Raw genomic sequence first — 55567 nt, 5'->3', positions numbered from 1 at the left:
GTATTGTACACGGTCGCCAGCGAGACCGGCATGCGGGTCGCCTTGACCTCGGCGTGCAGGCTCTCTGCAGTGACATGGCGATGGCCGCCCTCGAAGAGCACCCGCGCCAACGCGACGCGCTGACGCGTCGGTCGCAGGCCTGCAGCACGCAGGCTGACGGTATAGTCGGGGCCATTGTCTGTCATGATTGCAATCTTATGTACGCAGGTGAAAGAGACAAGGAAAGGGCATGTTTCGCCGATGCGGTCCGTTTGCGCCCGGCGTCCGGCATCCCTATTCTGGCTCCGAAGCCCTCCGGGGCGGCCTTTGGGACGGTGAATGTGAGCGAGCACGAGCAGAAGAATAGCTATACTTTCGAAGACTTGATCGAATGCGCCAAGGGTAACCTTTTCGGCCCCGGGAATGCACAGCTGCCGCTGCCGCCCATGCTGATGTTCGACCGCATCGTCAAAATCGATTCGACCGGGGGCAAGTACGGCAAGGGCGAGATCATCGCCGAGCTGGACGTGAAGCCCGAGCTCTGGTTCTTCGCCTGCCATTTCAAGGGCGATCCGGTGATGCCCGGTTGCCTGGGCCTGGATGCACTCTGGCAGATGCTGGGCTTTTTCCTGGGCTGGATGAAGGCGCCGGGCCGCGGCCGGGCGATCGGCGTGGGCGAAGTCAAACTCACCGGCATGATCGTGCCGACGGTCAAGAAGCTGACCTATCACGTACACCCGAAGCGTCTGATCCTGCGCCGCCTCGTCATGGGCGTCGGCGACGGTTTCGTGACGGCCGACGGAAACCCGGTTTATGAGGCGATCGATATGAAGGTGGGCCTGGTCAAGGATGGCCCGGTGGCGGCCGGAGCGGCAGCCTGATGAAGCGCGTCGTCGTCACGGGTCTCGGGATCGTCTCCCCGATCGGCAACAACGCCGCCGAAGTCACGCAGTCGCTGAAGGAAGGCAAGTCGGGCATCGAGTTCATGCCGGAATATCGCGACCTCGGCTTCCGCAGCCAGGTCGCCGGCACCCTGAAGCTCAATGTCGAGGAGCTGGTCGACCGGCGCCTCATGCGCTTCATGGGCCACGGGGCGGCCTATGCCTGGCTCGCCATGAAGGAAGCGATCGCCGATGCCGGCCTCGGCGAGGCCGAGATCTCGAACGAGCGCACCGGCCTGATTGCCGGCTCGGGCGGACCGACGACCGGCGCCATCGTGCAGGCGGCCCTGACCGCCAAGGAAAAGGGCCCCAAGCGCGTCGGTCCCTTCCAGGTGCCGCGCGCCATGTCGAGCACCGTCTCGGCGAACCTCGCGACCGCCTACAAGATCAAGGGGCCGAGCTATTCGATCAGCTCGGCCTGCTCGACCTCGGCACACTGCATCGGCAACGCCGTCGAGACCATCCAGCTCGGCAAGGCCGACCGCATGTTCGCGGGCGGCGGCGAAGAGCTGGAGTGGACGCTCTCCGTGCTGTTCGATGCCATGGGCGCCATGTCGTCGAAGTTCAACGATACGCCGCAGCGCGCGAGCCGCGCCTATGACCGCGATCGCGACGGCTTCGTCATCGCCGGCGGCGGCGGCATCCTGGTGCTCGAGGAACTCGAGACGGCGAAGGCGCGCGGCGCCAAGATCTACGCCGAGGTGATCGGCTACGGCGCCACGTCCGACGGCGCCGACATGGTCGCCCCCTCCGGCGAGGGCGCGTTGCGCTGCATGAAGCTCGCGCTCGCGGGTTTCCCGGACTCGCCGCGTCGCAACACCCCGGTCGACTACGTCAACACGCACGGCACCGCGACGCCGGTCGGCGACATCACCGAGCTCGACGCCATCCGCGCCGTGTTCGGCGACAAGCAACCCGACAAGCTGCCCACGGTGAGCTCGACCAAGTCGTTGACCGGGCACAGCCAGGGCGCGACCGGCGCCCACGAGGCAATCTATTCGCTGCTGATGATGAAGGACGACTTCATCGCCGCCTCCGCCAACATCGAGAATCTCGACCCCGGAGCCGAGGGCTATCCCATCGCCCGCGAGCGCATCGACAAGGCCGGCCTGCAGACCGTGATGTCGAACAGCTTCGGCTTCGGCGGCACCAACGCCTGCCTCCTGTTCACCCGCTACGATCACTGAGGCATCGATGTCAGATCGGACTGACGGCTCCGGCTTTCCCAAAGTCGACGGGCTGATGGCGGGTAAGCGCGGCCTCGTCATGGGCGTCGCCAACGACCGCTCGATCGCCTGGGGCATCACCCAGGCGCTGCATGCCGCAGGCGCCGAGATGGCCTTCACCTATCAGGGCGCGGCTTTCGGCAAGCGCGTGCTGCCGATGGTGCAGAAGCTCGGCTCCACCCTCGTCGTCGAGGCCGATGTCGAGGACGAAGCGAGCCTCGACACCCTGTTCGCGACGCTGAAGAAGGAATGGGGCCGGCTCGACTTCGTGGTCCATGCCATCGCCTTCTCCGACAAGGAGGAGCTGAAGGGCCGCTATGTCGACACGACCAAGGCGAACTTCCAGCGCAGCCTCACCATCTCCTGCTACTCGTTCACCGAGATCGCGCGCCGCGCGCTGCCGCTGATGACCGAGGGCGGCAGCATGATCACGCTGACCTACGAAGGCTCGACGCGGGTGATGCCGTCCTACAACGTGATGGGCGTAGCCAAGGCCGCGCTCGAGGCCAGCGTGCGCTATCTCGCGGCCGATCTCGGCCCGCAGGGCGTGCGCGTCAACGCGATCTCGCCCGGCCCGATGCGCACCCTGGCCGGCGCGGTGATCGGCGGCGCGCGCTACGTCTATCGCGTCTCGCGCGAGGCCGCGCCGCTGCGCCGCAACGTCGAATTGAGCGATGTCGGCGGCGCCGCGCTCTACTACCTGTCGGACCTCAGTGCCGGCGTCACGGGCACGGTCCACTTCGTCGATTCCGGCTATCACGCGATCGGCCTGCCGCACGACGGCAGCGCGGTGCCGAGCGCCAGCGGCGAACAGTAGGCCGTCGCTTCAGGCGATCACGATATCCATCGTGGTCGCCAGCGCGCCGGGCTCCAGGCCCGATGTCAGCTTCATCTCGATCCGCTCGCGCTGCGAATCGCATGCGACAGAAAACTGGCTGGTGAGTATCCGACCGTCGGCCTTCGCTTCCCGCCGTGCCTTCTGTCGAACCACACCCCTCATCCTGAGAGTCTGGCCGGAATGAATGCAGCTAAAACAAGGGGCTATGAACAGCCCCAATAACCTCACCCTGAGGAACATCGCGCAGCGATGTGTCTCGTCGCGCGGAGTAACCTCCGCGCTGGGGTGGGAACGCGCACCTTGCCTGTTGCCCATCCTTCGAGACGCGCCGCTTCGCGGCGCTCCTCAGGATGAGGTAAGTGCTTGAATCGATTCAATTCATTTCCGGCCAGCCTCTCAGGGTGAGGTCCTTATTGGAAGGCTCCGATAGCTACTGATCGAGCTCGAGCTTGTTCTCCTTGATGAGCTGGGCCCAGCGCGCGGTTTCTTCGGCGATGCGCGCCTGGAACTGCGCCGTCGTGTTGGGCAGGTAGATGAGCCCCTGGTCCGACAGCAGCTTCTGCACGTCGGGCGTCTGCGCGGCGGCGGTGTATTCCTTGTAGAGGCGGTCGACGATCGGTGCCGGCGTGCCGGCCGGCGCGATCAGCGCGTATCACGAGACGACCTCGGAATCGGCGAGCGACAGTTCCTTGAGCGACGGCACGTCGGGAAGCTGCGGCACGCGCTGCAAGGTCGTGACCGCCAGCGCGCGCAGCCGGCCCGCCTGGATGTGCGGCAGCAGGCTGGGAAGCGTGTCGAACGTCGTCTGGATGTCGCCCGCGAACAGCGCCGGCAGCGATTCATTGGTGCCCTTGAAGGGGACGTGGACGACGTCGATGCCGGTGCGCTTCTTCAGCAGCTCGAAGGTGAGATGCGCGGGGCTGCCCGGCCCGACCGAGGCGAAGTTCATCACGCCCGGTTGGGCCTTGGCGGCGGCGATGAGTTCCTGCGCCGTCTTGATCGGCGAATTGCCCGCGACCACCAGCACCAGCGGCGAGGCGGCGAACATGGTGATGGGGATCAGGTCGTCCTTCACGCTGTAGGGCATCTGCTTGTACAGCGACGGGAAGATGGTGAGCGGGCCGAGGTTGCCCATGCCGATCGTGTAGCCGTCGGGCTTGGCCTTGGCGATCTCGGTCACGCCGATGCGGCCGGCGGCGCCGGCCTTGAAGTCGGTGATCACCGTCTGGCCCAGCGCCTTCGAGACCCTGTCGTTGAACGCGCGTGCGATCACGTCGTTCAGGCCGCCCGCCGGCCATGGCACGAGGAACCGCACCGGCCGCGTCGGCCAATCGCTCGGAGATTGGGCGTTGGCCTGGACCGCTGCCGCCAGAGGCGCCGTGCCCAGGAGAGTTGTCAGGAGACGTCGCGAGATTTTCATGGGCCCACACACAGCAATAGTCGGGCCGCACGCTAGAGGACGCGCCCCACCGAAGTCGACTCCGGCATTCCGTCTCTACAGGTTCTTCGAGCGCCTGTCGGAAGATGAAAGCGCGCTGCAGTGTCCGGGGCAGTGTCCGGGCGGGCGCGCTTCGCCCGTCCAGACAAAAAAGCGAGTCAGCGTCAGCCCGGCCAGCTCGTCACGGCAGCAGGACGATGTCGTCCGGCCGCCATTCCTGCTTGAACCACGGTTCGAGCGGGCCGTAGAGGCGCAGGATCGTGAACCACGATTTGCCGGGGACGGTCTGGATCCAGTTGCTCTCGCGGCCCGGCGGCGCCTTGGGGCCGAAAAACACATCCACCGAGCCGTCGGGGTTGGCTTGCACCGACCTGTTCTGGCTGCTCACGCTCGGGAACCGCGCATCGGTCTGGAGCATCGAACGAGTCTGGGCGTCGTACACGATCACCGACCAGAAGGTCTTGACCGGGACGTGCGGCGGAAGGTGCAGCCTGTAGCTCTTGCCGCCGTCGAGCGGGTTGTTGTCGGCGTCCGTCGCGGTCCACGGATAGGTCGAGCCCTCGCCCACGATCTGCGTGTCCATTGCCGGCGTGACGCCGGTGGCGGCGAAGAAGTACATGGCGCTGCCGGTGAGGTTGGCGACGCCGGGCTGCCATTCGAACCGGTAGCCGCCGATGAACGGCCGCTTCCATTTCCGATTGTCGAAGAACAACGCCTCCTTCTCGCGGTTCCGGTAGAACAGCGTCCGCCCGGTGGCGTCGCCGACGACGGCCGCTTCGGTGAGGATCTTCTTCATCCGCTCGTCGGGCGCGAAGGGCTTGCCCTTCTGGATGCCGATCGATGCCCAGAACCCGAGCGTCGTCGGATCGACCGCCTCGGTCGGCTCGTTCTGCACCGCCTCGTTCAGCAGTTCCCAGAAGCGGAAGTCGCCGGGCCCCACCATGTTGAAGGGCTTGCCCGACATGTCGAGGAAGTTCATCGGCGACGCCGCGGCGGACTGGCCGAGCGGATAGACCTTCGTCGTTTTCTTGACGAGGTCCACGCCCGGCGCCGGGCTGCCGTCGACGACGAAGCTGCGCCATGCGACCCAGACGCTGAGGCTGCCCGGACGGATGACGTGGTAGCCCGGCGGGACCTCGCCCTTGTAGCCGGGCGGCAGGATGAGAAATTTGCCGCCTTCGCCGCGGTCCGGCCCGGTGAAGCCGATATCGCCGGCCCAGCGATACCAGATGTCGTTGACCAGGCCGAGAACCTTGGGCGGCGCCTCGACCACCAGCGGGCCCGTGCGCAGGTCGATCCAGAACCATGTATAGGGCGTGTTGTCGTTGGCGGTCAGCTCGACGGTGCGCGAATCGACCAGCTGCTCCCAGATCGGCACGGTGGTGTTCGCCGGGCCCATCGCGAGGATGGCTGCGCGGTTGGCCATCTGGTTGACCACCGGAAGGGCGAGCAGATAGGCCTGAACCGCCCGCTGGAAGTCGAGATTGTCGTAGATCCTGTCGGTACTCGCCTGGTCCGGCACGCCGCCCAAGAAGCGCAACGGGCCGAGTCGTGTATCCACGCTGTCGGGCACGACGACGCCGGGCGGCATCGGCGTGGTGAACTTGTAGGCCGGGGGCGCCGGCGTCCCGGTCAGGGGTTGGGCGAGGATACTTCCGCCAGCGGACGCCATCGCGACGGTCGCGGCGCATGCTGCGAACACCAGCTTTATCGGTTTCATCGGTCCACTCCCCTCCCCAAGACCGGCGCGTTCTCGCACATTTCGGCCGCGGATGAAATCTAACCGCATCGAGACTGTGAATAGTTGTCAGGTGCGTCTGCGGCACGGCGCTTGAGTGGACGTAGCGATGCGGGCCCCGGCAACCGCCTGATAGGGGAATGCACAAACAAAAACGGCGGCCCATGGGCCGCCGTTCTTTTATCGATCGATGGGCGATTACTCGCCGGCGGGAGCCTCGTCGACCGGCTTGTTCGAGATGTCCTCGCCGGTCTCCTGGTCGACCACCTTCATCGAGAGGCGGACCTTGCCGCGATCGTCGACGCCCAGGACCTTGACCTTGACCTGGTCGCCTTCCTTGATGACGTCCGTCACCTTGGCGACGCGGCGCGGCGCCAGTTCCGAGATGTGCACGAGGCCATCGCGCGCCCCGAGGAAGTTCACGAAGGCGCCGAACTCGACGGTCTTCACGACCTTGCCGGTGTAGATCACGCCGACTTCCGGCTCGGCCACGATGCCCTTGATCCAGTCGATGGCGCGCTGGCCGGCCTTGGCGTCCACTGCCGCGACCTTGATCGTGCCGTCGTCCTCGATGTCGATCTTGGTGCCGGTCTGCTCGGTGATCTCGCGGATCACCTTGCCGCCCGTGCCGATCACTTCGCGGATCTTGTCCTTGGGGATCGTGAACTGCGTGATGCGCGGCGCGGTCGACGCGACGCCCTCACGCGCGCCGCCCAGACCCTTGGCCATTTCGCCCAGGATGTGGATGCGGCCGTCCTTGGCCTGGCCCAGCGCGACCTTCATGATCTCCTCGGTGATCGAGGTGATCTTGATGTCCATCTGCAGCGAGGTGATGCCCCGCTCCGTGCCGGCGACCTTGAAGTCCATGTCGCCCAGGTGATCCTCGTCGCCCAGGATGTCCGACAGGACGGCGTAGCGGTCGCCTTCCTTGATCAGGCCCATGGCGATGCCCGCCACCGGACGCTCCATCGGCACGCCGGCATCCATCAGCGCCAGCGAGCCGCCGCAGACCGAGGCCATCGAGGAGGAGCCGTTCGACTCGGTGATCTCCGAGACGATGCGGATCGTGTACGGGAACTTGTCCTTCGACGGCAGCATCGGACGGATCGCACGCCAGGCGAGCTTGCCGTGGCCGATCTCGCGGCGGCCGGGCGAACCCATGCGACGCACTTCACCCACCGAGTAGGGAGGGAAGTTGTAGTGCAGCATGAAGTGCTCGCGGTACTCGCCCTCGAGCGCGTCGATGATCTGCTCGTCCTGTCCGGTGCCGAGCGTGGTCACGACCAGCGCCTGCGTCTCGCCGCGCGTGAACAGCGAGGAGCCGTGGGCGCGCGGCAGGATGCCGACTTCGGCGACGATCGGGCGGACCGTCTTGGTATCGCGGCCGTCGATGCGCTTGCCGGTGTCGAGGATGGCGTTGCGGACGACGTCGGCCTCGAGGTTGCCGAACTGCTCGCCGAACGCGGCCAGGGCGGCCTCGTCGCCTTCGAACAGCTTCTTGGCTTCGGTCTTCACCGCGCCGATCTTGGCCTGGCGAGCCTGCTTCTGGGTCTCGGCGAACGCCTCGACCAGCTTAGCCCGCATCTCGGCCTTGAGCTTCTCGGACACCGTCTTGGACGCTTCCGACGGATCGGTGAGCGGCAGCGGATCCTTGGCGCAATGCTCGGCGAGCTGGATGATCGCGTCGATCACCGGCTGGAACGAGCGATGGGCCTCCATGACGGCGTCCAGCATGACGTCCTCGGAAAGCTCCTTGGCTTCCGATTCGACCATCAGCACGCCTTCCTTGGTGCCGGCGACGACGAGATCGAGCGAGCTCGTCTCGAGCTGGGCCTTGGTCGGGTTCACGATGTACTTGCCATCGCTGTAGCCGACGCGCGCCGCGCCGATCGGACCCATGAAGGGCACGCCCGAGATCGTCAGCGCCGCGGAGGTCGCGACCATCGCCAGGATGTCGGGATCGTTCTCGAGATCGTGGGCCAGCGTCGTGACGACGACCAGCGTCTCGTTGCGATAGCTCTCGTGGAACAGCGGGCGGATCGGGCGGTCGATCAGGCGCGAGGTCAGGATTTCCTTCTCGCTGGGACGGCCCTCACGCTTGAAGAAGCCACCGGGGATCTTGCCCGCAGCGAATGCCTTCTCCTGGTAGTTCACGGTCAGCGGGAAGAAATCGAGGCCGGGCTTCGGCTTCTTCTCGAACACGACGGCGGCCAGCACGGTGGTGCCGCCGTAGGTCGCCATCACGGCGCCGTCGGCCTGGCGCGCGATCTTGCCGGTCTCGAGCACGAGCTTGCGCCCGGCCCACTCGACTTCCTTGCGAAAAACTTCAAACATCTCATTCATCCTTTCCATCACGGTCGCCTGCCCCCGTTTGGCTGCGACCGCCCATCGGCGCCCTTGCGCCGACAGGACCGGGCCAGGCGTTTGCTCTCGCCCCTGCCTTCCCGGTTACTGCGAAGTCGCGTCAGCCGGCCGAACTCACGGGGACCGGGCGACGCGACGCGAAAAGGCCCCATCCGAGGATGGGGCCGAAGGATCAGCGACGCAGACCCAGACGCTCGATCAACGTGGCGTAGCGCTTGTTGTCGCGCGACTTGAGATAGTCGAGCAGACGGCGGCGCTGGCCGACCATCTTCAGCAGACCGCGGCGCGAATGGTGGTCCTTCGCGTGGCCCTTGAAATGCTCGGTGAGGTTGGAAATACGCTCGCTGAGGATAGCGACCTGGACTTCCGGCGAACCCGTGTCGCCTTCTGCCTGGGCATACGTCTTGATCAGCTCCGCCTTGCGGTCGGCTGTAATCGACATCGGTCATCTCCTGAAACTAAAGGTTGAACACGCGCACCGGCTGGAGAGCGACGCCGTCCGAACGGACCAGCGCCACGAGCCTGCTGCCGACCTCGGCGCGAACGAGTGCGCCGGACGGAGGTGCGTCCCGGGTCAAGAGCACCGGCTGGCCTTGGCACAACCGGCTCGCTTGGGCTTCCGTCAGGGCCAGCGCCGGGATGTCGTCCAGCGCGGTCGCAACGGGAGCCAGAGCCCCGAAGAGCGCGGGAATATGCCCGAGGGCCTCCAGTTTGGAAAGCGAAATGGACCCTTCTTCCCGAAAGGGTCCCACAACCGTCCGGCGCAGTGCCGACAGGTGCCCGACGGTGCCGAGCGCCAACGCAAGGTCGCGCCCGAGGGACCGGATATAGGTGCCCTTGCCACACTGGACCACGAAATCTGCGTGGTCGCTGTCGGGGCGGCCCATGAACTCCAGCCGCTCGATCAGGACCCGACGTGCCTTCAACTCGACGGTCTCGCCGGCCCGGGCGAGATCGTAGGCCCGCTTTCCGTCGATTTTCAGGGCCGAGAAGGCCGGCGGCATCTGCTCGATCTCGCCCAGGAAGGCGGGCAGCGCGGCCGAGAGGGCGGCATCGGTCGGCCGGACCTCGCTGGTGGCCGTGACCTCGCCTTCGGCGTCCTCCGTCGCGCGGGCTTCGCCGAAGCGCAGGGTGAACCGGTATTCCTTCCGCGCATCCATGATGAAGGGCACCGTCTTGGTGGCCTCGCCGAGCGCGATCGGCAGGATCCCGCTGGCCAGCGGATCGAGGGTGCCGCCGTGTCCCGCCTTCTGGGCGCCGAACAGCCGGCGCACGCGGCTGACGGCCGGCGTCGAGCCCAGCCCGACCGGCTTGTCGAGCACGATCCAGCCATCGACCTTCTCGCCCTTTTTCCTGCGGCTCATGCGAGCGCGCCGCTCTCGAGTTCCATCGCGCTCGTTTAGGCCGTCAGGACCCTAGGCGCCAGCCGTCGACCAGACCGGCTGCACTCACTCCTCGTCCTTGATATCGCGGGCGACGTCAGGCCGGCGCAGGAGCGCTCCGATCTTGTCGGCCTCGTCGAAGGTGCGATCGATGGCAAAACGAATCTCGGGGGCGGTGCGCAGGCCGGCCTTCTCGCTGACCCGGCCGCGGAACCAGGGCGCCGCGCGGCGCAGCGCCGCCAGCAGCCGTTCCTGATCGTCGCCGCCCAGCGGCATGACATAGGCCGTGGCGTTGCGCAGGTCCGGGCTGACATCGACCGACGTCACGGTGATCGTGGCGTCGCGCAGATCCGGATCGCGCATGTTGCCGCGCTCGAGGAGATCGGCCAGCAAATGGCGGATCTCCTCGCCGACGCGCAGCTGGCGCTGGCCGGGGGCACGATTTTCTTTGTCGGACGAGCGACGCCGCGACATGGGATTTTCCTCTTGGTTCTCGCCTCCCCCGTGATCGGGGGAGGCGAAATCGCTACAGCGTCGCCTGGACCTGCTCGACGTCGAAGCATTCGACGATGTCGCCGACCTTCATGTCCTCGTAGTTCTCGAAGGCCATGCCGCACTCGAAGCCGTGCTGCACTTCCTTCACTTCGTCCTTGAAGCGACGCAGGCTCTTCAGCGTGCCCTCGTGGATCACGACGTTGTCGCGCAACAGGCGAACCTTGTTGCCGCGCGTGACCTTGCCATCGGTGACCATGCAACCGGCGACGTTGCCGGACTTGGTGACCTTGAAGACTTCGCGGATCTGCGCGTTGCCGACCAGCGTCTCCTTGTAGGTCGGGTCGAGGAGGCCGACCATCAGTGCCTGCATGTCCTCGGTCACCTTGTAGATGATCGAGTAGTAGCGGATGTCGACCTTGTCGCGCTTGGCGATCTCACGGGCCTGCGGATTCGCACGCACGTTGAAGCCGATGATCAGCGCGCCCGACGCCTTGGCCAGCGTCATGTCGGCTTCGCTGATGCCGCCGACTCCGCTGTAGACGACGCGCGTGATGACCTTCTCGGTGCCCAGCCGCGACAGCGCGCCGGCCAGCGCTTCCGCCGAACCCTGCACGTCCGCCTTGATGAGCACCGGCAGTTCCTTGGCGGTACCCTCGCGGATGCCCTTGATCATCTCCTCGAGGGTGCCGCGGCCGCCCGCGGCCCGCGCCAGCTCGAGCTGGCGATCGCGCCGGACGCGGAAGTCGGCGATCTCGCGCGCACGCGCCTCGCTCTCCACGACGTGGAACTCGTCACCCGCCTGCGGCGTGCCGGCGAGACCCAGAACCTCGACCGGGAAGGCCGGACCGGCATCCTCGACGGGCTTGCCATGGTCGTCGACCAGACGCCGCACGCGGCCCCAGACCGAGCCGGCCACCAGGATGTCGCCGACCATCAGCGTACCGCGCTGGACCAGCACCGTGGCGACCGAACCGCGGCCCGGATCGAGCTTGGCTTCGATCACGACACCGTCGGCGTCACGATCGGGATTGGCCTTCAGTTCGAGCACCTCGGCCTGCAGCAGGATGGCTTCCTCGAGCTTGTCGAGGTTCATCCGCTTGGTCGCCGACACCTCGATCGACTGGACCTCGCCGCCCAGCGCTTCGACCTGGATCTCCTCGCGCAGCAGTTCGTTCTGAACGCGGCTCGCGTCCGCGCCCGGCTTGTCCATCTTGTTGATGGCCACGATGATCGGCACGCCCGCCGCCTTGGCATGGGCGATCGCTTCCTTGGTCTGCGGCATGACGCCGTCATCCCCGGCCACGACCAGCACGACGATGTCCGTCACCTTGGCGCCACGGGCGCGCATGGCGGTGAACGCTTCGTGGCCTGGCGTGTCGAGGAAGGTGATCTTCTGCTGCGACGGCAGAGTCACCTGGTAGGCGCCGATATGCTGGGTGATGCCGCCGGCTTCGTGTGCCGCCACGTCGGTGGCGCGCAGCGCGTCGAGCAGCGACGTCTTGCCGTGATCGACATGGCCCATGATCGTGACGACGGGCGGACGCGGCTGCATCAGCTCGTCGGCATCGGGGACATCGGCGAGGCCGGTCTCGACGTCGCTTTCCGTGACACGCTTGTAGCGGTGACCCATTTCCGTCACGACCAGTTCGGCCGTATCGGCGTCGATCGCCTGGTTGATGGTCGCCATCACGCCCATGCGCATCATCGTCTTGATGACGTCGGCACCGCGCTCCGACATACGCGCCGCGAGTTCCTGAACCGTGATCGATTCAGGGATCGTGACTTCGCGATAGACCTTCTGCTGCGGCTCGTTGCCGAACTGCTGGCGACGCTCGCGCTCCAGTCGGCGACGCTGCTGCGCCACAGACCGGCTGCGGAAATCGTTCTCGCCCGCGACCGCGCGACCGACATCGACCTTGTCGTTGCGGCGCTTGGGTGCCTCGCGACGCGCGCCCGTCGGCTGCGCCGGGCGCTTGATGGCCAGCGGCGGACGCGGGGGCGGACGGCGGAGCGCCTCGCTGGTGGACGGGCCGACCGGACGGCGAATCGGCGCAGCCGGAGCGGCCGGTGCCGCGGCCGCCGGCGGCGGCGCAGGACGCGCATCGGTCCCGGGTGCGGGACGGGCAACCGTGGCCGGCGCCGAGGTCGGCGGCGACTGGTCGAGGCGCTTCTGGACGAGCGCGTCGGCCTTGCGCTTGACCTCTTCCTCGGCCTTCTTGCGGGCCTCTTCCTCGGCGAGGCGCTTGCGATGCTCCTCGTCGGCCTTCTTGCGAGCCTCTTCCTCGATGGCGCGGCGGCTGGCTTCCTCGGCGGCGCGCTTGCGCGCGATTTCCGCGTCGCGGTTGGCATCGACCAGGGCGCGCGCGCGCGCTTCCTTCTCTTCCTCGGTGAGCGTGCGCAGCACGATCCCACGACCGCCCGGCTGCCGGGTCGGTCCCGGCGCACGGTTGACCGACGGCGCGGGCGCCTGGCCGCCACCGCTGCCGAGTTTCAGCGTGCGTCCGGCGGGTGCCGGCGCAGCCGCCTTGGGCGCTTCGGGCGCCGGAGCGGGCGCCGCAGGAGGGGGCGCAGCCGCTGCGGCGGGCGGGGGCGTGGCCCGCTTCACCGGCTTCTTCACCTCGACCGTTACCGCGCGCGTACGCCCGTGCGAGAATTTCTGGCGCACCTGCGTCGCGTCTGCCTTCGAGGCCGCGCCCGTGCGCGTCGTCGAGAGGGTCAGCGGCTTGGTCGATTTGCTCTGTTCGTTCTGATCCGTCATGTCGGCTGTTGTCCTTGGTCCGCTCCGGCCCGTCAACCGGCGCCGTTCAGCCGGAACCCGCGCCAACGCGCTGCCCCGACAGAAATTCGTTCAATGAAGGCGCCGCCCGCATCATCGCGGGCGATCGCCACGTAGACCGCCTGTTCGCGGCCGAAGATTCCGCCCAGCGCGGCCGCATCGGCCAGCCGCTCCAGCGGCAGACCGGTCGCCCGCAGCTTCTGTAGTCCGTCCCCGTCCGCATCCTCAGCGACGACGAGAAGTCCTGCCTGGTGGCGGCCGATCATCTGTTCGACCTTCACGAAGCCCGCGACCGCACGGCCGGCGCGGCGCGCGCCCCCGAGGTCGCCCAGGACACGTTCGAGCAGCAACCGCTCGACCCTGTCCACGAGGTCGGCCGATGCCTTCACCGGCGCACGTGCAGCTCTGGAGAACAACTTCTTCTCGACCGCCCGTTCCAACGCGGCGCGCTCGGCCCGCACCCACATGCCACGCCCCGGCAACCGCCGCGCCAGATCCGGCACGACCTCGCCTTCCGGCCCCACGACGAACCGGATCATCGTCTCGGGCGCACCTTCGACGCCGGTCGCGATGCAGGTGCGCATCGGGCTGGCGGGAGGTGCCGAGAGATGGGGTTCGGTCATGGCGAAGGCAAGGGCCAAGGGCGTCTTCTCCGTCAGGCCTTGGCCGCTTCGTCGGCCGGTGCGGCCTCGTCGGCGAACCAGTGCTCGCGCGCCTTCATGATGATGGCGTTGGCGGCATCGTTATCCATGGTGCTCTCGCCCACGATCTCGCGCAGCTCGTCGGAGGCCAGGTCGGCCAGGTCGTCGAGCGTCTTCACGCCCGCCTCGCCCAGCGCCACCACCATCGGCAGGGTCAGGCCCTCGGCGTTGGCCACGTCCTCGGCGACGCCCAGCGATGCCAGGCGCTCGGCCAGCTCGGCGTCGCGCTTCTCGAGATATTCGCGGCCGCGGCGCTGCAGCTCGGTGGCGATTTCCTCGTCGAAGCCCTCGACCGTGGCCAGGTCCTCGACTGCGGCGTCGGAGACGTCCTCGACCGAGGCATAGCCTTCGGCGACCAGCAGATGGGCGATCACGTCATCGACATCGAGCGTGGCCTTGAAGAGTTCGGTGCGCTCGCGCGTATCCTTCTGGCGGCGCTCGCTCTCCTCGGTCTCGGTCATGATGTCGATCTCCCAGCCGGTGAGCTGTGACGCGAGCTTCACGTTCTGGCCGCGGCGACCGATCGCCAGGCTGAGCTGGTCGTCGGGAACGACGACCTCTGTCTTGTTCTTCTCCTCGTCCATCAGCACCTTGCTGACCTCGGCCGGGGCCAGCGCGTTGACGATGAAGTTCGCCGTGTCGTTCGACCACGGGATGATGTCGACCTTCTCGCCCTGCAGTTCCTGCACGACTGCCTGCACGCGGCTGCCGCGCATGCCGACGCAGGCGCCGATCGGATCGATCGAGCTGTCGTGGCTCAGCACCGCGATCTTGGCGCGGCTGCCCGGATCGCGGGCCACCGCCTTGATCTCGATGATGTTGTCGTAGATCTCGGGCACTTCCTGCATGAACAGCTTGGCCATGAACTGGGGATGGCTGCGCGACAGGAAGATCTGCGGGCCGCGCGGCTCCTCGCGCACGTCGAAGATATAGGCGCGCACGCGATCGTTCACGCGCAGGCTCTCGCGCGGGATCGTCTCGTCGCGGCGGATCACGCCCTCGGCGCGCTGCAGGTCGACGGTGATGTTGCCGTAGTCGACGCGCTTGACCACGCCCGACACGATCTCGCCGATGCGGTCCTTGAATTCCTCGTACTGGCGCTTGCGCTCGCTCTCACGCATGCGCTGCGTGATGACCTGCTTGGCGGTCTGGGCGGCGACGCGGCCGAAGTCGATCGGGGGCAGCTCGTCGGTCAGGAAGTCGCCGACCTGGGCCTCGGGATTGCGGCGCTGGGCGTCGGCTACCGAGACCTGGGTGTTCTCGTTCTCGATCACGTCGGAGACCTGCATGTAGCGCAGCAGCTTGATCTCACCGGTCTTGCGATCGATTTCGGCGCGGATGTCGTGCTCCAGACCGTACTTGGCGCGGCCGGACTTCTGGATGGCCTGTTCCATCGCCTCGAGCACTTCCTCGCGCTCGATGCCCTTTTCACGGGCGACCATGTCGGCCACCTGCAGCATTTCGAGGCGCGGGATATCGGCTGTCGTCGCCATGTCTCTTCCCTCTTCCTTAAGCTTTAGCCAGTCCGTTCAGTGGGTCTGCCCGGCCGCACCCTCGGCGGCCAGACGGTGTTCTTCGATCAGGCGGTCGGTCAGTTCGAGCTTGGCGCGGGTCACGGCTTCGAGCGGCACCGCGGCTTCCTTGCCGTCGTCGAGGCGCAGGCGGACCAGATTGTCCTCCAGCCCGAGCAGCGTTCCCTTGAAGCGGCGCCGTCCCTCCACCGGAAGCGCGGTCTCGAGCCGGGCGATGTGCCCCGCCCAGCGCACGTAATCCTTGGGGCGGGTGAGCGGCCGGTCGATGCCGGGCGAGCTCACTTCCAGCGTGTAGGCTTCGGTGATCGGGTCCTCGACGTCCAGAACGGCCGAGACGGCGCGCGACACGGTCGCACAATCCTCGACGTCCAGGGACCTTCCATCGGCGGGCTCGATCATGATCTGCAGAGTCCCGCCCTTGCTCAGGGCGACGCGAACCAACTCGAAGCCCATGCCGACGATCGTCGGGGCAACGATGTCTTCGATTCGACGCAGCAGATCGGTCACGCGGGCGGCACTTCTCGATGTTTGGGCGGTTGGGAGGGGCCAAATGAAAAGAGCGGGTTTTCGGCCCACTCTTTTTCTTTGGTTCATCCCGTGAACCCGATGAGGATGGCGCGGATATAGGCTCCTGCCTGCCGACTGGCAAGGGATTCCAGCATGCTCTATGGGGGGACCTGATCCACCCTCTATATATAGTGTCACCCCCATTCAAAGGGCGAGGTGCCCCGCAGGACCGGCAGGATCGAAGCGGGGTCGCTAGCGCCGTCTCAGCCGCAGGAAGACGGGCTTGTGACCGGCCAGCATTTTCTGTTCGTAGCGGGTGCCCGGCCAGTCGGCCGGACGGCCGCGCCAGTCGGCCGGGCTTTCGGCCAGCCACTCGAAAGCGGCATGGCGGCAGGCATGTTCGACCATCCAGGGCAGGTAGCTCGGATCGTCGGTGGCGAGCCGCAGTTCGGCGCCGGGCTTCATCAACCGGGCCAGCACGTCGAGGTTGGAGCGCTGCACGAACCGCCGCTTGTGGTGGCGCGTCTTCGGCCACGGGTCGGGGAACAGCACGAAGGCGCGCGACAGCGATTGCGGCGGCAGCGCCTGCATCACGAAGCGGGCGTCGTCGGTGAACAGCCGGATGTTCGACACGCCCGTCCGCTCGATATGCGCCAGGCACTTGGCCACGCCGTTGATATAGGGCTCGCAGCCGATCAGGCCGACCGAGGGATGGTGCTCGGCCTGCCAGACGAGATGCTCGCCGGCGCCGAAGCCCACTTCCAGCCACACGCCGTCGGCCGGCAGCGTGCCCCCGAAAGCCTGCGCGAGATCGATTTTCGCGGCGCTCTCGGCGACCTCGTTGTCGGGGGTGACGATGGGTTCGGCGGGCAGGGCGACGGCGAGGCGAGGCAGCAGCGTGTCGAGCAGCGACTGCTGCCCGGCCCGCAGTTTCTTGCCCCGTCGACGACCATGCAGCGTGCGTCGGCGGGCTTCTTCCATGATGCTTCCGGGGCGATCCCTACATGATCACGTCGATGAGGTACGGGCCCTTGTGCGACATGGCGTAGGTGAGCTGCTTGGTCAGCTCCTCCAGGTTGGTCGCCTTGCCGTTCGGCACGCCCATGCCCTTGGCCAGATCGGTGAACTGCAGGGTCGGCCGATCGAGCGTCAGCATGTCGATGGCACGCGGGCCGGGGTTGGCGGCGCCGACATCGGCCAGCTGACTGTAGAGGATGTTGTAGGACCGGTTCGAGAAGATCATCACGCAGACATCGAGATTCTCACGCGCCATCGTCCACAGCGATTGGATCGTGTACATCGCCGAGCCGTCGCCGATCATGCAGATGACCTTGCGATCCGGACAGGCCACGGCCGCACCGACGGCGACGGGACCGCCGAAACCGATCGAGCCGCCCATGTTGTTCAGCCAGTCGTGCGGCGGGGCGCCGGCGCTGAACGGGAAGAAGCCGCGGCCGGTCGTGACCGATTCGTCGACCACGATGGCGCCTTCCGGCATCGTGGCGCCCAGCGCCTGGCCGAGGCCATCGAGCGTGAACTTGCCGGTCGGACGGTCCGGACGGCTGGGCTGCGCGATGCCTTCCGGCTTCACGTTCATCGCGTCGAGTTCCATCGCCAGCGCCTCGAGCGAGCCGATCGGATCGCCCTCGACCGGGCACAGCGTGCTGATCTCGCAATCGTCCGGCGACAGTACGGACGGCTTGCCGGGATAGGCGAAGAAGGCGAACGGCGCCTTGGCGCCGCACAGCACCATCTGCTTGGTGCCCTTGAGCTGGGCCAGAGCGTTCTCGACCACGAAGTGCAGGCGCAGGACCGGAATACGGCCGGCGCCGCGCTCGATGCGGGCCGTGCCGCCGGCACCCTGGACCTTGCAGCCCGTCTTGGCGGCGATCTTGCCGGCCAGTTCGAGGCCGCGGGCGCGCAGGGCGCGGCCGCCGATGAAGAGCATGGCGCCCGGCATCTTGAGCGCCTTGGCGGCGGCCACGACCGTCTCCTTCGAAGGCTTGTCCGGCGCCGGAGCGGCCGGCGTTTCGGCCGGGCCATCGGCTTCGCCCCAGGCGGTGTCGGCCGGCAGGATCAGGGTCGCGATCTGGCCCGGCGCCACGTTGGCAGCCTGGATCGCCAGCGCGCCGTCGCCGGCCACGGTCTTGGAGGTCGGCGAGGTCTTCACCCAGTGCGAGAAAGGACGCGCGATGCCTTCGATGTCGGCGGTGAGCGGCGTGTCGTACTTGATGTGATAGAGCGCGTGCTCGCCAACGATATTGACCACGCCCGAGCCCGCCTTCTTGGCGTTGTGCAGGTTGGCCGCCGCGTTGGCGAGGCCGGGCCCCAGATGCAGCAGGGTCGAGGCCGGCTTGTCGGTCATGCGGTAATAGCCGTCGGCCGCACCCGAACAGACGCCTTCGAACAGGCCGAGCACGCAGCGCATGCCCTCGACCCGGTCGAGCGCGCCCACGAAATGCATCTCGGAGGTGCCGGGGTTGGCGAAACAGACTTCGACGCCGCCCTTGACCAAGGTGCGGACCAGACTTTCAGCTCCGTTCATCGACTTTCCCCAAAACGCGGATGATTCAAATTCGCCGGCACCCTAGGCCAGTCGCGGCGTTAACCCAAGGCTTTGCAATTTCCGAGAATTTCGCTTTTCGAACGTTCTTGCTTCATTCTCAAGATCTTGTTTGCTACACTTGAAGCATTATTTGAATTCTTAAGAACGAAAGATTTTTCATGAGCCATTCGGGCCCCTCCGAGAGCTCGGCCGACGCGCTTTTCGTCGTCGGCACCGATCTCGTCGAATTCGACCGCAGCGATCTGCCGATCTACGCCACGCCTGCCTCGCGCTGGGCGGAAGCCGGTGCGGAGATGGTTTCCTACGGCGCGCCGCTCGATCGGCTGTTCGGCGAGCCGGGCGAAGTTTTCGTGGACGGCGGTCCGGGTACCGTCGAGGGCACGCCGCCTTCGATCGGCGAAGACAGCCTGGTCGTGCTGAGCGACCTGTCGGACGGCGTAATGCTTCCTGCGGCCGATCAGACCGCCGCGATGCACGAAAGCGTCACCGTCTACGATTTCGCCACCGATGCCCATGTCGTCCTGCATGTTCAGGACGGCTCGAACTGGGATCAGGCCGATGCCGGGTGGTCTTTCGACCACCACTAGGCCGAGCGAAGCTCGACCTGCCGCCTCCCCGTTTGAACGGGGAGGCCAGCTCACGAAAACGCCCCTCTACGCGGCGTCGCCCAGTTCGAGCTGGACGAGGTTCATCCAGTAGGCCGCCCCGGTCGTCAGGATCTGGTCGTTGAAGTCGTAGAGCGGCGAATGCACGTTCTGGCAGCCGCCCTCGCCCGTGCCGCCGTTGCCGATCATGATGTAGGCGCCCGGCTTCTTCTCCAGCATGAAGGCGAAATCCTCGGCACCGGCCAGCGGTGACGTGTTCGCCTCGACATGCTCGCGGCCGACCGTCAGCGCCGCGGCCTCGACGGCGACTGCCGTCTGCTCGGCGGCGTTGACCAGCGCGGGATAGCGACGATGGTACTTGGAAATGGCCTCGCAGCCCCCGGCCTGGGCGATGCCGGACGCGACCTCGGCCAGCCGCCGCTCCAGCAGGTTGCGCACATCGGCCGAGAAGCTGCGGGCGGTGCCGCGGATCAGCACCTCCGACGGGATGACGTTGGGCGAGCCGGGGGTACCGGCCGCGATATGGCCGACGCTCAGCACCGCCGCCTGGCTCGACGGCACGTTGCGGCCGACGATGCCCTGCACCGCGACGATGAACTGCGCCGCCGCGAAGGTCGGATCGGTGCCGCGATCGGGCATTGCGCCATGGCCGCCGGTGCCCTTGAACACGACTTCCCAGCTGTCGGACGAAGCCAGCATCGCGCCGGTACGGATGGCGAAGTGGCCGACCGGGAAGCCCGGCATGTTGTGCATGCCGTAGACCACGTCGCACGGGAACTTCTCGAACAGGCCTTCCTCGATCATCACGCGCGCGCCGCCGAGACCTTCTTCAGCGGGCTGGAAGATGAAGTGCACCGTGCCCGCGAAGTCGGGCGCCGCCGCGAGCTGCTTGGCCGCGCCCAGCAGCATCGTCGTATGCCCGTCGTGGCCGCAGGCATGCATCTTGTTCGGGATCGACGAAGCATATTCGAAGTCGTTCCTCTCCTGCAGGTGCAGCGCATCCATGTCGGCGCGCAGCCCGATCGTCTTCTGGCCCGGCCGGTTGCCCTTCAGGGTGCCGACGACGCCGGTCGTGGCCAGGCCTCGATGCACCTTGAGGCCCCAGGAGGTGAGCTTGTCGGCCACGATCTGGGCCGTCCGCTCCTCCTCGAAGGCGGTTTCGGGATGGCGATGGATATCACGGCGGATGGCGGTGAGATCGGCCAGGTCCGCGGCGAGAAGATCGGGGGTGTAACGGGTCATGACCGAAGATTAGCTTGAGCGGCGGAGGCCCGTCGAGCCGCGAAACATCGCCATCCGGTTGTGTGCGCCGCAGGCATCCTGCACAGTTTGCCGCTCCTTCATCCAGGATGAACGGCCATGACAGAGTCCGCCAAGCTCTCGGGAGCAAGACCCCGCCTCTATCAGACGCCGTCGTCCTACTATTCGATGATCGCGCGGCTCGCGCTCGCCGAAGGCGGCATCGCCTATGAGCGCGTCTTCGTCGACATTCACTACCGGTTGAGCCAGCAGCAGCCGGACTATGTGCGGCTCAACCCGGGCATGACCGTGCCGACGCTGGTGCTGGACGATCGCGTCCTCGTCGAGAGTCGCGACATCGCCCAGTATGCGCTGGGTGTCCCGACCGACGTCGAGACGCAAGCCTGGCTCGACCTCCACTATGGCTATCCGATCGAGGAATTGACCTTCGGCGGCATCCTCGCCCGCAATCCCCTGGCCCGGATCCTGATCCCGAAGCGACTGGAAGCGGCCCGCCGCCAGCTCCTGGCTCACGCCACCGAGAATCCCGACCTCGCTTCCGTCTACGAAGCGCGCGCCGCGGTGTTTGCCGGTCGGATCAAGGCGTTCGAACCGGACGCCGTCGTGGCGCTTTCGCAGCGGCGGCGCACCGAGGCCATCGGCTTCATGGACCGACTCGAGCAGACACTGCGGGACGGCCGCCCGGTGCTGGTCCCGCCCGCCTATGGCGTCGCCGATGTGGTCTGGACCGTGTTCCTCGGGCGCATGGAATTTGCCGGTCTCGGGGCGGAAATCCCGAAGCGGCCTGCACTTGCGCGCTATTGGGCCGCCCTGCAGGCGCGTCCCAGCTTTGCCGTTGCCGACATCTGGACGAAGTTTCATGTCGGCCGCCTGATCGGCGGGATTCTGGGCATCGGCAGGAACTGAGGCGGCGGATCGTCCGAGGGGCCGGCCGGGGGTGGCGTCCCTGCCCGCAACGCGCTAAAGCCGCGCCGCCATGATCCTTTTCCCCGCGATCGACCTCAAGGACGGCAAGTGCGTGCGCCTTCTCCGCGGCGACATGCAACGTGCCACCGTGTTCAACGACAGCCCGGCCGCCCAGGCCAAGGCCTTTGCCAATGCCGGCTGCGAGTGGCTGCATCTGGTCGACCTCAACGGCGCGGTCGAGGGCCATCCGGTGAACCGGGCGGCGGTCGAGAGCATCCTCAAGGAAGTCGACGTCCCGACCCAGCTGGGCGGCGGCATCCGCACCATCGAGAGCATCTCGCAGTGGTTCGACGCCGGCGTGAAGCGGATCATCCTGGGCACGATCGCGGTCAAGGAGCCGGGCCTCGTGAAGGCCGCCTGCAAGCAGTGGCCGGGCCGCATCGCGGTCGGCATCGACGCCCGCGAGGGCATGGTCGCGGTCGACGGCTGGACCAAGCAGAGCACGGTGCGCGCGCTCGACCTCGCGCTGCGGTTCGAGGATGCCGGCGTGTCGGCCATCATCTACACCGACATCGACCGCGACGGCGCCATGGGCGGCGTCAATGTCGACGCCACGGTGACGCTCGCGCAGCATCTCACGACGCCGGTCATCGCCTCGGGCGGCGTCAGCTCGCTCGACGACCTGCGCGAACTGCGCCCGACCGAAGAGTTCGGCATCATCGGCGCCATCGTCGGCCGCGCGCTCTATGACGGTCGCGTGACGGTGCCCGACGCCATCCAGGTTCTGAAGGGCGAGTAGCGGCCATGCTGAAGGTCCGCATCATTCCCTGCCTCGACGTGAAGGACGGGCGCGTCGTGAAGGGCGTGCAGTTCGTGGGCCTGCGCGATGCCGGCGATCCGGTCGAGCAGGCGCGCATCTACGATGCCGCCGGCGCCGACGAGCTCACCTTTCTCGACATCACCGCGAGCCACGAGAATCGCGACACCATCCTGGACGTGGTCGGCCGCACGGCGGAGCAATGCTTCATGCCGCTGACGGTGGGCGGCGGCGTGCGCCAAGTCGAGGATATCCGCCGACTGCTGCTGGCCGGCGCCGACAAGGTCTCGATCAATTCGGCGGCGGTGGCGCGGCCAGAGTTCGTGCGCGAAGCGGCCGAAAAATACGGCGACCAGTGCATCGTCGTGGCGATCGACGCGCGCAGCAGCGGTCCCGGCAAGTGGGAGGTCTTCACCCATGGCGGCCGCAAGGGCACCGGTCTCGACGCCATCGAGTGGGCGCGCCGCATGGCGGAGTCGGGCGCGGGCGAGATCCTGCTCACCTCGATGGATCGTGACGGCACCAAGTCGGGCTTCGATCTCGAGCTGACGCGCGCGGTTTCGGATGCGGTCCCTGTGCCGGTCGTGGCCTCGGGCGGCGTCGGCACGCTCGATCACTTCGTCGACGGAGTCATCAAGGGCGGCGCTTCGGCGGTGCTCGCGGCTTCGATCTTCCACTTCGGCGAATTCACCATCGCGCAGGCGAAGGAACATCTCGCACGGGCCGGCGTTCCGGTACGACAATTCTCGCGCGCTGCATAATTTTCGCGTAATGTTCCGGACGCCCGTACAAGAGGCGCGTTCAAGTTTTTTCGATCGCCCATCCCCCTGGGCGACGGAGTTCCCCGGATGGCGAAAAAGAAGAAACCGAAGAAGGCCCAGCGGCCGAACATCGTGACGATCGATGAGCACGTGCTCGATCGCCTGTATCTCGTCATCGACAGCCGCAAGGGCGCCGATCCCGAGACGTCCTACACAGCGCGCCTGTTCAGCCGGGGCCGCCAGCAGATTGCCAAGAAGCTCGGCGAGGAAGCCGTCGAGGCGCTGATCGAGGGCATCCAGGGCGACAAGCCCAAGCTGATCGCCGAGAGCGCCGACATGCTCTATCACCTGCTGACTCTGTGGGCCGCCGTCGGCGTGCAGCCGAAGTCGGTGTGGGACGAACTCGCCCGCCGCGAAGGCCTCTCAGGCATTGCCGAGAAGGCGTCACGCAAGCGGTAACGCCGCCGAAAGCCAAGTTGATTTAGTCGCAAACTGTCGTCCTGGGTGCAGCGAAGGACCTCACGGAACGACCGAAGTACTCCGTAGCGGGCGTTGGATCCTTCGCTTCGCTCCAGAGCGGGGGTTGCCCCGCTCGCGATGACAGCACGGCGTAATTGTCTTCGTTTGCCCGCTCAGTGCGGCGGCATCGGGATGAAGATCGGCGGTGTGCGGGTCGACTTGCTGCGCGCCTTGATGTCCTCGTCGCTGGCGCCGTGCGGCTTCAGATACACGTAGTAGGGCGTGCGCCGTTCGACGACGTCGTTGCCCGGCTCGGCCTTCTCGCTGACCAGCAGGTCGGACTGGATGCGGACATGCATGTAGCCCGGGATCAGCTCGGCCCAGTTCTGGACGTCGGGCGTGAAGAGGACGTCGAACGTGTAGCCGTCCACGACCTTCACGACGCCCCAGCTCACCCCCTCGGCCGGCCGTGACGGCACCTGCTGCCAGACCATGCCGGCCTGAACGTAGACGGCGACGGCGTTCAGCATGACGTACAGCGGCCCCTTGGGGCTGACGTTCTGGAGGAACAGCGTCATGCGGTACGATTTGCCGTCGGGCTCGTAGGATATCCCCTTCAGCTCGACATAGAGCGAGCGCGTCGCGGTGTTCTCGAGCAGCAGCCTGGCCTGTCGCGCCTCGCGCAGCGCACGCGCCTGGTAGAGGCCGACACCGGCATCGACCGCGAACCCCGTCAGCAGCAGCATGACCAGACCGACGAGTACCGGCGAGCGCCAGAGATCGAAGCGCCGGCCGAGCTTGACGGCGACAGTGCCCGGCGCCTCGACCTTGCGCGGCGCGGCCTCGCGCAGCTCGTTGAGCAGGCCGCCCTCCGCCGCCGCAGTCTCGGCCGGGGCGGCGGCTCCCAGGCGCCGGCGCAGCACGCGGATCTCGGACTGCGCCGCGCCGAGCTGGCGGCGCAGATCGGCGATCAGCGAATCCTTGTGCGGCCCGGGCGCCCCGGGATCGGTGGGAGCCTCGCTCATGTCACGATCGCGCCGTGGGCGATGTGCACGATCTGCTCAGCCTGTTCGGCCAGCGACAGATTGTGGGTGACGAGGATCAGGGTCGTGCCGCGCTCGCGGTTGACCGCCAGCAGCTCGTCCATGATCTCGATCTCGGTCTGCTCGTCGAGATCGGAGGTCGGCTCATCGGCCAGGATCAGAGCCGGCTCGTTGATCAGCGCGCGGGCGATGACCGCCCGGCGCTGCTCGCCGGCCGAAACCTCCGACGGATAGGCATCGAGATGGTCGCCCAGGCCCATCTGGCCGAGCAGCGCCGCCGCCCGTGAATAGGTGGTGGAGGCCTTGCCGCCGCCTCCCAGCATGGCCGGCAGGGCGACGTTGTCGACCAGCCGAAGCGTGGGCAGCAGGCTGGCGAACTGGAAGACGTAGCCGATTCGTTTGTTTCGGAAGGCCGCCAGCGCGTTCTCCGACAGGCTCCAGATGTCGGTGCCGTCCACCGTCACCTGCCCCTGCGAGGGGCGGCTGAGACCCCCGATCATGGCCATCAGGGACGACTTGCCCGACCCGGACCGACCGATGATCGCAGCGTAGCGGCCGGCCGCGATCTCGAGGTCGATGCCCGCGACCGCCGCCACCGCGCCGCGTTCGGTGACGTAGTCCTTGCGCAGGCCGCGGCAGGTGAGCATCGCCTAGCCCTCCCCGCGCACGAGATCGTAGGGATCGCGCCGGCTGGCGCGCCAGGCGGGATAGAGCGAGCCCAGGGCGCCGATGATCGAGGCCATCACGACCGCCGCCACCGCGACGATCACGATGCGCGCCCCGTCGAGCCAGACGAAGGGCACGCCGATATTTTCCAGATAATAGACCAGCGATCGCTCGTAGAGGCGCATCACCAGGACACCCAGCGCGACGCCCAGCAGGCCGCCGGCGCCGGTGGCGATGACCGCCTCGATGACCATCATGCCGACGATCTGGCCGCGCCGCGCGCCGATCGCCTTGAGGAGACCGAGTTCGCCGCGCCGTTCCGTGACGATCGCCGAGAAGAGCACGCTCACCATGAGGGCGGTGCTGACGAACATCAGCACCATCAGCGCGAGCATGCCGTTCAGCAGCGCGGCCAGTCCCTGGCGGATGCCGCTCATGGTCGAATCGCCGGTCACGACCTTGACGCCCTTGAGGGTCGAGAGGATGGCGAAGCGCGCCTGCAAGGGCGTGGCGCCCGGCGCCAGTTCGACGAGGAAACCGCTCACCTTGCCCTTTTGCAGCACGGCGGGCGGACCGCCGCCATGGCCGTGCACGGAGCCCGCCAGCGCTTCGAGCGTGTCGAAGGTCATGAACACGCCGCGCTCGTGCGTGCCGACGCCGGTCTTGCCCAGCCGGCCGTAGACGGTGTGCGGCTTGCCGAAGATCAGCAGCTCGGAGCCGAGGGGCGCGTCGCGGGCGGCGCCCAGGATCACGTCGCCCGGCCGCATGTCGCGGTTGATCTTCTCGACCAGCCAGGGCCGCACCGTGAAGTCCAGGGCGGGATCGAAGCCGATGAGGTCGACCGAATCGTGATGGCTGCCGATGCCCGAATGCTCGACGCGCGCGATCTTCTGCGGCGCGGCGCGGCTCACGCTGGCGAGGCCGGCCTTGGCGAACAGGTCCTGGTCCAGCACCAGGTCGGTCGGCTCGACGGTGAGCAGCGCCGCGGTGATGTTGGTGAGCGCACCCTCGGGCACCGCCATCATGTCGGCGCCCAGCCGGGTGAAGCCCACCGCCATGCTGCTGTCGATGCTGCGCATCAGCGTGGCGCCGGTGAAGACAACCCCGCTGGCCACGGCGACGGCCATGATCAGCAGGAGGCTGCGCGCCTTGCGTCGCCCGAGATTCTGCAGCGCCAGGCTGGCGAGCAACCTCAAAGCGTGCCCACTCAGAGCGTACAGGAGCGCGTGTGCTTCATGTGCTCCAGCTTGGTCGGGATGATCACGCAGTCATGATGTCCACCGTTGCTCGGCAGGATGCCGATCAGCGTGTCGGTGGAGGTATCGATGACCGCGATGCCGGTCGACTGACGCTGGAAGCCGCTGAACGGCGTCAGCACGTATTTGCCGTCGTAGGTGATGGCGGGTGTCTGGAGGTCGGGACCGATGCCCTGGATCTCCTTCTGGATGGTCCAGGTCTTGGTGTCGATCACCATGATGCCGCTATAGGCCGGCGACGGATGCAGGATGGACAGATAGAGCTTCGAACTGTCCAGCGAGAAGACCATGTGGAACGGGTTGGGATACTTGCCGCGCCACAACGGATCCTCGACATGCGCGATCTTGCGCCACTTGGTCGGGTCGGGATCGCTGCAGGAGAAGATCGAGCAGTTGTTTTCCCGCAGGTTGTTCATCATCACGAGGAACCTGCCGTCGGGCGAGAAGCCGATCTCGTGGCCCGGCGAATGGATCTTGTCGAATACGACCTGCCAGGTGTCCTTGTCGATCTGCTCGACCTTGTACTGGTCCTGCGAATCCTTGTTGAACTGCAGGAAGGCAGCCGGCTCGAAGTTCTTTTCGGGATCGAGGATGCAGATGCCGCCGCACAGGCGCACGACCGTCGCGGCCCAGCGGCCCTCGGGATGCCAGACCGTGCCGTCGGCACCGGTCAGCGTCAGCGGCGCTTCGCCGGGCAGCGAGCCTTCCTCGACGAACAGCTCGCCCATCGGCACCATTTCCCAGTCGATCTTGTTGCCCTTGGTGCCGCGAAGATTGTAGAGGCCGGTCTTCTCGTCGGGATAGATCTTCTTGATGGTGAGCGTGCCGCCCTTGATCCAGGCCTCGCGCAACTCAGGGACATTCGGCGTCCAGTCGAAGCGCAGCGCCGCCTTGACCTTCGAGGTGGTGCGATCGAAGCAGGCGGCAATATCCTTCTGGCCGTCGGTCACGAAATAGGACTGGGCGTCCTTCGGGTTGACGGTGACGTGCACGCCGAGGCCCAGCCCGGTCGTCTCCGACACGTTCTCGACCATCTGCATCTGCGTGCCGTCGTAGCGCACGCGATAGATGTTCGTGCCGCCCGGTGCATTCTCCGCCGTCACGTTGGTCGGGATGCCGTAGATCAGCGAGTTCTGGCCGCCCTGCGTCGAATTCACGAACTCGAACCCATGCGTGGGATCGGAACTCGGGAAAGCGCAGAGATGATGGCTGATCGGATTGTAGTCGCCGTAGTTCCAGTACCAGATCGAGCCCAGCACGCGATTGGAGTTGAGGTCGATCGCATAGGTGCCGCCGCCCATCTTGGTCGGCAGCAGCGCCACCCAGTTGCCGAGGCTCTGGCCCCTTATGTCGGCGCGCGAGTCGACGACTTCGCGGGTGATCGGCGACTGCTGCGCGCCGGTGCCGGCCGCGCGGATGATGCCGTTGTCCGAAGAGGAGCCACCGTTCATCGCGCTGTAGCCCAGCACGGCCACTTCGGCGGCGGCTGCGGTGCCGACGGCGACGTTCAACATCGTGCGCCGGCTCACCTTCGTCTTGACCTTGGGACTGGCCGCCTCTTCGCGGGCCTTGCGCGTCGCCTGCTCGTGCTTGGCGACGAGATAGGCCTGAAATTCTTCGCGGTCCTTCGCGAGGACCTCCTCGTTGCGCTTCAGGAACTCGTCGATCGGACTCTTCGCCGTCGGAAGGTTCGATTCCGGACCTTGTTCGAGTGGGGCGATGAGAGGCGGGACGCTTGCGTCCTGCGGCACCGTGCTCGTCGGTGTTTCTCGGGTGGGCTCAGTCATCGGCTGGTCTCCCCTTTTTTTGATGAACGAAGTCTAACCACGAGCGCTCGCAAAACGCATGTGCAATTTGCAGTCGAGGTCGCTGATTTCATCCAGCAATCCGAGTAGGCTTCCTCGCGAAGGAGATCTTCGATGGACTACGCGGTCATCATCAGCGCCATCGTGCTCGGCCTCTCCGTGCTCGCCACGGCGGCGAAGTTTCTCGACTGGTTTCTCCATTCCGATCCCAAGACGATGGTCCGCACGCTGCGCTGGATGGCGCTGCTGCTGGTGATCGTGGCGATTCCCCTGCTCGTGACGATGATCGTGCGCGAGCAGTACGCGGGCGCGATGCTGCTGGGTGCGGCGATGATCCTGGTACCGACCTTCCTGAAGTGGCGCGCGATTCTCGTTCCGCTGCGGGCGGCGTTTGCCCAGTTTCGGGGAAAGCCGCAGCCTTTTGAAATGCCGCCGGTCTGGCAGGATCCGGCGCCTCCCGATCCGCGTGCGCTGCAGCAGGCCGCGGCGCTTCTCGAGGCCTATCTCCATCGCACGGCGCCAGTTGCTTCAGCGCAACGGCACATACCTGCCCCTGCCGGCGCAGAGGATGACGAAGGCATGACGATCCGCGAGGCCCTCGACGTGCTGGGCCTCGCCCAAGGCGCCGATCTCGCCAGCGTTCACACCGCGCATCGTCGCCTGATGCGCGGCGCCGACCCCGATGCCGGCGGCTCACCCTATCTCGCGGCCAAGATCGACGAGGCGCGCGACGTCATCGTCGGCTTCCTGCGTCGCCAGGGCAAACCCGCCGAAGCTCCCGGGCGTCCGCGGCTGCTCAAGGGCTGAGGGCTGCTTCCTAGTCGCGGAAAACGGCCAGGTGGAAAGGCCGCTTCGCCGGCTCGCCGGCCACGTCGTAGGTGTGGACTTTCATCTGCATCGGATCGGCCATCAGCCCGACCGTGCAGAAGCCCGGCTCGACGGCTTCCTGTTCCGTGCTTCCGATCACGCAGGAAAAGTTGGTCTTCGCTTCCTTCTGCAAAGGCACCTTCCAGGTGATCACGTACTGGTTGGCGCCCACAAGCTCGCACTTGTCGATCATGTAACCGCGCGCGATGGAGCCGTCGGCGGCGATCACGCAGGCGAGACGCTTTTCGAATTCCGTCATATGTCGAACCCTCCCTATAGTGGCCCGTCGCGTTTAGAGGACGATGCGCGCCATGCGATTAACACGCTCGCCGCGTAGCGTCATTGCATCAAGCCTCCGGAGTTTCGTCATGTCAGAGTCAATGGTCCCCGCCTACGACCGCAGCAACGTCTTCGCCCGCATCCTGCGCGGCGAGCTGCCCTGCAAGAGGGTCCATGAGGACGAATTCTCACTGGCCTTTCACGACATCGCGCCGCTGGCCCCCATCCACGTGCTGGTGATCCCCAAGGGCGAGTATGTCAGCCAGGCCGATTTCGGCGCCAAGGCGCCGCCCGAGGAGATCGTCGGCTTCTGGCGCGCCGTCTCGAAGGTCGCGCGCGATCTCGGTCTCGATTCGGAAGGCTATCGCATCGTGGCCAATCACGGACCCAATGGCGGGCAGCTCGTGTTTCATTTCCACGTCCATATCTTCGGGGGCCGCACCATGAGCCATGCCATGGGCAGCATGCCCAGCCCGGACAAGGAAGGTTGATCCGGCGTCGCACCCTGCTGGCCGCGTCACTGCTCGCGCCCGGTGCGGCGTGGGCGCAGAAGCCGCCGCAACGGTCGCCGACCGAAAGCGGCTGGTATGCCAGAGGCAAGACCAAGGAGCGGGCGGTGCGGTTCGCCGGCACCGGCGGCGTCAGCCTGGCCGGCACCTTGCTGATGCCGCTGTTCAGCGAAATCCAGTACGTGCCGGGCATCGTGCTGGTCGCCGGCAGCGGTCCCACCGATCGCGACGGCAACAACCCGCTGGCGCCGGAGCGCATCGACCTGTTGAAGGACATTGCCGAGCTGCTGGCGCGCAACGGCATCGCCTCGCTGCGCTACGACAAGCGCGGCATCGGCCAGTCGACGCCGCGGCCGCGCGGGTCGCTGGAAGAGCAGGAAGCCTTCTTCGCCTGGGACAATTTCGTGGGCGACGTCGCGGCCGCGCATGCCGAGCTGCTACGGCACGACGAGATCAAGCCCTATGCCACCGCCCTGCTGGGCCACAGCGAGGGCGGCTTGCTGGCCCTCGCGGCCAGCCGGTCGCTGGCCGCGAAGAAGCTGCACGCGCTGGTGCTGGCCGCCACGCCGGGCCGCAAGCTCGAAGACATTCTGCGCGCGCAGATCGCACGCGGCGCGCCGCCGGCATTGCGGCTGCCGACCGACCGCGCGATCGCCACCATCCTCGAAACCGGACGCGTCCCCAGCAACCTGCCACCCGAACTGCAGCTGCTGTTCCCGATCTATGCCGGGCCTTTCCTGCGGAGCCTGCTGTCCTTCGATCCCGCGACCATGCTGGCCGAGAGCCCACTGGCCTGCCTCCTCGTGCAGGGCGGCGCCGACCGGCAGGTCGTGCCGATGGAGGACGTCCAGCCGCTGATCGATGCGCTGCGCACCCGTAACGTCTCGGGCGAAGCCGTGGTGATCCCGCAGGTCAGCCACAATCTGAAGACCGTGACCGGTCCGCTCGATCCGGGGTTCGGCGGGCCGCTCTCGCCAGCGGTCGCTGAGGCCTTGCTGAAGTGGCTGGTCGCGGCGCTGGGTGCTTGATCGTTCCTGCCGGCCGGCCGATCATCGCGCCGAGACACGGAGGCGATGACATGAGCGTTACAGTGCGGCCGGTGACCGACGCGATCGGGGCGGAGATTCTCGGCGTCGATCTGCGCAACTTCAGCGAAGAGGAGTTCGCCGCCATCGAGCGGGCCTGGTACGCGCATTCGATGATCCTGCTGCGCGGCCAGCAGCTCAGCGACGACCATCTGCTGGCCTTCAGCCGCCGCTTCGGCGAGCTCGACCCGCCGCCCAACCAGGAACGCGGCCGCATCAGCCCGCCGGGCTATCCCGACATCTATGTCGTGTCGAACGTGCTCGACACCAAGGGCGACCCGATCGGCGCCCTGGGCGACGGCGAAGCGGTCTGGCACACGGACATGAGCTATCTCGACGTGCCGCCCGACGCGTCGATGCTCTACTCGCTGGAAATCCCGCCGACCGGCGGCAACACCTGGTTCACCAGCATGCAGGCGGCCTGCGATGCCCTGCCGGCGAGTCTGCGCGCCAAGATCGAGGGCCGCCGCGTCAAGCACGACGGCACCTACAATTCCGGCGGCTTCCTGCGCAAGGGCGTGACGCCGACCGACGATCCGATGGTCGCGCCCGGCGCCTGGCATCCGGCGATCCTGCGCCACCCGGTCAACGGCCGCGCCACGCTCTATCTCGGCCGCCGCCGCAATTCCTATGTCGAGGGCTACACGAGAGCCGAATCCGACGCGCTGCTGGAGGAGCTGTGGGCGCATGTCACCCAGCCGCGCTTCATCTACCAGCATGTCTGGAAGCTGGGCGACCTCGTGATGTGGGACAACCGCTCGACCATGCACCGACGCGATCCGTTCGACAAATCGGCACGGCGCATCATGCATCGCACGCAGATCAAGGGGACGACGAAGCCGATCGCCTTCGCCGCCTGAAAAGCAAAAAGACGACAAATGAAAAAACGCCCGGAGGAAACATGCGGCGGCAGAAGAAGTTCTATGCCTGGGGTTACGCCGACGAGGACCTGACCCCGGACGAGATCCGGCCGTGGGAAGCCGAGATCGCCCAGCGCTATGGGCTCTCCGGCTTCGACGTGAAGCCGCCGCCCCGGGCCGACGAGATCGACTTGCGCAAGAGCCGGGTCGACGTGCCGGCGGCGCTGCAGGCGATGGTGCGCACCGATCACCTGACGCGGCTGGAGCACAGCTACGGCAAGGCGGGCTTCGACACGCTGCGCATGTTCATGCGCTCGGTGCCCAACCCGCCCGACGCGGTGGCCTTCCCGGAAGGCGAAGAGGACATCGTGAAGATCCTCGACTGGTGCGACCGCATCGGCGCCAAGGCCATCCCCTATGGCGGCGGCTCGTCGGTGGTGAAGGGCATCGAGCCTTCGGCCGCCTTCGACAAGGTCGTGACGATCTCGACCCGCCACATGGACAGGGTGCTGGAGGTCGATGCGGTGAGCCAGGCCGCGCGAATCCAGGGCGGCATCTACGGGCCGGCGATCGAGGACGCGCTGCGCGACACGCCGTTCACCATGCGCCACTACATGCAGGCCTATCGCTGCTCGACCCTGGGCGGCTGGATCGCCACGCGCTCGGGCGGCCACTACGCCACGCTCTACACCCACATCGACGACTTCGTGGAAAGCACGCGCGTCGTGACGCCCGAGGGAACGCTGGAAACCCGCCGCCTGCCCGGCTCCGGCGCCGGCCCCAGCCCGGACCGGATGTTCATCGGCTCCGAGGGCATTTTAGGCATCATCACCGAGGCGTGGGTGCGGCTGCGCAAGAAGCCCGCCTTCCGCGCCTCCGCCAGCGTGCGCTTCCCTGACTTCCATACCGGCGCCGATGCGGTGCGCGACATCACGCAGGCCGGCCTCTATCCCGCCAACTGCCGCCTGCTCGAGGCGCGCGAGGCGCTGCCCGGCATCCCCTGGAGCAACGAGGAGGCCGTGCTGGTGCTGGCCTTCGAATCGCCCGACCATCCGCTCGACGCCTGGATGAAGCGCGCGCTGGAGATCTGTGCCGCCCATGGCGGCGTCGCCGACGAGAGCGAAGACGACGAGAATGCGCACCGCTCCGGCGCGGCCGGCGCCTGGCGCAACAAGTTCATCCGCGCGCCGCACTATGGCGAGCATGCGGTGGCCCGCGGCATCCTGTCCTCGACCTTCGAGACCTCGATGACCTGGGAGCGCACCCGCGACTTCCACGCGAAGATCACTCGGATCACCAAGGACACCATCAAGGCGGTGACGGGCCGCGAGGGCACGGTCACCTGCCGGTTCACCCATGTCTATCCCGACGGGCCGTGTCTCTACTTCACCTTCGGCGGCCTCTTCGATCCGAAGAAGGACGCGCTGGCGCAATTCATGGAGATTCTTTCGACCTGCACCGCCGCGACGGTGGAGCATGGCGGCACGACCACGCACCACCATGCGGTGGGCCGCTTCCACCGGCCCTTCTACGACAGGCAGCGCCCCGAGCTGTTCGCCCGGGCGCTGCGCGGCGCCAAACGGGAGCTGGATCCGAAGGGGATGATGAATCCCGGCGTGCTGATCGATCCCTGACGCGAGGGCGTCAGTGCGCGGCCACGATCGACCGCGGCAGGAAGAAGAACATGACCAACACGTGACGGACGAGCAGCAGCGCGCCCACGCCCACGCAGATCAGGCCGGCGGCGACGAGATAGTCGTCGACCTCGCCGGTGTAGATGATCGTGTTAGGAATCTTGATCAGTTCGATGCAGATTTCGGCCATCAGGCCGATGCAGAGCTGGCCGACGCCGTAATTGTGACAGACGTGATCGACCGCCAGCTGCCACTGTTCGTTCTGCGCTTCCCCCAGACCAAAGATATCGCGCAGGCTCTTGCGTTCTTCGAGGACGACGCCCCAGCCGATCATGATGATGCCGATGCCGGTGACGATATCCATCTCCTCCTTCATGTCTGGTTTGACCCAGAGTACCTTGGAGACCTCGAACAGACTGATGAACATCGGGATACTGATCAGGAGCGAGACGAGTCCGATCGTGTATCGCGCCGTCAGAAAAAGCATGAGCGGACGAAACATGGTAGGGGCCTTTGCAGCAATATCGCCAGCCGGGTGGCAGCCGTGTTCGCACAACCTAGTCGAGCGGCCGGTTCGGGAGCAATCACTGATGCTGCACTTGCGCTGAACCCACATTCTCACTGATAGCGGACCCATGATCGACTGGCTGTACTCACTTCCCGAGACCCTCGTGCTGGTGGCCGGCGCGCTCGTGATGGCGGGCGCGATTCTCGGTTTGCCGTCGCTGGTGCATCGGCTGCCCTATCTCCGGACCAGCAACGAGAACAACGACTTCGTGCTGCGCATGCAGGCCACGCTCTTCACCATGACGAGCCTGGTGCTGGCCTTCACCCTGGTCGAGGCGGAGAGCAATTTCCGCAAGGCCGATTCGCTGGTGGCGAACGAGGCGTCGCAGATCAACCGGCTCGACCGGCTGCTCAACCGCTATGGTGACGAATCGGTTACGGAACTCCGGCTCAACCTGCTGGCCTATGCGAAGGCGATCGTCGACGACGAATGGCCGGCGATGCTGCGCGGCGCCCGCAGCGACAAGGTTCGCCTGGCCTTTGCGCCGCTGTCGCGCGGCATCTTCGAGATCGAGCCCCGGCCCGGCCGCGAAACGACGATCTATGCCGAGATCCTGCGATCCTTCGACTCGATTGCGGAGTCGCGCGACGCCCGGCTCAACGCCGTCTCGCTGTCGTTGCCCGCACCTTACTGGCAGGTCGTGCTGTTCGCCGTTCTCATGCTGTTGTTCATCACCAGCACCCTCCAGCGCAGCACCTTCCGCGCCTATGTGCTCTCGGCGCAGATGGCCGTGATGGGCGCCTTCATCGGCTTCGTATTCATCATGGACCAGCCCTTCAAGGGCCAGACCGCGGTGGACGCCCAGCCGCTGCGGCAGGCGATCATCCTGATGGAGAACCGCGACCGGTAGCATCCAAGGGCTCGCGTCAGGCCGCCAGCATCGATCGCGTCTGCGGCCGGCGATAGCTCAAGGCTTCGGCGATGTGGAGGCGGCGCACGGCGTCGGAACCGTCGAGGTCGGCCAGCGTGCGCGCGACCCGGAGCGTGCGGTGCCAGGCGCGGGCGGAGAGGCCGAGGCGTTCGGCGGCGCGGGCCAGTAGCGCGCGGCCCTCGGCGTCGGGTTCGGCGATGGCGGCCAGCAGGGCGCCGTCGGTGTCGGCGTTGCAGCGCGGCTTGGACCAGTTGCGGGCCCGGTCCGCCAGCAGACCCGCGCCCGGATCGGCTTCGATGGCGACCAGCTTTCCCTTCTTGTCGAGTTGGGCCAGCCGCTCGCGCTGGACGGTGCGGGCCGCGGCGACGCGGGCGGCGATGTCAGCCGAGATTTCGGCCGGCGGCGGCAGCGCGAGATCGGCCGCAGAAACCGCGGGCACCTCGATGGTGAGGTCGATGCGGTCGAGCAGCGGGCCCGAGAGCTTGGCCTGATAGTCGGCGCCGCAGCGGGGCCCGCGGGCGCAGGCGCGGTTCGGATCCATCAGATGGCCGCAGCGGCAGGGATTCATGGCGGCCACGAGCTGGAAGCGCGCCGGATAGGTGACGTGGGCGTTGGCCCGCGCCACCGTCACGCGGCCGCTCTCCAGCGGCTGGCGCAGGGCTTCGAGCGTCGCGCGGTTGAACTCCGGCAGCTCGTCGAGGAACAGCACGCCATGGTGGGCCAGCGAGACCTCGCCGGGCTTGACCCGCGTGCCACCGCCGATCAGCGCCGGTAGCGTCGCCGAATGGTGCGGGTCGCGGAAGGTGCGGCGGCGGCTCAACCGTCCCTCGCCCAGGTCGCCGGCCAGCGAGCGCACCATCGAGGCTTCCAGCGCCTCCTCCGCGTCGAGCGGCGGCAGCAGGCCGGGCAGGCGTGCCGCCAGCATCGACTTGCCCGAGCCCGGCGGCCCGATCATCAAGAGGTTATGTCCGCCGGCGGCCGCGATCTCGAGCACCCGCTTGGCGCTCTCCTGCCCCTTGATCTCGCTGAGGTCGGGATAGGCCGCGCGATCGTCCGCCATCAGCGCCTCGGGCGCCGGCAGGGTCTGTTGCCCGCGCAGATGGTTGATCAGGGCGAGCAGCGAAGGCGCGGCGATGATCGGCGGCCGTTCGGTGTCCGGGAGGGAATCGAAGCCGCCCCAAGCGGCCTCGCCCCCGCAGACGGAAGGGCAGATCACCCCGCGCCCCGCCGCCTGGGCGGCAATCGCCGCCGGCAGCACGCCGGGCACCCGGCAGAGCGAGCCGTCAAGTGCCAGCTCGCCCAGCACCACGAACCCCTCGACGCTCTCGCGCGGCAGCACCCCCAGCGCCGCCAGCAGCCCCAGCGCGATCGGCAGGTCATAGTGGCTGCCCTCCTTGGCGAGGTCGGCCGGCGACAGGTTCACGGTGATGCGCTGCGGCGGCAGGGCCAGCCCCAGCGCCCGAAAGCAGGCCCGCACCCGCTCGCGGCTCTCGCCCACCGCCTTGTCCGCCAGCCCGACCACGGCGAAGGCGATGGTGCCGGGCGCCACCAGCACCTGCACATCGACCGGCAGGACATCGATCCCCTGAAACGCCACCGTCCGAACCGTCGCCTGCATGTCCTGCTCCCGTCCTGTGCCGGGAACAATTAAAGAACGCACAGCATATTAGTAAAGCACGCAACGGTTGCATATTGCTGTGCGGCGCTCCTGGCGCATCCCCGGCCTTCAGCCGGCCGCGACCCGTGCTAGGTTCCGCCCGCAAACGCGGGAGAGTTTCGTGACGGCCAAGCAGAAGATCGACGACCTCAATTTCACGCCGCCGGCGGCGATCACCGACCTGGCCGCCAGGGTGAAGGACTTCGTCAAAGACAAGATCATCCCCTACGAGACCGATCCGCGCTGGACGGCGCACGGGCCGACCGACGAACTGCGGATCGAGATGAACGAGCTGGCGAAGGCCGCCGGCGTGTTCGCGCCGCAGGTGCCCAAGGAATATGGCGGCCAGGCGCTGAGCCAGGTCGGGCGCGCCCATGTCTTCGAGGCGGCGGGCTATTCGATCCTGGGGCCGACGGCGATCCATTGCGCCTCGCCCGACGAGGGCAACATCCACCTGCTCGACGTCGTGGCCCGGCCCGACCAGCGCGAGCACTTCCTGAAGCGCATGGCGACGGGCCAGATCCGCTCGATCTTCTGCATGACCGAGCCCGGCGGCGCCGGCTCCGACCCCAGCCTGATGACGACGACGGCCCGGCTGGAAGGCAACGAGTGGGTGATCAACGGCCGCAAGTGGCTGATCACGGGAGCTGACGGTGCGGGCTGCGCCATCATCATGGCCAGGAACGACGGCGGCCCGATGGACGGCCACGCCACCATGTTCCTGGCCGACCTGCCCGATCCCGCCATCCGCCTCGAGCGCACGCTCGACACGATGGATTCCTCCTTCACCGGCGGCCATGGCGTGATCGAGATCAAGAACCTGCGCCTGCCGGCCGACGCCGTGCTGGGCGAGATCGGCAAGGGCTTCCGCTACGCCCAGGTCCGGCTCGCGCCGGCGCGTCTCAGCCACTGCATGCGCTGGCTGGGCGCGGCGGTTCGCGCGCAGGACATCGCCACGGAGTATGCGCGCCATCGCGTCGCCTTCGGCAAGACGCTGGGCGAGCACCAGGGCGTGTCGTTCATGCTGGCCGACAATCTGATGGACATGAACCAGGCGCGGCTGTCGATCTGGCACACCGCCTGGCTGCTCGACCAGGGCGAGCGCGCCTCGAACGAAAGCTCGATGTCCAAGGTGATCTGCTCGGAAGCCTATTTCCGCGTCGCCGACCGCTGCATGCAGATCCTGGGCGGGCTCGGCATCACCCGCGACACGGTGGTCGAGCGCTTCTTCCGCGACTCGCGTGCCTTCCGCATCTACGATGGCCCGTCCGAGGTCCATCGCTGGGCACTGGGCGCACGCATCGTTTCGGGGAAGATGTAGGACGGAGACCATGAACGCGACGACACCGGCTGACTCACTCGCAGCACGTCGCGACCGCGCTTTCGGCGCCGGCTCGCCCCTCTTCTACAGCACGCCCCTGCACATCGTGCGGGGCCAGGGGGTCGAGCTGTTCGACCCCGAGGGGCGGCGCTACGTCGACATGTACAACAACGTGCCCTGCGTCGGTCACGCCAATCCCCACGTCGCCGAGGCGATGGCGCGCCAGCAGTCGACGCTCAACGTCCACAGCCGCTACCTGCACGAAGGGATCGTTTCCTTCGCCGAGCGGCTCGCGGCGCTGCACGGGCCCGAGATCGAGAGCGTGATCTTCTCCTGCTCCGGCACCGAGGCCAACGAGGTGGCACTGCGCATGACGCGCATGGCCACCGGCAAGGCGGGCATCGTCTGCACCAACGCCACCTATCACGGCAACAGCGAGGCGGTCGGCAAGATGACGCGCATCGGCAACGGCCAGAACACCGCCGGCGACGTGCGCGCGATCCCCTTCCCCGAGATGCTGCGCCCGCTGGTGCCCGGCGCCGGCGAGGACGAACTGTGCGAGGCCTATCTCGACCGGCTGCGGCAGGTCATCCGCAGCTTCGAGGAGGACGGCACCGGCTTCGCCGGCCTGATCGTCTGCTCGATCTTCGCCAACGAGGGCCTGCCCGACGTGCCGCGGGGCTTCATGGCGCGCGCCACGGAGATCGTGCACGCGGCCGGCGGCCTGGTGATCGCCGACGAGGTCCAGGCCGGCTACTGCCGCAGCGGCGTCTGGTGGGGCTACGACGTTCTGGGCTTCACGCCCGACATCGTCGTCACCGGCAAGCCGATGGGCAACGGGCTGCCGCTGGCCGCCACCGCCGCGAGCCGCAAGCTGATCGAGACCTTCCGGGCCGCCACGCGCTACTTCAACACCTTCGCCTCGAGCCCGCTGCAGGCGGCGGTCGGCATGGCGGTGATCGACGTCATCGAGCGCGACCGCCTGGCCGAAAACGTCGCCGCTGTGGGCGCGTTCCTGAAATCGGCGCTGGCCGAGCGCAAGGGCCGCTTCGCCTCGATCCTCGACGTGCGCGGCCATGGGCTGTTCATCGGCGTCGAGATCGCCAAGACCGACACCGCGCGCGAGCCCGACATGGACAAGGCGGTCGACATCATCAACCGCCTGAAGGATCGCGGCTTCCTGACCAGCAATGCCGGCGCCTACCGGAACGTCGTGAAGATCCGGCCGCCGCTGGTCTTCCAGAAGAGCCATGCGGAAGAATTCCTCACCGCCTTCGACGCGACGATGGCGGAAGTCGACGGCTAGCCCTCGATGGACAACGAGACCGTCGACCGAACATTCACGCCGGCTGCCCGCGCCGCCCTGAAGGCCTTTCCGATCGACGCGCAGGACCTGACCCTGGTGTCGCTCTCCGAGAACGTGACGTTCCGGGTGACCGACGGCCGCGATGGAAGGGCTTACGTCTTTCGCCTGCACCGGCCGGGCTATCACACGCTCGAGGAGCTGATCTCCGAACGGGCCTGGATCCGGGCCCTCGCCGAAGCCGGCATCGACGTCCCCGACGCCGTGATGACGCGCGACGGCCAGGACTATGTGCCGGTGACGATCCCCGCCACCGGCGAGCAGCGCTTCGCCGGCCTGGCGAGCTGGACGGAAGGCCGCCTTCTCTCCGACGTGCTGGCCGAGACCGCCGACCAGAAGCGTGTCGAGGAGTCCTTCAGACAGCTCGGCGCCATCACGGCAGCGATGCACCTGCAGGCCAGCGCCTGGCAGCCGCCTTCGGGGTTCAAGCGCCACGCGCTCGACAGCGACGGGCTGATGGGGATGGCGCCTCACTGGGGAGAATTCTGGGAGCATCGCTCGCTCTCGGCCGCCGAGCGGCGCCTTCTCCTCGATGTACGCCAGCATATGCATGACCTGCTGAGCCGCCTGAGCCAGGACTCGTCTGCTTACAGCTTGATCCACGCCGACATGCACCCGGGCAATATCGTGGTCGACGGCGACCTGCTCACCGTCATCGACTTCGACGACGCAGGCTATGGCTGGCATCAGTACGACATCGCCACCGCGCTCACGCACTGGCAGACCAAGCCGAATGCCGCCGAGATCGAACGCGCCTTCCTGGCCGGCTATCGCGCCACCCGCCCCGTCCCCGACGAAGCCTTGAGCCTGATCGCGGAGTTCCGGCTGATCCGCTGGATGGCGACGATCGGCTGGTTCCACCAGCGCCCCGAACTCAACCGCCCGCCGGCGGTGTTCGAGGAACGAAAAGCCTGGGTGCTGGAACAGTGCGCGGCGCTGCAGCGGTTTTAAGCAGGCATCAGATAGAATTCACAATAACGACCTCATGCTGAGGAGGCCCGAAGGGCCGTCTCGAAGCATGGGCTACACACACCCGACCTGTTGCCCATCCTTCGAGACGCACGCCTCCGGCGCGCTCCTCAGGATGAGGTGGTGCGGGTAGGCTTGAAGTGGAGAGCCTCTACGAGTGCAGATGACAGGCGACGGCTCTTCCGTCGTCCATCTCCTTCAGCGGCGGATCGACCGCCTTGCAGACATCCATCGCCCGGGGGCAGCGCGTGTGGAAGCGGCAGCCGGGCGGCGGGCGCATGGCGCTGGGGATTTCGCCGGCGATGATGTCGGCGCCGCGTGCGGCTTCGAGTTCGGGATCGGCTATCGGCACGGCGGCGAGCAACGCCTGCGTATAAGGATGCAGCGGGTCCTTGTAGAGCTGGACGCGTGTGGCGATCTCGGCGACGCGGCCGAGATACATCACGGCGATACGGTCGCTGATATGGCGCACGACGCTGAGATCGTGGGCAATGAAGATGTAGGTGAGGCCGAGCCGCTCCTGCAGCTCCATGAACAGGTTCACGACCTGCGCCTGGATCGACACGTCGAGCGCCGACACCGGCTCGTCGCAGATCAACAGCGTGGGTTCGAGGGCCAGCGCCCGGGCGATGCCGATGCGCTGGCGCTGGCCGCCGGAGAATTCATGCGGATAGCGTTCGGCCATGTCGGGCAGCAGGCCCACCATCCGCAGGAGGTCGGCAACGCGGGCGCGGTACTTGTCCTGGTCGGACGCCATGCCGTGAACGACCAGAGGTTCGCCCACGATGTCGGCCACCTTCATGCGCGGATTCAGCGAGCCGTAGGGATCCTGGTAGACCATCTGCATGCGCCGCCGGATCGGCCGCATGCGCTTGCGGTCATAGCGCGTGATGTCCTCGCCTTCGAACTCGATCCTGCCGTCCGTGACGTCGAGCATACGCAGGATGGCGAGACCGGTCGTGGATTTGCCGCAGCCGGATTCGCCGACCAGCCCCAGCGTCTCGCCGCGCGCCACGCTGAAGCTCACGCCGTCGACGGCCTTCACCGTGCCGACCTGCTTGCGCAGGATGGCGCCCGCCGTAATCGGGAAATGGATCTTCAGGCCCTCGACCTTGAGAACCGTGTCCGGGCGAACGGCGTCAGGCGGCGAGGCGGTCATGGAAGAAACACGCTGAATGATGGTTGGGAGCGCTTTCGACCAGCGGCGGCCGCTCGGCGCGGCAGCGATCGGTCGCCTCCTTGCAGCGCGGCGCGAAGGCGCAGCCGGGCGGCAGGGTCGCGAGATCGGGCGGCTGGCCGTCGATCGGGACCAGCGGTCGGTCGGTATCGCCGTCGAGGCGGGGCACCGAGGCCATGAGCCCGCGCGTATAGGGATGGCGCGGCGTCTTGTAGAGCTGGCGTGCCGGCGCGCTCTCGATGATGCGGCCGCCGTACATCACCACGACCCGATCGGCATAGCGCGCCACGACGCCAAGATCGTGCGTGATCAGGATCATCGCCGAGTTGGCCTCGCGCGTGAGTTCCTTGAGCAGCGCCAGGATCTGCGCCTGCACCGTGACGTCGAGCGCCGTCGTCGGCTCGTCGGCGATGATGAGCTGCGGCTGGCAGGCCAGCGCCATGGCGATCATGACCCGCTGGCGCATGCCGCCGGAATACTGGTGCGGATAGGACGAGAGCCGGCTGCGCCCATCGGGAATGCGGACCTTGCCCAGAAGCTCGGCGGCCTTGTCGAGCGCCTTGGCCCACACCGTCTTGCGGTGCAGGTTGATCGGCTCGCCGACCTGCATGCCGACGGTCAGCGCCGGATTGAGCGAACTCATCGGCTCCTGGAAGATCATAGCGATGCGGTCGCCGCGGATGGCGCGGATGCCGGCATCGTCGAGCTTCAGCAGGTCGCGGCCCTCGAAGAGGATCTCGCCCTCTTCGATCTTGCCGGGTGGATCGGGGATCAGGCGCAGGATCGACAGCGCGGTCACGCTCTTGCCCGAGCCCGACTCCCCCACGATCGCCAGCGTCTCGCCGGCGGCCACGTCGAACGACACGCCATCGACCGCCCGCACCGTGCCGCGTTCGGTGCGGAACCGCGTCGAGAGATTGCGGACGCTGAGGAGTGGAGCGGTCATGGGCCGGGGGCGCGCCACTGCCGTGGCGCGTCATGTGTTGGATCGAGAACGATCGCGCCACGGGAGTGGCGCGCCCCCAGCGAAGGCATCACTTGCCCATCGACTTCTTGAGGTCCTGGTCGACCCACATGCGGGCGTAGATCGGGCCCGGTCGGACCGCACCGGCGCGCAGCTCGCCGTTATAGCCCTTCACCCACGGCCACCACGCCGTATAGATGTAGGGCGTCGGCAGCCAGATGTACGGAGCCTTGTCGAGGATCTCGCGGGTCATCTCCTTGATCATCGCCTGGCGCTTGGCCTCGTCCCTTTCGAGGTACATGTCGGCCACCTTCTTGTCGAAGGCCGGGTCGGAATATTGCGACGGATTCCACACCTCCTTGGTGACGAAGCTCTTGCGGATCGTCGTCGTCGGATTGGTGTGGCCGTTGTTCATGAAGTAACCGGCGGCGTTGGTCTTGGTCGTCATCGCCGAGAGGAAGGCCGCATATTCCATCGGCTGGATCTCGAGCTTGACGCCCACCGCCTCGAGATAGGCGGAGACCAGCGGCAGCAGATCCATGTGGTCCGGGTTGCAGGAGCAGACTTGGACCTTGAAGCTGAAGCCCTTGGGATAGCCCGCCTCGGCCAGCAGCTTCTTGGCCTTGTCGGGATTGAAGGCGTACAGCTCGCGCACCGATTCCGGCATCGCCTCCAGCGGCTCATAGTAGCCGAGGTAGTCGGGGTGCTGCGGATACGCGAACAGCTCGGCGTTGCCGCCGTAATAGGCCTTCACGATCTCCTGCTTGTTCACCGCCATGTTCAGCGCGCGGCGCACGCGGATGTCGTCGAACGGCTTGGTGTCCACCCTCATCGCCAGGAACTGCCCGCTCATGCCGAGCCAGCGCGACCATTTGAGCTGCGGCGTCGTCTTCTTGAGATCGTCGGCGGCGCTCCAGCGGATGTTCTCCAGCAGGTCGAGCTTGGCCGTGCGCAGCGCCGTCAGGTAGGTCGCCTCGTCCTTGATCGTGCGGAAGACGACCTTGTCGAGGAACGGCAGCTTGTATTCCTCGCCGCCGATCTTCGTCTTGTCCCAATAGATGGCGTTCTTCGTATAGGTGTTGGAGCTGCCCTGGACGAAATCGCTCAGCACGAACGGGCCGGTGCCGTTCACGTTCTTCCAGTTGGTGGCGCCGGCATCGGCCACTTCCTTGGGCGTGATGGTCGAGTAGTAGCCCCAGCCGAAGCGATAGTCCCATTCGGCGTTGAAGTACTTGAAGGTGAACACGACCGTGTACTTGCCGGTCGCCTCGACCTTCTCGACATGGTCGAAATAGCCCGCGATCTTCTTGGGGCTGGTGGCCAGGCGATTGAAGGCGAAGACGACATCCTCGGCCGTCAGCTCGCGCTCCTTCATGACGCCCGGCTTCTCCGGAAACATCACGCCCTTGCGCAGGTCGATCGTGAGCCTGAGCGGATCGTCGCTCCACACCCACTTCTCGGCGAGCTCGCCGCGGATCGCGTCCGACGGCAGCCAGGCATCGGCGTAGAAGGGATACTTGCCGCCATTCTGCTTGCTCTGGGAGAGATCGGCGGCGAAGAGCTGTTCGTAGAACTGGCCGGTGTCGTGGTTCAGCTTCCAGTTCCAGTCGGCCGGATCGAAGGACAGCGCCGACAGCGTCACGTAGACCGTGCCGACCTCCAGGGTGCCGCCGTACTTCGGCTTGTCCTGCGCCATTACCGGCGAGGCCAGGAGCGCGAGCGCCGTTGCGCCGCCCAGCAGCGCCCTTCCCAGTTTCTTGATCATCGCTTCCTCCCGTTTTCTTTTCTTCGTCTCAGCGCGAGCCCCGCATGCGCGGATCGAGCAGATCGCGCAGGGCATCGCCGAACATGTTGGTGGCATAGACGACGACCGTCAGGCAGAGGCCCGGCGCGAGCGCGAGCCACGGTCCCTGCAGCATGAAGGTGCGCCCGCTGCCCGACAGCAGGCCGCCCCAGGTCGGCGCCGGCGGCGGCACGCCGAGGCCGAGGAAGGACAGGCCCGATTCGGCCAGGATCACCGTGCCCACGCGGGTGGTGAAGAGCACGATCACCGGCGCCATGACGTTGGGCAGGATGTGGCGCCACAGGATGCGAAAGGTAGATGCGCCAGTCGATTGCGCGGCATGGACGTACATGTTCTCGCGCACCGAGACGACGGCGCCGCGGATGATGCGCGACCCGGCAATGCCCAGGAGCAGCCCCAGGGTCACGATGATCTGCGGCATGCCGGGGCCGACGACGGAAACGACCACGATCAGGATGATGAGGTCGGGGAAACTCATCCAGGCATCGACGAAGCGCTGCAGCACGAGATCGAACTTGCCGCCGAGATAGCCCGAGACGATGCCCAAAAATACGGAGATGACCGTCGCGATGCCGGCGGCACAGAAGCCGATGATGACCGAGAGCTGGGCGCCGTAGAGGCAGCGTGAAAGCATGTCGCGGCCGAGATTGTCGGTGCCGAAGGGAAAGGCCCAGGACGGCGGCTTCAAGCGGTTCAGCGGCGCGATCTGGTTCATGCCGTAGGGCGCCAGCGCGTCGGCGAATATCCCGCAGAACAGGAACAGCACGAACACGACCGCACCGGCGGCGCCCAGCGGCTTTTCCCGGAAGAGGCGGCCGATGAAGTGCAAGACCGGGCCGCGCCTTCGACGCGGCGGGACGACGGCGGTGGTTTCCGCGACGGAGGCCATCAGCGGTACCTCACCTTGGGATCGAGCAGGCCGTAGCTCAGGTCGACGAGCAGGTTGATGCACATGACGGCCACGCCGACGATCAGGAAGACGCCGGTGATGACCGGATAGTCGCGCTGGCTGACGGCATCGAGCAGCAGCAGACCCATGCCGGGAATGACGAAGATCTGCTCCATGATGACGGCCCCGCCGATCAGCAGCGGCGCCTGCAGGCCGATCAGGGTCACCACGGGAATCAGCGCGTTGCGCAGCGCATGGCGCGCCACCACCAGTTTCTCACCGAGTCCCTTGGCCCAGGCCGTGCGGATGAAATCCTGGCGCAGCACTTCGAGCATCATGGTGCGCGTGAGCCGCATGGTGATCGCCGACAGGGCGCAGCCCAGGATGATCGACGGGATGATCATCTGGCTGAGGTTGCCCCACGGATCCTTGGCGAAGGGCACGAACTGGATGGGCGGCGACCAGCCCCACCAGATCGACGGGAAGACCATCACCATGGTGCCCAGCCAGAAGCTGGGCACCGCCAGCATCAGGATGGAGAAGGAGCGCGCGACATAGTCGCCGGGCGTGTCCTGGCGGACCGCCGAATAGACGCCGATCGGAATCGCCACCGAAAGGCCCACGATCAGCGCCATCAGGCCCAGTTCGAAGGTCACGGGCAGGCGCTGCAGGAGCTGCTCGCTGACCGGCGTGTTCTGCCAGAGCGAGCGGCCGAAATCGCCGTGAAACAGGATGGCGCCGACCCAGCGGCCGTACTGCAGCCACATCGGCTGATCGAGGCCGAGCGCCCTCTCGAGTTGCTCGCGGCCCATTTTCGAGGCCGCGATATCGTTCTGGCTCAGCATGAGGTCGATGACGTCGCCGGGGATCATCCGGACCGTCACGAAGACGATGAGGCTCGCGAAGAACAGCGTCGGAATGAGTGCCAGGACGCGGCGCACGATATAGGCCTGCATCAACGGTTCCCGTCGGGAATACCGAAGGAACCGGCAGAAACCGCCAGTCTGGGCCGATCCTGTAAGGGCCTGGTCCGCACGCACGGATCAAGCGCGCACAGGGGTGCTATTTGGCTCACCCTGTCCATCCTCCCGCAAAGACGCTTCCTCAGTCGCCCGTTCATGCGAGCGATCATGTTGGTGATAAGCTGCCGGGATTGCAGGCGGACTGTCAATTAAAACGGATGATCACCGCAACGCATGATCGCCCCTTTCGGCGGATCGCCGTTCAGGGTCCGTCGAGCAGCTTCTTCAGGCGGGCGGCGATCAAATCCGTGGTGACGGCCGAAGGATGGCCGTCATGCGGGATCAGCAGTTTCCCCACATCCGTACCGAAGGTGGCGGCGGACTCGCCCAGCATCGGCGCGCCGAGCTTGCGCAGGCGCACGAGCGTTTCGACCAGTTGCGGCTGCGCGACCTTCGAATCGCCGTAGCGTTCCCGGGTCTGCTCGTCGGGCCAGGAATAGAGGATGACGAGGGGCGCCCCGAACTTCTCGCGCGCGTCGGCCTGCAGCTTCGCCATCATCGCGAGGAACAGCTCGATCTGCTCTTCCTGGCGCTGGCGCTGGCCGATCGCGTCTATGAAGGCGAAGTGCTGGCCGAGCAGGTAGTGCAGGCCGGCGAGGGGATCGCGCCAGCGATGCTCGTTGAAGGTGCCGGTGTAGCGCAGCTTGCCGTTCTCCAGCACGTAGCGCGGCGAGGAGCCGAGCCACGACCCGTCGCCCGTCACGCGCTGCAGGTGCGCCGGGATGATCCAGGTCACCACCGCCTTCACCTTGCGGTCGGTGTAGCGGTCGAGGAGGCCCGCCTCGAAGGCGCGGACGAGATGGTTGGGTCCGTAGCCGGGCACGCCGAGATTGACGCTGCGGACGGCGGGCGCATTCTGTTTCGTGAATTGCGACGGCATCGTCTCGTCGTCGCGCAGCCCCTGCCCGAAGATGAACGAATCGCCGATGAACAGATAGGTGTCGGTCGCGTCCGGCGCAGGCGGCGTCACGCGCGCGGCGGCGGCATCGAAATGATAGGTCTGGCGATAGACGAGCTCGGAGCCCCAGGTGGCGGTGGCGATCACTTCGGTGTCGGGTTTCGGACGGAAGCCCAGGATCGGGTCGGGCGGCGGCCACCATTGGGGAATCGTGCGGGTCACGACCCCCATGTTCATGGCCTTCGGCGAGAGCAGGCCGGCGAACAGGTCGAGCGCCACCAGGCTGAGCGCCAGCGCGGTCGCCAGAAGCGCGCCGCTGCGCCAGCGATTGCCGCGCAAGGTGACGACGCCCACGATGCCGAGCAGGGCGGCGGCAACGCAGGCCCAGAGGGCCGACTGCAGCCCGAGCCCGATCCCGAGGATCACGAACAAGAAGGCGCCTACCAGCCAGAAATTACGAAACCTGCCGGCCATTGACCTGAAAGCTTTCTCCCCGGATAGGCTGGGTGTAGGCGTTCGAAAGGAAAAACTCAATGAGCGGACCATTGCCGTTGCAGGGCCTGCGGGTCCTCGACCTGGCCAGCTTCATCGCCGCCCCCGTCGCCACGACGGTGATGGGGGATTACGGCGCCGAGGTCATCAAGATCGAACCGCCCGGCGAGGGCGATCCGCAGCGCAAGCTGGGCCAGGCCCATTCGATTCCACAGCATCCGGTAAATTTCTGCTGGCACATGACCAACCGCAACAAGCGCTCGGTCGTGCTCGACCTCAAGAACCCGCTGGGACGCGAGGCGTTCGACCGGCTGGTGGCGACGGCCGACGTGATGGTGGTGAATTTTCCGCTCAAGGTCCGCGAGCGGCTGCGCATGCGTTACGCCGACGTGAAGCCCGCCAACCCGCGCCTGATCTATGCCTCCCTGACCGGCTACGGCGAGCAGGGTCCGGACGCCGACCAGCCGGGTTTCGACTCGACCGCCTTTTTCGCCCGCTCCGGCCTGCTGGATGCATTGACCTACGAGGGTGGGCCGCCGGCTTTCTCTCTGCCCGCGCAGGGCGACCAGATGGCCGGCATGAACCTCTTTGCAGCCATTTCGATGGCGCTGCTCCACCGCGAGCGCACGGGCGAAGGCAGCGAGGTCGGCACGTCGCTGCATGCGAGCGGCCTGTGGTCGAACGCGATCCTGGCCCAGGGCGCCCTGCTCGGCGCCTATGTCGCGCCGCGCCCGCCGCGCACCAAGCCGCGCAGCGCGCTGGCCAACCAGTACCGCACCGCCGACGGACGCTGGATCCAGCTCACGATCGTGCGCGAAGACAAGCTCTGGCCCGAACTCTGCCAGGCGCTGGAACGCACCGACCTGATGGACGACCCGCGCTTCGAGACCACCGAGAAACGCCGCGCCCACGCCACCGACCTAGCGGCGATCCTCGATCCCGTCTTCGCCGGCCGTCCCTGGCTCGAATGGAAGGAGCGGTTGCGCCGGCACGAGATCACCTTCGGCCTGCTGGGCGTCCTGCGCGACGTGCCCGACGACGAACAGGCCGTCGCCAACGGCGCGGTCGTGCCGACCCGTCAGGACGACATGCCGCGCGCCATCTCCGCGCCGATCCGGATGTCGTTTGCCCCCGAACCGGCCGCACCCGGTGCCGGCCCGGAACACGGCGCCCACACCGACGAGGTGCTGCGCGAGCTGGGCTACGACCAGCAGGGTCTCGACCGGCTTCGCGGCGCCGGCGCGCTGGGCTGAACGACGGGCCTAGTGTCGGCCGCACGCGGCGGTCGACCGCGGCGCGCCTGCGACATTGCGCGGGGAGCTTGCGCTTGAGGGGCTGGGCGCGCGGCCGGTAGAATAAGGACATGGATCGCACGGGCCCCGTCACCGGCAGGCGCGCGGTCGCGTTCGCCGCGGCCCTGTTCGCGATCACGCTCAATTTCTTCCAGCCGCTCGCTCATGCCGCCCTGCTGCGGGATGGCGGACCGATGGCAGCGGCCCGCGCCTGGGGTGTGTTCTGCCTGCCGGCCGCCGAGGACGATGCAGGCAAGGGGTCAATCCCGGACGCCGGGAAGATCCATGAATGCTGCCTCGGCCTCGCGCACGCGACGGCGATGGTCGGCCCTTCGACGATCTTCACAGTCGAACCGCCGGTCGTCCGCTCGCCATCCGTCATGGCCGCCGCCCCGGTCGGCACGGTCGGCATCCGCGACGGCCCCCTCCAGGCCCGAGCCCCTCCCCACATCGCCTGAGTCCGCCACCGCGGGCCGCCTGCGCGTGCCCGCAATGCTGCCTGCGGCATCATCACGACCTGCCCGGCGAAAGCCGTTCGGAGGGGCGGTCCGTCGATGCCGAGTGCTTCCTTCATTTCAAGATCTCCCAAGGAGAAACCATGTCATCCCTCGACCGCTATCGCGGTGCCGCTTTCGGCATCACCATCGCCATCAACACCGGCTTGTGCATCCTGATCGGCTTTCTCGTCGGCGGGCTGCGCGGCGCCCAGATCGGCGTGCTGCTCGGCATCGGCATCGGAGTCCTGCCGGCCGCCCTGCGCATCGCCAGGCGCCTGCTCGCCGATCCCCATGGCCTGCCGCGCCTCGTCGGACGCGCCATCGCCTCCGCCGCCCTGGCAGCCGGCGCCGCCGCGGTACGCATGCTGGGCGGCATCACGAAGCCCATCGCCGCCCTGCTGCGCGGGCCGCTGCTCCTCGTGCGCTTCGCCCTCGAAATCGCCGCGGGCGTGCTGGGGCAGGTACTGGCCGCCATCGGCCGCATCGTCGCCACGCCGCTCGGCCTCGCCAACATGGCAGCGCTGGCCGTGATCGCCGTCAACGTCGCCGGCCTCGAATTCGCGGGCCCCATCGCCTTCCTCGGGCTCGGCATGCTGATCCTCGTGCTCATCGTCAGCGAGAGCGAGGCCGATCTCGAGAGACAGGACCGCCCGATCAGGTGACCCGTCGCTTGGCGAGCTTGCGGGCCAGTGTGCGGTGGTGCAGGCCGAGGCGGCGCGCCGTCTCTGAGACGTTGAAGTCGGTGTCGGCCAGCATCTCGTGGATGCGCTCCCATTCCAGGGTCTTGAGCGAGGTCGGCCGTGTGCCGAGTGGCACCGCGGCGTTGCCGTCGCCGCGCGCGAAGGCCGCCTCGATGTCGTCGGCATTGGACGGCTTGGCGAGATAGTGGCAGGCGCCGAGCTTGATCGCCTCGACGGCGGTCGAGATGCTGGCGAACCCCGTCAGCACGACGATGCGCATGGACGGGTCGAGGGCCGCGAGACGTCGGACGCAATGCAGGCCGGAATCGCCGCCGAGCTTGAGGTCGACGATGGCAAAGTCCGGCAGGAAGTCGCGCAACGCCTCGTCGAGCGCCTCCGCGGTCGCGCAGGCGCGCACCTCGTAGGCCCGGCGCTCGAAGGAGCGGCGCATCGCGCGCGCGAAGGCCGGGTCGTCGTCGACGATCAGCAGGCGCGGCCTATCCGCCATGGCGCGACTCCAGCGCGAGACGGGCGAGCGGCAGGCGCAAGACGACACGCGCGCCGCCACCCGCGCGGTTCTGCGCCCTGACCTCGCCGCCCAGCTTGCGCACCACGTTGACCAGCAGGAACAGGCCGAGCCCGCTGCCCGGCCGCGTCTTGGTCGTCTGGTAGGGCTTGCCGAACTGGGCGAGGATCCGGTCGGCGAAGCCCGGCCCGCGATCCTCGACCGTCAGCACCGCCGCGCCCCCCTCGCGGCCGAGCGCGATCGATATCCAGTCGGGCGAGGCCTCCAGCGCATTGTCGAACAGGTTGGCGATGCCCTGGGCCAGGACCACGTCGGTCGCGATGGCCTGGTCGGGCGTGAAGCGGTTGTCGTAATGCAGGCCGGACGGCCAGCGGCTGGTCCGCCAATCCTCGACCAGGGCATCGAAGAAGCGCGTGACGGTGGTGGGACCGGCACCCTCCGCCCGCATCTCACCCGACGACGACAGGATCTTGGAGACGATCTCCTTGCAGCGCAGGAGCTGCTCCTCCATCGCCTCGAGGTCCTCGGCGAGATCGGGATCGGCGGTGAGGGCCGGCATCTTCTGCCAGTCGTTGACGATCACCGAGAGCGTGCCGAGCGGGGTGCCCAGCTCGTGCGCGGCCCCGGAGGCGAGCAGGCCCATGCGCACGACCAGCTCCTCCTCGACCGAGCGCTGGCGCAGCGCGGCGAGATGGGCGTCCCGCTCACGCAGGTTGCGGCCGATGCGGGTGACGAAGAACACGATCAGGCCCGCCGCCAGCACATAGGCGATGAACATGCCCTGCAGGTGGAGACCGAAAGGATCTCCACCATGCCGGTGCGGCAGATCGAGCGGCCGGCTGAACAGGGTGAGCCCGACGAAGCAGGCCGTGGTCACGCCGACCAGGATCCAGGCCGGCCGCGCCTCCAGCAGAACGGCCGCGAGGATGACCTGCAGCAGATAGAGCGACACGAAGGGATTGGAGGCGCCGCCGCTCAGATAAAGCTGGGTCGTGAGGGCGGCGACGTCGAGCAGCAGTTCGAGCAGCAATGCGCCGCCCGTGGTCGCAGCGCCGGTGCGATGACGCAACAGGCTGATGGCGTTCAGGACGACCAGGAACAGCACCACCGCCAGCATCGAGGAAAGCGGCAGCGCGACCTGCAGCACGAACTGCACGAAGGCGATGGTCGCGACCTGACCCAGCACCGCGATCCAGCGAAGCTGGATCAGCAGCAGCAGGTTCTTGCGGTTTGCGGTGTCCTGCGCGGAAATCCTCGCGCTCCTTTCGTGGCCCCGTCACGTCGACAGGAACACGTACAGAAGCGGCAGCCAAACGAAAGTGGTCGTCGCGAGGCCCTTCACCGTCTGGTACGCGATCCAGAGCCAGAAATAGCGACGAATCCAGATCGCGAAGCGGCTGCGGCGCGTCGTCGCCGGCACAGCCACCGTCTCGCTCATGGCCGCACCGGACGTTGCGCAGCTCCCGCCGCACGGTTGGCCTCGTCGACGCGACGCATATAGTCCTCGGTCTTGGCACGGACGAGCTCGCGATGAGGCGCCACGGCCGACTCGCGATAGACGTGCCGTCCGGCGCCCATCAGCCCGAGCACCACGATCATCAGGCCGCAGATCGAGACGAAGCTGGCGCCGATGCGTGCCGCCGGACGCCGCGTCTCGACGAACATCAGCAGGGTCATCCAGATCGAGACCAGGATGGCCACGCCGAAGACCGCCATCAGCGTCGCAGGCGTGCCCTGGGTGGTGGGCAGGGTCAGCAGCGCGACCGGCCCGACGACGAACTGGCCGACCGTCGGCCACAGGGCCCAGCGATAGCCCGTGCGCACCAGCTCGTCGCGCCGCCAGCCTGTGTCGGCCAGGGAGGCCTCGCTGCGGCGGCGGAACAGCCAGACCATGAGCAGGCCCGTCATCGCCGGGCAGGCCAGCAGGAAGTGGGCGTAGCGCGGCAGCACGTTGGGCAGCAGGAGCGCCGAGAAGAAGCCCTGCACCGTTCCCCACTTCTCCGGGAACAGCATCAGGTTCACGTTGGTGAGGAAGATCAGCGGAATGAACAAGAAGATCAGGCACGACGCCGCGCCGATCGCGATGTGGAGTGCCTTGCGGCTCTCCATCGCGTGCCAGAGATACTTGTGCGCGTAGGTGAGCAGGAAGGCCACGACCACCAGCGGGACGATCGAGATCCAGAACGTGCCGGTGAGCGCGTTCGCCGTATAGAAGTAGACCGTATAGAGCGTGTTGATGGCGAGCAGCGGCCCGACGCCCAGCACGATGGCGATGCTCTTGTTCGCGGTGATCGTCGAGGCGACCTCGTAGGCCAGCCGGTCGTAGCGGCGGTCCTTCAGGCCCTTGATCTCGTACCAGACCGAGATCAGCGCACCGCCCACCATGAAGTTCACGAAGGCGATGTGCAGCAGGAAGAAGAACACGAGCACCACGACCAGCAGCGGCTCGGGCGCCGGCATGGGCAGCGGGATGTCGCGGGGGACGGGGATCTGGTTCACTTGCGTGCTCCCTGGGTTGGCGTCACCGGGCCGGATGCGGCGCCATCGGCGAGCTTCGCCTCGCCCGCGGGACGAATGGCGACACCCGCCTGCTGCGCGCCCGGCACCGGCGACGGGTTGCCCTGGAGTTGCTCGAGATAGGTGGCGAGGAAGCCCAGCTCGTCCTTGCTGCCGGGGAACGGCGGCATGTAGGGCTGGGCGTTGTGCATGTTGGCGACGTAGTCCGCCGTGAGATCGGGCGTCCATCGCGCATCGCCGAACATGCGCTGCAGGTGGCCGGCCACGCCATTGACGCCGTGCGTGGTATGGCAGCGTGAGCAGGTGTCCATGAACACGTCCTTGCCCTTCTGCAGCCGCGCGAGCGCCGCCGTGCGATCGGCCTCCGGCAGGCTGGCCGGGACGAACCTCTTCTCGGCCTCGATCAGCGGATTGGAATAGGTCGCGTAAGCCAGCACGCCGTCACGCTGCAGCAGGGCGTAGTCTTCGACGCGCAGGCCGTTGGCGTACATGTACTGGCCGATGATGTAGGGCTTGCGGATGAACTCGCGCACCCGCTCGAAGTGGCCGGTGAGCCAGAGGATCGCGACCAGGGGCACCACGGTGGCGACGCGCGGCAACAGGCCCGGCCGCTTGATCGCGATCTGCACGATGACCAGGATCGCCACGACCGTGGCCAGCACGATCCAGAGGAAGTCGTCGAGCCAGCCGCTGAACTGCAGCGTCAGCGTCGAGACGGCGAGGTTGTCCTTCATCGCCGCCGGCACCACGCTGTAGTACCAGTAGCCGCCGGCAACGACGAAGGGCGCGAAGAGCAGCGTCCAGATGCCGACCGCGCGCGTCGCCTCGTTGCGGAACGGATCGTCGCGCTTGACGAAGAACGGGATGAGGAAGAGCGCGATGATCCCGGCCATGGCCGCCGCCAGCGGCGTACGAAAGGCGAGCTGCGGCAGGTAGACGGGATTGCTGAAGCCCGAGAGCAGGGTGTTCTCGGACAGCCAATTGCCCGGATCCATCATGAAGCCGAGGATCGACACGATGATCGCCATCGTGATCCACGAGAACAGGCCCAGCGCGAAGCCGAGCCGGATATGCCGCCGCTTGGCCGCGCCCTCGCGCCACGACTTCCAGGTCAGCGTGTAGGCGAGGATCAGGCAGACCTCGGTGATGAAGACCAGCCACTCGACGAACCAGGCCCAGAAGAAGACGCGGATCAGGCTGCCGATCGAATAGGGATTGACCAGCGAGACGGACAGCCAGATGCCGACGCCGGTGAGCGCCCCCACGGTGGTGGTCACCAGGAAACTCACGAACAGGATGCGGTAGGCGAGCCGGTCCCAGCGCGGGTCCTGCTTGCGATGGCCATACCATTCCATGCAGGCGACCAGCGGCATCATGCCGACCGCCAGCCCGTGATTGATCAGCACGTGCAGGACGGCGATGACGGCGATCAGCCCGCGATTGCCGAGAATGTCGAGGTGGAAGACCGGAAAATCCATCTCACGCGGCCTTCGCCCGGACCCGCTTCTCGTCGGCCGGCAGCGCGAGCATCACCAGCTCGAAGGCGAAGAGCGCGATGCCCGCCAGATGCAGGATCGATCCTGCCGGAGCGGTCACGGCGAGATGCAGCCCGACCACACCGAGGGTCAGCGCAGCCGCGCCGGGCAGCCAGACCAGCACCCGGTCGAAGGCGGCTCGCGCGCCGGCACCACGGCGAAAGCTCGCGCGCAAGGCGCCGCGCAGGCCGAGGAGGCCGGCCACCGCGAGGCACAATGCGCCGACGAACGCGAACAGCGCCGCGCTGTCGACCAGTGCCAGCAGCAGCACCAGCATCGCGATGTTGAGGACGACCGCGCGATAGGGCGCGGCAGTCAGCCAGTCAGAAATGAAGCGCACGATCCCTCCGACGAGAATGGCGCGCAATCTCGTCGGGAGTGCAGGTCCGCTGAATTGGACAAAAGGTCCAAGCCCCGACGAAGGTCAGGACTCCGGAATCGTCCGGTCGATCTGCCAGGTGGCGCCGGTCACGGTGGGGTCGAGGCTGAGGCGACCGACGATCTGCTCCAGTGCCGCGTCGTTACGCTTCGCGGCAACGGCCTGTGCCGTCACGGTGACCTTCGACGTGTCGGCAATGTCCTCGCTGTCGAGGCGGCGCAGGCCGAGCCCCGCCTGCGCCAGTGCGTTCAGCAGCAGCGATCGCATTTGCGCCTCCTCGGCACCGCGGCAGACGACTTCGACCGTGTAGTGGGTTTCGGCATTGCTGCTGGTCACGAGGCGGCTGTTCACGCGCCGGATGAGAGGCCGCAGGATGAGGTTGGTGGCAATCACCATGCCGGCCGCCAGCAGTGCCGGGCCGCCATGCCCGGCCCCTGCCATGGTGCCGACCATGGCCGAACACCACAGCGTTGCCGCCGTGTTGAGTCCGTGCACGTTCACGCCCTCGCGCAGGATGACGCCCGCACCGAGGAAGCCGATGCCGGTCACGACCTGCGCGGCCACGCGCGTCGGATCGCCGGCGCCGACCAGCCCCGAGAAGGTGACGAAGCCCGCCGCGCCCAGCGCCACCAGCGCATTGGTGCGCAGGCCCGCCATCTTCTGGTTCCATTGCCGTTCGAACCCGATGGCCGAGCCCAGCAGCAGCGCCACACCGAGACGCAGGGCGGTCTCGCCCAGTTCCAGCAGGTCGAAATGCATCGCTCGTCCTCCTGCGCCGCCGTCAGCCCGGATTGTCCAGGCTGAACACGTCGCTTACCTCATCGTAGGCAAAGATCTCGCCGAAGCGGCCC

Annotated in this window: 55 protein-coding genes and 1 pseudogene (2 of these 56 running past the window's edge); 20 read left to right on the top strand and 36 right to left on the bottom strand. The window is 67.1% G+C overall.

Translation table 11 applies throughout. The annotated features are described in order from the left end of the window. Window positions 1–185, bottom strand: the 5' end (the start) of a protein-coding gene (gene irrA, locus ACP15H_RS25230) for an iron response transcriptional regulator IrrA (RefSeq protein ID WP_425068882.1). 223 nt of this gene lie to the left of the window's left edge; only the first 185 of its 408 coding nucleotides appear in the window; it begins with the start codon at window positions 183–185; the stop codon falls past the left edge of the window. Between the two features lie 135 nt (window positions 186–320). On the opposite strand from irrA, the gene fabA reads away from it, so the two are divergent. The 3 genes from fabA to ACP15H_RS25215 are packed head-to-tail and all read left to right on the top strand — an operon-like array spanning window position 321 to window position 2963. Further along, window positions 321–860, top strand: a complete 540-nt coding sequence (gene fabA / locus ACP15H_RS25225) for a 3-hydroxyacyl-[acyl-carrier-protein] dehydratase FabA (RefSeq protein ID WP_425068881.1) — start codon at window positions 321–323, stop codon at window positions 858–860. After that, window positions 860–2107, top strand: coding sequence for a beta-ketoacyl-ACP synthase I (gene fabB, locus ACP15H_RS25220; protein WP_425068880.1), 1248 nt, complete (start codon window positions 860–862; stop codon window positions 2105–2107). Before fabA ends, fabB begins: the two co-directional genes overlap by 1 nt. A gap of 7 nt (window positions 2108–2114) precedes the next feature. Continuing rightward, a complete protein-coding gene (locus tag ACP15H_RS25215) occupies window positions 2115–2963 on the top strand; it encodes an enoyl-ACP reductase FabI (protein ID WP_425068879.1) in 849 nt (282 codons plus the stop codon). Window positions 2964–2972: 9 nt separating this feature from the next. On the opposite strand, the gene ACP15H_RS25210 is transcribed toward ACP15H_RS25215, so the two are convergent. From ACP15H_RS25210 to ACP15H_RS25150, 13 genes and pseudogenes are all read right to left on the bottom strand, one after another. Continuing rightward, a complete protein-coding gene (locus tag ACP15H_RS25210) occupies window positions 2973–3137 on the bottom strand; it encodes a hypothetical protein (protein ID WP_425068878.1) in 165 nt (54 codons plus the stop codon). Window positions 3138–3414: 277 nt separating this feature from the next. Next, window positions 3415–4404 (bottom strand): annotated as a pseudogene (locus tag ACP15H_RS25205) (Bug family tripartite tricarboxylate transporter substrate binding protein). Between the two features lie 199 nt (window positions 4405–4603). Further along, window positions 4604–6142 carry a DUF1254 domain-containing protein gene (locus tag ACP15H_RS25200; RefSeq protein WP_425068877.1) on the bottom strand — a complete coding sequence of 513 codons (1539 nt, stop codon included), beginning with the start codon at window positions 6140–6142 and terminating at the stop codon, window positions 4604–4606. Between the two features lie 216 nt (window positions 6143–6358). Next, a complete protein-coding gene (gene pnp, locus ACP15H_RS25195) occupies window positions 6359–8494 on the bottom strand; it encodes a polyribonucleotide nucleotidyltransferase (protein ID WP_425068876.1) in 2136 nt (711 codons plus the stop codon). Window positions 8495–8696: 202 nt separating this feature from the next. Next, the gene (rpsO, locus tag ACP15H_RS25190) at window positions 8697–8966 is read right to left on the bottom strand and encodes a 30S ribosomal protein S15 (protein WP_425068875.1); all 270 of its coding nucleotides are present in this window, start codon (window positions 8964–8966) and stop codon (window positions 8697–8699) included. Window positions 8967–8982: 16 nt separating this feature from the next. Beyond that, window positions 8983–9888 (bottom strand): tRNA pseudouridine(55) synthase TruB, encoded by a 906-nt coding sequence (gene truB, locus ACP15H_RS25185; RefSeq protein ID WP_425068874.1) that lies wholly within the window; start codon window positions 9886–9888, stop codon window positions 8983–8985. An 84-nt stretch (window positions 9889–9972) separates the two neighbouring features. After that, on the bottom strand, window positions 9973–10380 hold the full coding sequence (rbfA, locus tag ACP15H_RS25180) for a 30S ribosome-binding factor RbfA (RefSeq protein ID WP_425068873.1): 408 nt from the start codon (window positions 10378–10380) through the stop codon (window positions 9973–9975). Window positions 10381–10432: 52 nt separating this feature from the next. Then, window positions 10433–13159, bottom strand: a complete 2727-nt coding sequence (infB, locus tag ACP15H_RS25175) for a translation initiation factor IF-2 (RefSeq protein WP_425068872.1) — start codon at window positions 13157–13159, stop codon at window positions 10433–10435. Window positions 13160–13191: 32 nt separating this feature from the next. Further along, window positions 13192–13818, bottom strand: coding sequence for an RNA-binding protein (locus tag ACP15H_RS25170; RefSeq protein ID WP_425068871.1), 627 nt, complete (start codon window positions 13816–13818; stop codon window positions 13192–13194). Between the two features lie 14 nt (window positions 13819–13832). Next, entirely contained in the window at window positions 13833–15371 is a 1539-nt protein-coding gene (gene nusA, locus ACP15H_RS25165) for a transcription termination factor NusA (RefSeq protein ID WP_425068870.1), read from the bottom strand. 36 nt (window positions 15372–15407) lie between these two features. Next, window positions 15408–15917 carry a ribosome maturation factor RimP gene (gene rimP, locus ACP15H_RS25160; protein ID WP_425068869.1) on the bottom strand — a complete coding sequence of 170 codons (510 nt, stop codon included), beginning with the start codon at window positions 15915–15917 and terminating at the stop codon, window positions 15408–15410. Between the two features lie 252 nt (window positions 15918–16169). Continuing rightward, window positions 16170–16898, bottom strand: a complete 729-nt coding sequence (gene trmB / locus ACP15H_RS25155) for a tRNA (guanosine(46)-N7)-methyltransferase TrmB (protein ID WP_425068868.1) — start codon at window positions 16896–16898, stop codon at window positions 16170–16172. Between the two features lie 19 nt (window positions 16899–16917). After that, window positions 16918–18462 (bottom strand): acetolactate synthase large subunit, encoded by a 1545-nt coding sequence (locus tag ACP15H_RS25150; protein WP_425068867.1) that lies wholly within the window; start codon window positions 18460–18462, stop codon window positions 16918–16920. Between the two features lie 179 nt (window positions 18463–18641). Here ACP15H_RS25150 and ACP15H_RS25145 point away from each other — a divergent pair, with 179 nt between their 5' ends. After that, window positions 18642–19070, top strand: a complete 429-nt coding sequence (locus ACP15H_RS25145) for a hypothetical protein (RefSeq protein WP_425068866.1) — start codon at window positions 18642–18644, stop codon at window positions 19068–19070. Window positions 19071–19136: 66 nt separating this feature from the next. On the opposite strand, the gene ACP15H_RS25140 is transcribed toward ACP15H_RS25145, so the two are convergent. Next, window positions 19137–20330, bottom strand: a complete 1194-nt coding sequence (locus tag ACP15H_RS25140; RefSeq protein WP_425068865.1) for a M20 aminoacylase family protein — start codon at window positions 20328–20330, stop codon at window positions 19137–19139. A 117-nt stretch (window positions 20331–20447) separates the two neighbouring features. Here ACP15H_RS25140 and ACP15H_RS25135 point away from each other — a divergent pair, with 117 nt between their 5' ends. The 4 genes from ACP15H_RS25135 (at window position 20448) to ACP15H_RS25120 (ending at window position 23291) form a co-directional block, all read left to right on the top strand. Beyond that, window positions 20448–21254, top strand: coding sequence for a glutathione S-transferase family protein (locus ACP15H_RS25135; RefSeq protein WP_425068864.1), 807 nt, complete (start codon window positions 20448–20450; stop codon window positions 21252–21254). Window positions 21255–21324: 70 nt separating this feature from the next. After that, window positions 21325–22053 carry a 1-(5-phosphoribosyl)-5-[(5-phosphoribosylamino)methylideneamino]imidazole-4-carboxamide isomerase gene (gene hisA / locus ACP15H_RS25130; RefSeq protein ID WP_425068863.1) on the top strand — a complete coding sequence of 243 codons (729 nt, stop codon included), beginning with the start codon at window positions 21325–21327 and terminating at the stop codon, window positions 22051–22053. 5 nt (window positions 22054–22058) lie between these two features. Then, window positions 22059–22832, top strand: a complete 774-nt coding sequence (hisF, locus tag ACP15H_RS25125; RefSeq protein WP_425068862.1) for an imidazole glycerol phosphate synthase subunit HisF — start codon at window positions 22059–22061, stop codon at window positions 22830–22832. An 87-nt stretch (window positions 22833–22919) separates the two neighbouring features. Continuing rightward, a complete protein-coding gene (locus tag ACP15H_RS25120) occupies window positions 22920–23291 on the top strand; it encodes a phosphoribosyl-ATP diphosphatase (protein WP_422032868.1) in 372 nt (123 codons plus the stop codon). 173 nt (window positions 23292–23464) lie between these two features. On the opposite strand, the gene ACP15H_RS25115 is transcribed toward ACP15H_RS25120, so the two are convergent. The 4 genes from ACP15H_RS25115 to ACP15H_RS25100 are packed head-to-tail and all read right to left on the bottom strand — an operon-like array spanning window position 23465 to window position 28043. Continuing rightward, a complete protein-coding gene (locus ACP15H_RS25115) occupies window positions 23465–24316 on the bottom strand; it encodes a hypothetical protein (RefSeq protein WP_425068861.1) in 852 nt (283 codons plus the stop codon). Further along, the gene (locus ACP15H_RS25110; protein WP_425068860.1) at window positions 24313–24981 is read right to left on the bottom strand and encodes an ABC transporter ATP-binding protein; all 669 of its coding nucleotides are present in this window, start codon (window positions 24979–24981) and stop codon (window positions 24313–24315) included. Before ACP15H_RS25110 ends, ACP15H_RS25115 begins: the two co-directional genes overlap by 4 nt. A gap of 3 nt (window positions 24982–24984) precedes the next feature. Then, window positions 24985–26190 (bottom strand): ABC transporter permease, encoded by a 1206-nt coding sequence (locus ACP15H_RS25105; RefSeq protein WP_425068859.1) that lies wholly within the window; start codon window positions 26188–26190, stop codon window positions 24985–24987. A 17-nt stretch (window positions 26191–26207) separates the two neighbouring features. Further along, window positions 26208–28043: a YncE family protein gene (locus ACP15H_RS25100; RefSeq protein WP_425068858.1), complete on the bottom strand. Its 1836-nt coding sequence runs from the start codon at window positions 28041–28043 to the stop codon at window positions 26208–26210. Between the two features lie 132 nt (window positions 28044–28175). Between ACP15H_RS25100 and ACP15H_RS25095 the strand changes: the two genes are divergently transcribed. Then, window positions 28176–28868 (top strand): hypothetical protein, encoded by a 693-nt coding sequence (locus ACP15H_RS25095; RefSeq protein ID WP_425068857.1) that lies wholly within the window; start codon window positions 28176–28178, stop codon window positions 28866–28868. A 10-nt stretch (window positions 28869–28878) separates the two neighbouring features. Here ACP15H_RS25095 and ACP15H_RS25090 read toward each other — a convergent pair whose 3' ends face one another. Next, the gene (locus tag ACP15H_RS25090) at window positions 28879–29187 is read right to left on the bottom strand and encodes a hypothetical protein (protein WP_425068856.1); all 309 of its coding nucleotides are present in this window, start codon (window positions 29185–29187) and stop codon (window positions 28879–28881) included. Between the two features lie 109 nt (window positions 29188–29296). Between ACP15H_RS25090 and ACP15H_RS25085 the strand changes: the two genes are divergently transcribed. Genes ACP15H_RS25085 through ACP15H_RS25070 form a run of 4 tightly spaced genes read left to right on the top strand, consistent with a single transcriptional unit; the run spans window position 29297 to window position 33295 of the window. Beyond that, entirely contained in the window at window positions 29297–29698 is a 402-nt protein-coding gene (locus tag ACP15H_RS25085; protein WP_425068855.1) for a histidine triad nucleotide-binding protein, read from the top strand. Beyond that, window positions 29695–30744: an alpha/beta hydrolase family protein gene (locus ACP15H_RS25080; RefSeq protein WP_425068854.1), complete on the top strand. Its 1050-nt coding sequence runs from the start codon at window positions 29695–29697 to the stop codon at window positions 30742–30744. Before ACP15H_RS25085 ends, ACP15H_RS25080 begins: the two co-directional genes overlap by 4 nt. Before the next feature lie 50 nt (window positions 30745–30794). Next, window positions 30795–31661, top strand: coding sequence for a TauD/TfdA dioxygenase family protein (locus tag ACP15H_RS25075; protein WP_425068853.1), 867 nt, complete (start codon window positions 30795–30797; stop codon window positions 31659–31661). Between the two features lie 41 nt (window positions 31662–31702). Then, a complete protein-coding gene (locus ACP15H_RS25070; RefSeq protein WP_425068852.1) occupies window positions 31703–33295 on the top strand; it encodes an FAD-binding oxidoreductase in 1593 nt (530 codons plus the stop codon). A gap of 10 nt (window positions 33296–33305) precedes the next feature. Here the strand turns inward: ACP15H_RS25070 and ACP15H_RS25065 are convergent, their stop codons facing one another. Continuing rightward, window positions 33306–33782: a hypothetical protein gene (locus tag ACP15H_RS25065; protein ID WP_425068851.1), complete on the bottom strand. Its 477-nt coding sequence runs from the start codon at window positions 33780–33782 to the stop codon at window positions 33306–33308. A 148-nt stretch (window positions 33783–33930) separates the two neighbouring features. Here ACP15H_RS25065 and ACP15H_RS25060 point away from each other — a divergent pair, with 148 nt between their 5' ends. Then, entirely contained in the window at window positions 33931–34713 is a 783-nt protein-coding gene (locus tag ACP15H_RS25060) for a hypothetical protein (protein WP_425068850.1), read from the top strand. A 16-nt stretch (window positions 34714–34729) separates the two neighbouring features. Here the strand turns inward: ACP15H_RS25060 and ACP15H_RS25055 are convergent, their stop codons facing one another. Then, window positions 34730–36352 (bottom strand): YifB family Mg chelatase-like AAA ATPase, encoded by a 1623-nt coding sequence (locus ACP15H_RS25055; RefSeq protein WP_425068849.1) that lies wholly within the window; start codon window positions 36350–36352, stop codon window positions 34730–34732. Between the two features lie 160 nt (window positions 36353–36512). Between ACP15H_RS25055 and ACP15H_RS25050 the strand changes: the two genes are divergently transcribed. Genes ACP15H_RS25050 through ACP15H_RS25040 form a run of 3 tightly spaced genes read left to right on the top strand, consistent with a single transcriptional unit; the run spans window position 36513 to window position 40026 of the window. Beyond that, window positions 36513–37712, top strand: coding sequence for an acyl-CoA dehydrogenase family protein (locus ACP15H_RS25050; RefSeq protein ID WP_425068848.1), 1200 nt, complete (start codon window positions 36513–36515; stop codon window positions 37710–37712). 10 nt (window positions 37713–37722) lie between these two features. After that, the gene (locus tag ACP15H_RS25045) at window positions 37723–39018 is read left to right on the top strand and encodes an aspartate aminotransferase family protein (RefSeq protein ID WP_425068847.1); all 1296 of its coding nucleotides are present in this window, start codon (window positions 37723–37725) and stop codon (window positions 39016–39018) included. Window positions 39019–39024: 6 nt separating this feature from the next. Then, complete coding sequence (locus ACP15H_RS25040; protein WP_425068846.1) at window positions 39025–40026, top strand: phosphotransferase enzyme family protein; 1002 nt, start codon at window positions 39025–39027, stop codon at window positions 40024–40026. 169 nt (window positions 40027–40195) lie between these two features. Here ACP15H_RS25040 and ACP15H_RS25035 read toward each other — a convergent pair whose 3' ends face one another. The 6 genes from ACP15H_RS25035 to ACP15H_RS25010 all read right to left on the bottom strand — a co-directional run bounded on the left by ACP15H_RS25035 (window position 40196) and on the right by ACP15H_RS25010 (window position 47272). Beyond that, window positions 40196–41203 carry an ABC transporter ATP-binding protein gene (locus ACP15H_RS25035; protein WP_425068845.1) on the bottom strand — a complete coding sequence of 336 codons (1008 nt, stop codon included), beginning with the start codon at window positions 41201–41203 and terminating at the stop codon, window positions 40196–40198. Further along, window positions 41184–42167 (bottom strand): ABC transporter ATP-binding protein, encoded by a 984-nt coding sequence (locus ACP15H_RS25030; protein WP_425068844.1) that lies wholly within the window; start codon window positions 42165–42167, stop codon window positions 41184–41186. Before ACP15H_RS25030 ends, ACP15H_RS25035 begins: the two co-directional genes overlap by 20 nt. Window positions 42168–42255: 88 nt before the next feature. Continuing rightward, window positions 42256–43950, bottom strand: a complete 1695-nt coding sequence (locus tag ACP15H_RS25025; RefSeq protein ID WP_425068843.1) for an ABC transporter substrate-binding protein — start codon at window positions 43948–43950, stop codon at window positions 42256–42258. Between the two features lie 28 nt (window positions 43951–43978). Then, window positions 43979–44878, bottom strand: coding sequence for an ABC transporter permease (locus ACP15H_RS25020; protein WP_425068842.1), 900 nt, complete (start codon window positions 44876–44878; stop codon window positions 43979–43981). Continuing rightward, window positions 44878–45834: an ABC transporter permease gene (locus ACP15H_RS25015; RefSeq protein ID WP_425068841.1), complete on the bottom strand. Its 957-nt coding sequence runs from the start codon at window positions 45832–45834 to the stop codon at window positions 44878–44880. Before ACP15H_RS25015 ends, ACP15H_RS25020 begins: the two co-directional genes overlap by 1 nt. A 268-nt stretch (window positions 45835–46102) precedes the next feature. Next, the gene (locus tag ACP15H_RS25010; RefSeq protein ID WP_425068840.1) at window positions 46103–47272 is read right to left on the bottom strand and encodes a hypothetical protein; all 1170 of its coding nucleotides are present in this window, start codon (window positions 47270–47272) and stop codon (window positions 46103–46105) included. 59 nt (window positions 47273–47331) lie between these two features. On the opposite strand from ACP15H_RS25010, the gene ACP15H_RS25005 reads away from it, so the two are divergent. The 3 genes from ACP15H_RS25005 (at window position 47332) to ACP15H_RS24995 (ending at window position 49741) form a co-directional block, all read left to right on the top strand. Continuing rightward, window positions 47332–48543 (top strand): CaiB/BaiF CoA transferase family protein, encoded by a 1212-nt coding sequence (locus tag ACP15H_RS25005; protein ID WP_425068839.1) that lies wholly within the window; start codon window positions 47332–47334, stop codon window positions 48541–48543. Window positions 48544–48653: 110 nt separating this feature from the next. Beyond that, the gene (locus ACP15H_RS25000; RefSeq protein WP_425068838.1) at window positions 48654–49040 is read left to right on the top strand and encodes a DUF2946 family protein; all 387 of its coding nucleotides are present in this window, start codon (window positions 48654–48656) and stop codon (window positions 49038–49040) included. Window positions 49041–49180: 140 nt separating this feature from the next. Continuing rightward, window positions 49181–49741: a hypothetical protein gene (locus ACP15H_RS24995; RefSeq protein WP_425068837.1), complete on the top strand. Its 561-nt coding sequence runs from the start codon at window positions 49181–49183 to the stop codon at window positions 49739–49741. On the opposite strand, the gene ACP15H_RS24990 is transcribed toward ACP15H_RS24995, so the two are convergent. The 8 genes from ACP15H_RS24990 to ACP15H_RS24955 all read right to left on the bottom strand — a co-directional run. Next, complete coding sequence (locus ACP15H_RS24990; protein ID WP_425068836.1) at window positions 49734–50267, bottom strand: response regulator transcription factor; 534 nt, start codon at window positions 50265–50267, stop codon at window positions 49734–49736. The two genes, ACP15H_RS24995 and ACP15H_RS24990, sit on opposite strands and share 8 nt — an antisense overlap. Then, window positions 50257–51471, bottom strand: coding sequence for an ATP-binding protein (locus ACP15H_RS24985; RefSeq protein ID WP_425068835.1), 1215 nt, complete (start codon window positions 51469–51471; stop codon window positions 50257–50259). Before ACP15H_RS24985 ends, ACP15H_RS24990 begins: the two co-directional genes overlap by 11 nt. Window positions 51472–51561: 90 nt before the next feature. Then, window positions 51562–51723: a hypothetical protein gene (locus ACP15H_RS24980; RefSeq protein WP_425068834.1), complete on the bottom strand. Its 162-nt coding sequence runs from the start codon at window positions 51721–51723 to the stop codon at window positions 51562–51564. Further along, window positions 51720–52784 (bottom strand): hypothetical protein, encoded by a 1065-nt coding sequence (locus tag ACP15H_RS24975; RefSeq protein WP_425068833.1) that lies wholly within the window; start codon window positions 52782–52784, stop codon window positions 51720–51722. Before ACP15H_RS24975 ends, ACP15H_RS24980 begins: the two co-directional genes overlap by 4 nt. Continuing rightward, window positions 52781–54280: a c-type cytochrome gene (locus tag ACP15H_RS24970; RefSeq protein WP_425068832.1), complete on the bottom strand. Its 1500-nt coding sequence runs from the start codon at window positions 54278–54280 to the stop codon at window positions 52781–52783. Before ACP15H_RS24970 ends, ACP15H_RS24975 begins: the two co-directional genes overlap by 4 nt. Window position 54281: 1 nt before the next feature. Further along, a complete protein-coding gene (locus ACP15H_RS24965; protein WP_425068831.1) occupies window positions 54282–54677 on the bottom strand; it encodes a hypothetical protein in 396 nt (131 codons plus the stop codon). An 84-nt stretch (window positions 54678–54761) separates the two neighbouring features. After that, window positions 54762–55475 (bottom strand): MgtC/SapB family protein, encoded by a 714-nt coding sequence (locus tag ACP15H_RS24960; protein ID WP_425068830.1) that lies wholly within the window; start codon window positions 55473–55475, stop codon window positions 54762–54764. 22 nt (window positions 55476–55497) lie between these two features. Further along, on the bottom strand, window positions 55498–55567 hold the 3' end of the coding sequence (locus tag ACP15H_RS24955) for an AAA-associated domain-containing protein (RefSeq protein WP_425068829.1). Its footprint extends 1247 nt past the window's final position; the window shows 70 of its 1317 coding nt (coding positions 1248–1317); its start codon lies beyond the right edge, outside the window; the stop codon is at window positions 55498–55500.

This window comes from Reyranella sp., from assembly GCF_965249915.1.
GTDB lineage: Bacteria > Pseudomonadota > Alphaproteobacteria > Reyranellales > Reyranellaceae > Reyranella.
The sequence above is the reverse complement of the archived record's forward strand: the minus strand, read 5'-3'. Positions and strand labels throughout refer to the sequence as shown.

What these genes read in the sequence shown, in the direction of transcription:
- hisF (WP_425068862.1), top strand. Translation starts at nt 22,059, where the DNA reads ATGCTGAAGGTCCGCATCATTCCCTGCCTCGACGTGAAGGACGGGCGC.
- ACP15H_RS25065 (WP_425068851.1), bottom strand. Translation starts at nt 33,782, where the DNA reads ATGCTTTTTCTGACGGCGCGATACACGATCGGACTCGTCTCGCTCCTG.
- hisA (WP_425068863.1), top strand. Translation starts at nt 21,325, where the DNA reads ATGATCCTTTTCCCCGCGATCGACCTCAAGGACGGCAAGTGCGTGCGC.
- ACP15H_RS25200 (WP_425068877.1), bottom strand. Translation starts at nt 6,142, where the DNA reads ATGAAACCGATAAAGCTGGTGTTCGCAGCATGCGCCGCGACCGTCGCG.
- ACP15H_RS25070 (WP_425068852.1), top strand. Translation starts at nt 31,703, where the DNA reads ATGCGGCGGCAGAAGAAGTTCTATGCCTGGGGTTACGCCGACGAGGAC.
- ACP15H_RS25115 (WP_425068861.1), bottom strand. Translation starts at nt 24,316, where the DNA reads ATGAGCGAGGCTCCCACCGATCCCGGGGCGCCCGGGCCGCACAAGGAT.
- ACP15H_RS25110 (WP_425068860.1), bottom strand. Translation starts at nt 24,981, where the DNA reads ATGCTCACCTGCCGCGGCCTGCGCAAGGACTACGTCACCGAACGCGGC.
- ACP15H_RS25145 (WP_425068866.1), top strand. Translation starts at nt 18,642, where the DNA reads ATGAGCCATTCGGGCCCCTCCGAGAGCTCGGCCGACGCGCTTTTCGTC.
- pnp (WP_425068876.1), bottom strand. Translation starts at nt 8,494, where the DNA reads ATGTTTGAAGTTTTTCGCAAGGAAGTCGAGTGGGCCGGGCGCAAGCTC.
- ACP15H_RS25120 (WP_422032868.1), top strand. Translation starts at nt 22,920, where the DNA reads ATGGCGAAAAAGAAGAAACCGAAGAAGGCCCAGCGGCCGAACATCGTG.
- ACP15H_RS25015 (WP_425068841.1), bottom strand. Translation starts at nt 45,834, where the DNA reads ATGCAGGCCTATATCGTGCGCCGCGTCCTGGCACTCATTCCGACGCTG.
- ACP15H_RS25140 (WP_425068865.1), bottom strand. Translation starts at nt 20,330, where the DNA reads ATGACCCGTTACACCCCCGATCTTCTCGCCGCGGACCTGGCCGATCTC.
- ACP15H_RS24980 (WP_425068834.1), bottom strand. Translation starts at nt 51,723, where the DNA reads ATGAGCGAGACGGTGGCTGTGCCGGCGACGACGCGCCGCAGCCGCTTC.
- ACP15H_RS25010 (WP_425068840.1), bottom strand. Translation starts at nt 47,272, where the DNA reads ATGGCCGGCAGGTTTCGTAATTTCTGGCTGGTAGGCGCCTTCTTGTTC.
- ACP15H_RS25095 (WP_425068857.1), top strand. Translation starts at nt 28,176, where the DNA reads ATGGACTACGCGGTCATCATCAGCGCCATCGTGCTCGGCCTCTCCGTG.
- ACP15H_RS25045 (WP_425068847.1), top strand. Translation starts at nt 37,723, where the DNA reads ATGAACGCGACGACACCGGCTGACTCACTCGCAGCACGTCGCGACCGC.
- ACP15H_RS25150 (WP_425068867.1), bottom strand. Translation starts at nt 18,462, where the DNA reads ATGAACGGAGCTGAAAGTCTGGTCCGCACCTTGGTCAAGGGCGGCGTC.
- ACP15H_RS25000 (WP_425068838.1), top strand. Translation starts at nt 48,654, where the DNA reads ATGGATCGCACGGGCCCCGTCACCGGCAGGCGCGCGGTCGCGTTCGCC.
- ACP15H_RS25215 (WP_425068879.1), top strand. Translation starts at nt 2,115, where the DNA reads ATGTCAGATCGGACTGACGGCTCCGGCTTTCCCAAAGTCGACGGGCTG.
- truB (WP_425068874.1), bottom strand. Translation starts at nt 9,888, where the DNA reads ATGAGCCGCAGGAAAAAGGGCGAGAAGGTCGATGGCTGGATCGTGCTC.
- ACP15H_RS24990 (WP_425068836.1), bottom strand. Translation starts at nt 50,267, where the DNA reads ATGGCGGATAGGCCGCGCCTGCTGATCGTCGACGACGACCCGGCCTTC.
- rpsO (WP_425068875.1), bottom strand. Translation starts at nt 8,966, where the DNA reads ATGTCGATTACAGCCGACCGCAAGGCGGAGCTGATCAAGACGTATGCC.
- ACP15H_RS25035 (WP_425068845.1), bottom strand. Translation starts at nt 41,203, where the DNA reads ATGACCGCCTCGCCGCCTGACGCCGTTCGCCCGGACACGGTTCTCAAG.
- ACP15H_RS24960 (WP_425068830.1), bottom strand. Translation starts at nt 55,475, where the DNA reads ATGCATTTCGACCTGCTGGAACTGGGCGAGACCGCCCTGCGTCTCGGT.
- fabB (WP_425068880.1), top strand. Translation starts at nt 860, where the DNA reads ATGAAGCGCGTCGTCGTCACGGGTCTCGGGATCGTCTCCCCGATCGGC.
- ACP15H_RS25040 (WP_425068846.1), top strand. Translation starts at nt 39,025, where the DNA reads ATGGACAACGAGACCGTCGACCGAACATTCACGCCGGCTGCCCGCGCC.
- ACP15H_RS25135 (WP_425068864.1), top strand. Translation starts at nt 20,448, where the DNA reads ATGACAGAGTCCGCCAAGCTCTCGGGAGCAAGACCCCGCCTCTATCAG.
- ACP15H_RS25090 (WP_425068856.1), bottom strand. Translation starts at nt 29,187, where the DNA reads ATGACGGAATTCGAAAAGCGTCTCGCCTGCGTGATCGCCGCCGACGGC.
- ACP15H_RS24970 (WP_425068832.1), bottom strand. Translation starts at nt 54,280, where the DNA reads ATGGATTTTCCGGTCTTCCACCTCGACATTCTCGGCAATCGCGGGCTG.
- ACP15H_RS24995 (WP_425068837.1), top strand. Translation starts at nt 49,181, where the DNA reads ATGTCATCCCTCGACCGCTATCGCGGTGCCGCTTTCGGCATCACCATC.
- trmB (WP_425068868.1), bottom strand. Translation starts at nt 16,898, where the DNA reads ATGGAAGAAGCCCGCCGACGCACGCTGCATGGTCGTCGACGGGGCAAG.
- ACP15H_RS25060 (WP_425068850.1), top strand. Translation starts at nt 33,931, where the DNA reads ATGATCGACTGGCTGTACTCACTTCCCGAGACCCTCGTGCTGGTGGCC.
- ACP15H_RS25020 (WP_425068842.1), bottom strand. Translation starts at nt 44,878, where the DNA reads ATGGCCTCCGTCGCGGAAACCACCGCCGTCGTCCCGCCGCGTCGAAGG.
- ACP15H_RS25005 (WP_425068839.1), top strand. Translation starts at nt 47,332, where the DNA reads ATGAGCGGACCATTGCCGTTGCAGGGCCTGCGGGTCCTCGACCTGGCC.
- nusA (WP_425068870.1), bottom strand. Translation starts at nt 15,371, where the DNA reads ATGGCGACGACAGCCGATATCCCGCGCCTCGAAATGCTGCAGGTGGCC.
- ACP15H_RS25100 (WP_425068858.1), bottom strand. Translation starts at nt 28,043, where the DNA reads ATGACTGAGCCCACCCGAGAAACACCGACGAGCACGGTGCCGCAGGAC.
- ACP15H_RS25085 (WP_425068855.1), top strand. Translation starts at nt 29,297, where the DNA reads ATGTCAGAGTCAATGGTCCCCGCCTACGACCGCAGCAACGTCTTCGCC.
- ACP15H_RS25030 (WP_425068844.1), bottom strand. Translation starts at nt 42,167, where the DNA reads ATGACCGCTCCACTCCTCAGCGTCCGCAATCTCTCGACGCGGTTCCGC.
- ACP15H_RS25075 (WP_425068853.1), top strand. Translation starts at nt 30,795, where the DNA reads ATGAGCGTTACAGTGCGGCCGGTGACCGACGCGATCGGGGCGGAGATT.
- ACP15H_RS25025 (WP_425068843.1), bottom strand. Translation starts at nt 43,950, where the DNA reads ATGATCAAGAAACTGGGAAGGGCGCTGCTGGGCGGCGCAACGGCGCTC.
- infB (WP_425068872.1), bottom strand. Translation starts at nt 13,159, where the DNA reads ATGACGGATCAGAACGAACAGAGCAAATCGACCAAGCCGCTGACCCTC.
- ACP15H_RS25055 (WP_425068849.1), bottom strand. Translation starts at nt 36,352, where the DNA reads ATGCAGGCGACGGTTCGGACGGTGGCGTTTCAGGGGATCGATGTCCTG.
- rbfA (WP_425068873.1), bottom strand. Translation starts at nt 10,380, where the DNA reads ATGTCGCGGCGTCGCTCGTCCGACAAAGAAAATCGTGCCCCCGGCCAG.